We start from the raw sequence: 54876 nt of genomic DNA on the forward strand, positions 1-54876 counted from the left end.
TGCCGACGTGCTGCGCCGTGCTGAGGTGTTCGTGGAGTACGCGCCCCAGACGCGCATCGAAGGCGACATCCAGCAGCTGCCCGCCGACTTTGCGGTGACCGAGCTGTGGGAGGTGCTGACCGGCCAGCGCGCCGGCCGCAGCGGCGATGCGGCAGTCACCGTCTTCGACTCCGTGGGCTTTGCGCTGGAGGACTTTTCTGCGCTGCGCTTCCTGCGCGATGCGGCCACCGCGCTGGGCATGGGCCAGCCGATGGAGCTCATTCCCGCGCTGCCCGACCCGAAGAACCTGTTCGGGGTGCTGCGTACACGCAACCCGCTGCTGCGCGCGGCGGCCTGATCGGCCTGATCCCGGGTGGGTGGGTCAATCCCGCCACACCACGCTGGCCGCCGGGTCGGCGCGCGTGGTGCGGAAATGGTTGGCCGGGTGGTCTGGGTCCGCCATCCCAAACGAGATGCCGCAAACGATGCTGCGGTCTGCGCCAATGCCCAGCACCTCGCGCAGCACGCCGGGGTAGGACGCGAGCGCGGCCTGTGCAATGGAGCCCAGGCCCAGGCTGTGCGCGGCGAGCATGAAGTTGCCCACATAGGCGCCGCAGTCCACCGCGCCATACACGCCCAGCGCCTCGTCGCTGGTGACGATGGCCACATGGGGCGCGCCAAACATCGTGAAGTTCTGCGCCGCCTGGCGCGCCGAGGCCTCGCGGTCACCCTTGGCGATGCCCAGGGCCTCGTACAGGCCCCAGCCGCATTCGCGCCGCCGCTCCTGGTACACGCCGCGGTACTCGCGCGGCCAGGGTAGGTCGGGGGTGGTGGGGGCGGTGGGGGCTGCTGCGGCAAACGCGGCACGCAGGCGCTCCAGCGTGCCGCCGCTGGCGATGTGCACTTGCCAGGGCTGCGCGTTGCACCACGAGGCCGTGCGCTGCGCGGTGGCCAGCACCTGTTCGATGGTGGCGCGGGGCAGGGGCGTGGGCCGAAACGCGCGGCAGCTGTAGCGGGTGTGGAGCAGCGTGGAGAGGGTGTCGAAAGCCTGCGCGCTGGCAGGGGCTTCGGAGCGGGCGGCGGAGGTCATGGGGCGGCCTGAAGGGTCAGGTTTTTTTGGCCTTGGCCGCTGCTGGTTTGGCGGCCGTTTTGGCGGCAGCCTTGGCGTCCGCCGCGGGGTGCTTTTTATCGGCAGCCGTTTTCTTGCCCGCCGGGTGGGGGGCGTTGAGCAGGGCATCGAGCTGTTCGCTGATCTCGGCCTCGATGCGGTCCTTGAAGGCGCCCAGCAAAAAGCCCAGCTGGGCCTTCATCTCGAACTGGTGCGCATCCACCAGCAGCGTGCCCTTGACGCCCGTGCGGGTGAAGGTCAGCAGGTCCTCCGTCTCGCCCTCTTCGTAGACGCATTCCATGTCGAACTTTTCCTCGGCCTTCTCGGCCCAGGTGAACGCCACCTTGCGGGCTTCCTTGAAGCCCAGGTGGTGGTCGCGGTGGATGTGGATGTCAGGCATGGGGTGTCTCCTTAGGACGGTTCTTGTGGGGGCGGCGGCGGGGGCAGCCATGCGCGCAGGGCCTCATGGCGCGCGGGCAATGGCTGCTGCGTCAGTTGCCGCACGGCATCATAAAACCGGGGCCAGTCGCGGCCACTGTGCTCGAACAGCGCTTCAAACGCAGGCACCAGCTCGTCGTAGGCGGCCTGGGCTGCAAAGCTGGCGTTGTTGGCCTGGGCCACCCAGCGGTCATAGCCAGCCACCTGGGCCGTGGTGGCCCCGGGGGCTGCGCCGGCCGGGGCGTTCAGCCACCGCGCGCGCAGGGTGGCATAGCCCGCGCGAAAAGCCTGCATTGCTTCCAATTTCATAGCTGATAGCGCTTGCTCATCCAGCCCTGCAGCCTCTTTTTGTTCATAGATTTCTGCCAGCCTGGCACGCGTGGCGCGCGTCAGCGCACGGAAGGCACTGCGCCGCGCCTCGCTGGTCGCAAAGGCGTCGCGCGCCTGGGGAGTGGATTGCTGGGCCAGCCACAGCGCGCTGCCGATGCGCTCCACGGCCGTGGCAAACGATTCGTTGAACAGCGTATCGCCCTGCGCATACACCACCTGGTGCGCCAGCTCATGGAACAGCAGGCGCACAAACTCGCCCTCGGGCCAGCCGATGAAGGTGGAGAGCAGCGGGTCTCCCCCCGCCCAGTTCATGTAGCCCAGCGTGGAGTAGGCGGGCACGCCATAGACCTCCACCTCCAGCCCCTGGGCCGCCAGCTGGTCGGCCTCGGCCTGCGCGTCGGCCTGCGTGAAATAGCCCCGGTAGCCGATGCAGCCCGTCACCGGTAAGCACCAGGTGTGCAGCGTGAGCGCATAGGGCGGCGCTGCCACCACGTTCCACACCGCGGCCGGTCGCTTCAGGTCGGCATAGCGTTTGTAGCTGGCGTTGTCGGGCAGGCCCAGCTCCGCCACAGCAAAGGCGCGCGCCTTTTGCGCCAGTTGCAGGCGCTCGCGCAGCGCGGGAGGGATGTCGAGGCGCGCGATCCAGCGGTCGATGGGTTCGGCCGCCTGCATGAGCTGCATGTGGCCGCGCACCGATTGCCAGTAATAGCCCAGTGCGCTGCCGGGGCCGGTGGTGCTGGCGCAGCCCGCCAGGGCCAGGCTGAACATCAATGGAGACAGGGCCCGCAGGCCGGGGAGAAGCTGGCGCATGCCGGCAGTTTATGGGCAGACCGTGCAAGGCGTGCGGAGGGTTGTCAGCTGGCTGGCTGCCGTGGTTTCTAGAATGCAGCGCATGACCGCTGAAACTCCCCCCGAGCTGCCTGGCCTGCCTGCAGGCCTGTTTGCCGACGAGGCCGGCTGCCCGCGCTGCACTTGGTGCCAGGCCACGCCGCTGTACCGCCACTACCACGACCACGAATGGGGCTTTCCCGTGGCGGATGACCGGCGCTTGTTTGAGAAGCTGTGCCTGGAGGGTTTCCAGTCGGGCCTGAGCTGGCTCACCATCCTGAACAAGCGCGAGGGATTTCGCGCGGCGTTCGACCACTTCGACGCCGAGAAGGTCGCGGCCTATGGCGAGGCCGACATCGAGCGCCTGGTGCAGGATGCGGCCATCGTGCGCCACCGGGGCAAGATCGTTTCCACCATCAACAACGCGCGCCGCGTGCTGGAGCTGCGCCGCGAGTTCGGCTCGCTGGCGCACTACGTGTGGCGTTACGAGCCCGCAGCCGCCGACCGGCCCGAGCGCCTCACCCGCGAGGTGGCGCGCACGCTGTCCACCTCGCCCGCGTCCACCGCCATGTCCAAGGACCTGAAAAAGCGCGGCTGGAGCTTTGTCGGGCCCACGACGGTCTATGCCTTCATGCAGGCCATGGGGCTGGTGAATGACCACCTCGAAGGCTGCCATGCGCGCGCGCAGGCCTTGCAGGCGCGGGCCGCGTTCACGCCGCCGCTGGCCTAAAGAATTTCCAGCACCCGCTCCATCGGCCGGCACACGCGCACGCCGCGCGGGGTGATGACGATGGGGCGTTGCAGCAGCTGCGGATGCGCTGCCACGGCGTCCAGTCGCTGCGCATCGGTCACGCCGGGGGCCTCCAGGCCGAGTTCAGCGCACAGCGTGTCCTTGCTGCGAAGGAAGTCGGTGGCGGGCTGACCGCTGTCGGCCACCAGGCGCGCTAGCGTGGCGCGGTCGGGCGGCGTTACCAGGTATTCGATGACCTCGGGTTCCAGGCCGCGCTCACGGAGCAAAGCGAGCGTGTTGCGCGAGGTGCTGCATTTCGGGTTGTGATAGATCGTGGCGATGGATTTCATGGCAGGGGCGGGTGGAATGTGTGCGGGCGCAGGGCCGCCAGTGTGCCACTGGCACCGGGCCAGCCGGGCAGTTGCGACAGGGCCTGCAGCAGCGCGTGGCCTGCGTTGTCCAGCGTGCCATCGTTGTGCACCTCGATGCTGGCCGTGCCCGGTGGCGCCTGGAACCGCAGCGCGCGCTGCACGCGCTGCACCACCTGCTCGGCGCTTTCCCGGCCGCGTGACAGCAGGCGCTGGCGCAGCACCTCGGGGCTGGCCGTGATGTGCACGGCCACCAGGGCCGGGTAGCGCGCGAGCGCCTCGGGCAGGTAGGCGCGGGAGCCGTTGACCAGCAGCCAGCGGCCCTGGGCCAGCGGCGCCAGCTCGCCATGGCGCACGCCATAGGCCAGGCCGTTGGCCTCCCAGTGCAGCGCAAAGGCATCGGCGGCGCGCAGCGCGGCGTGGGCGTCAGGTGTGGTGCTTTCATGCGCCTCGCCGCCGGGCACAGCCGGGCGGCTGATGGTGCGGCGCGCCCACTGCACGGGCAACCCGGCGGGCAGGTGCTGGCGCAGCCAGTCGAGCAGACTGTCCTTGCCAGCGCCCGAGGGGCCCATGAAGTACAGCAACTTCGCGGTGCTGCTCATGCGCCCAGCTCCAGGTGGTCGAGCAGCACGAAGTCGGCGCCCGGCGTGGGTTCGGCGAACAGGGCCAGACTGTTGAAGCGCAGCGGTGGCAGGTCGGCAAAGAACTGTTCGGCCGCATCGAGCACCAGCGCCACGGTGTCCGCATCGGCACCCGCGAGCGGGCCGGTCAGCGACAGGTGAAAGCGGAACTCCTCCTGCACGAACGGATAGCCCCACTGCTGCAGCAGCTCGTCCTGCCGGGGCGTGAGCCCGGCGGCGCGCCGGCGGGCCAGTGCCTGTGCGGACAAGGGCGCGGCCAGGGGCTGCAGCTGGGTGGCGCAGGCAGCGGCCACGGCCTGGAGGTCGCTGTTCGCCGCGTGCCCGGCCATGGGCACCAGCGCGAGGAAGTCGTCGATGCGCTCGACCTGCATCGGCGGCATGTCGAAGGGGTGCAGGCTGCCGGCCAGCGTCTGCACCGCATGCTGCAGCGTGAGCCAGTCCACGCCCGGGGCCAGCGCGAACGGGGCCTTGAGCGTGGCGTGCCAGCCATAGCGGCGCGGGGCCGCGGTCAGGCGTTCGAGGTCTTCCCGGGCCACGCCGTGGATGTCCAGCTGCTGCAGGGGCTGCAGCAGCGCGGCGCAGCGGCCCAGCCAGTGGCTGCCGGCCAGCCAGGCCAGGGTGCCGGGATGGGGCGCGAAATACACCGCGTAGCGGTGGGCCGCGGTGGGGGAGGGGGTGTCATTCGTCATGGCTGATGGTGAGTTTGACGCGGTCGCCCGCGAACCAGGCGCGCGCCCATTCGATGGGCGTGCCGGCCAGGTCGACATTCAGGCTTTCCACCAGCAGCACGGGGCGCGTGGCGGGCTGGCGCAGCTCGGCGGCCACGGCGGTATCGGGCAGCTCGGCGGTGATGCGGCTCTCGCGCCGGGTGTAGTCGGCCACGCCGCGCGAGCTGAAGCCCGCCGTGATGGAGCCGGTTTCGCGGACCACGGCGGCCAGGCCTTCGAAGCGGGGCAGGGGAAAGTAGCGCTCGCTCACGTGCAGCGGCTGGCCCTCGGCCTGGCCGATCACGCGCAATTGCAGCAGCGGGCTGCGGGCCGGCACCTGCAGTGCCTTGGCCAGGGCGGCCGTGGCGCGCACCGTCTGCGCCTGCAGCACCACCAGGCTGCCGCGCAGGCCGGCCTGGGCCAGGCCCTGCTGGTGGCGCACGCGCTTGCCCAGGGCCAGGTCCACCGCGAAGTCCTCCACGTAGGTGCCGCTGCCCTGGGTGATGCGCACCAGCCCCTGGCTGCACAGGCTGGCCAGCGAGCGGCGGATGGTGTGGCGGTTCACCCCGAACTGCTCGGCCAAGGCATGTTCCGAGGGCAGGCGCTGGCCCGGGGGGTAGATGCCGCTGCCGATGGCCTCGGCCAGTTCGGCGGCAATGCGGGTCCAGAAGCTGTCGCGTGCCGGGCGTGCGGCAGGAGCGGGGTGGGCAAGAACTTGGGTGCTGGTGGTGGCTGTCATGAAACCTACATGCGCGCTGTCTAAGCTGGCGCCAGTTGTTTAATTTGTCTATACAACTTCAAGAGTACCACCTCCATGTTTCAAGCCTTTGACAACCCCGGCCCGGGCCGCCCGCAGGCGCGGGCGCACTGGATGGCGCTGCTGGCCCGCGCGCCCATCGACATCCTGGAGCCTGCGCTGCACGGCCATGCCGCGCTGCCCGCCCGCTGGCTGCGTGCCCCCGAAACCGGGCTGATGATGGTGCAGGGCCGCGCCGGCGGCACCGGCGAGCGTTTCAACCTGGGCGAGGTCACGGTCACCCGCTGCGCACTGCGCGTGGATGCGGATGCCGCCGAGGGTGGTGAACCCACCGTGGGCGTGGCCTACGTGCTCGGCCGCTCGCACCGCCAGGTGCAGCTGGCGGCCCTGGCCGATGCGCTGCTGCAGGACCCTGCGCACCAGGCCGCGCTCGACGCCAGCCTGCTCGACCCCATCCGCCGCCACCTGGCCCAGGCGCAGTCCGAGCGCCAGGCCCGGGCGGCCAGCACGCGGGTGGACTTCTTCACGGTGGCCCGCGAGAGCGGCAGCATCAACGACGACGGCGGCGAGGAGGAGCAGGAATGAGCACCACCCCGACGACCTCCCTGTCCGCACTGGGTGCGGGCTTTTCCAACGAGGCCCTGGGCAGCCAGGCTGTGTTCCGCGCGGTGCTCAAGGCGCTGTCCCAGCCTGGCGACCCGGTGGCGCTGGAGCACGATGCCGAGGTGCCTGCCACCGGGCACGCCGCATCGGCCGCCGTGCTGCTGGCCCTGCTCGACAGCGAATGCACGCTGTGGCTCTCGCCCACGCTCGCTGCCAGCCAGGCTGGCACCTGGCTGCGCTTTCACACCGGCTGCGTGCTGGTGGACGCCCCCGGGCAGGCCCGTTTTGCCTGGGTGGCTGCGGGCGATGCGATGCCCCCGCTGGCCAGCCTGCAGCGCGGCAGCGACGAGTACCCCGACCAGTCCGCCACCTGCGTGGTCGATGTGGCCGTGATGGCACCGGCTGCCGATGGCGCAGATGCCTGGCGCCTCACCGGCCCCGGCATTCGCACTGCGCAGCACCTGCACGTGGTGGGTCTGCCGGGCGACTTCGCCGCGCAGTGGGCCGACAACCACGGCGCGTTCCCGCGTGGGGTGGACGTGGTGCTGGCCACGGCCACGCACATCGCCGGCCTGCCGCGCACCACCCGCATCGAATCACCATCCACTGTGGAGGCCTGAGCCGCATGTACGTTGCCGTCAAGGGCGGGGAAACCGCCATCCTCAACAGCTACCGCCTGCTGGCCGAGCAGCGCCGGGGCGACACGGCGCAGGCCGAGCTGTCCGTGGCCCAGATCCGCGCGCAGCTCAAGCTGGCCGTGGACCGCGTGATGACCGAAGGCTCGGTCTACGACCCCGAGCTCGCGGCCCTGGCCATCAAGCAGGCGGCGGGCGACCTGGTCGAAGCCATCTTCCTGCTGCGCGCCTACCGCGCCACCTTGCCGCGCCTGGGCACCACCTTGCCGCTGGACACCGCGCGCATGGCGCTCACCCGGCGCATCTCGGCCACCTTCAAGGACCTGCCCGGCGGCCAGGTGCTCGGCCCCACCTACGACTACACCCAGCGCCTGCTCGACTTCACGCTGCTGGCCCAGGGCGATGCACCGGCTGCAGCGGCCGTTGCCGCGCCGCTGGCCGATGCACCGGCGACCACGCCGCGCGTGGTCGACCTGCTCAACCAGGAGGGGCTGATCGAGACCCGCCCCGTGCCCCCGGGCGACCCGGCCCCGGCCGACCTCACGCGCGAGCCGCTGCGCTTTCCGGCCCACCGGGCCACGCGCCTGCAGAACCTGGCACGCGGCGACGAGGGCTTTCTGCTGGCCATGGCGTATTCCACGCAGCGCGGCTATGCGCACTCGCACCCCTTCGTGGGCGAGCTGCGCCTGGGCACGGTGGCGGTGGAGGTCGTGCCCGAGGAACTGGGTTTTGCCATCTCCATCGGCGACATGGAAATCACCGAGTGCGAGATGGTCAACCAGTTCGCGGGCAGCAAGCTCCAGCCGCCGCAGTTCACGCGCGGCTACGGCCTGGCCTTCGGCCACAGCGAGCGCAAGGCCATGGCCATGAGCCTGGTGGACCGCGCCCTGCGCGCCGACGAGCTGGGTGAGCCGGTGGAGTCGCCCGCGCAGATGCAGGAGTTCGTGCTCTCGCACAGTGACAGCCTGGAAGCCTCGGGCTTCGTGCAGCACCTGAAGCTGCCGCACTACGTGGACTTCCAGTCCGAGCTGGAGCTGGTGCGCCGCATGCGCGCCACTGCGGCGGCCAACCCCTCCGAAGAAACCACCCTGGGAGACGACGCATGAACGCGCCCCACGAGCCCGCGCTGATGGGCCTGCCCGCCGATGCCGCCCCCATCGACGGCCATTTCAACTTCGCCTACCTGGACGAGCGCACCAAGCGCATGATCCGCCGGGCCCTCCTCAAGGCCGTGGCCATCCCGGGCTACCAGGTGCCCTTCGGTTCGCGCGAGATGCCGCTGCCCTATGGCTGGGGCACGGGCGGCATCCAGGTCACGGCGGCCATCATCGGGCCGGACGACTGCCTCAAGGTCATCGACCAGGGCTCGGACGACACGGTCAACGCGGTCAACATCCGCCGCTTCTTCGAGCGCACCACGGGCGTGGCCACCACCACGCGCACCACCGAGGCCACGCTGATCCAGACGCGCCACCGCATCCCCGAGACCCCGCTGGCCGAGGGCCAGGTCCTCGTCTACCAGGTGCCGGTGCCCGAGCCCATGCAGCGCCTGGAGCCGCGCGAGACCGAGACACGCACCCTGCACGGCCTGGCCGAGTACGGGCTCATGCATGTCAAGCTCTACGAAGACATCGCGCGCTACGGCCACATCGCCACCACCTACGACTACCCGGTGCTGGTCAACGGCCGCTACGTGATGGCGCCGTCGCCCATCCCCAAGTTCGACAACCCCAAGATGCACATGAACCCCGCGCTGCAGCTCTTCGGCGCGGGCCGCGAAAAACGCATCTACGCCGTGCCGCCCTACACGCCGGTGGAAAGCCTGGGCTTCGAGGACCACCCCTTCGAGGTGCAGCGCTGGGACTGCGCCTGCGCGCTGTGCGGCGCCACGGACAGTTTCCTCGACGAGGTCATCACCGACGACCAGGGCACGCGCATGCACGTGTGCTCCGACTCCGACTACTGCCAGGAGCGCCAGGCTTCGGCGCAGGCCCCGGTGGCTGGGGAGGGCGCATGAGCACGGTGGTTCTGCGCGAGGCCACCGAGGCCGATCTCGAGGAGGTGCTGGCCCTGTACCAGGGCATCGAGGACAGCCCCGAGCACGTGCTCACGCTGGACGAGGCGCGCGCCGTGCTGGCGCAGTTCCGCGCCTACCCGAGCTACCGGCTGTGGGTGGCCTGCGAGAGCACCGGGTCTGGTGCCGAGGTGGTCGGCACCTACACCCTGCTGGTCATGCACAACCTGGCCCACCGGGGGGCGCCTTCGGCCATCGTCGAAGACGTGGTAGTGGCCGCCGACCGCAAGGGCCAGGGCATTGGCCGCCAGATGATGGCCCACGCCGCGCAGCAGGCGCGCGAGGCGGGTTGCTACAAGCTGGCGCTCTCGTCCCACCGCAAGCGCACCGATGCGCATGCCTTCTACGAATCCCTGGGCTTAGCGCAGCACGGCCTGAGCTTTTCCATCGAACCTTGATCGCCATGGACGCCACCCTTTCTTCCCCTACCCCCCTGCTCAGCGTGCGCGGCATCGGCAAGCGCTATGGCCAGCGCGTCGCGCTGCAGGATGCCTCGTTCGACCTGTGGCCCGGCGAGGTGCTGGCCGTGGTCGGCGAGTCCGGCTCGGGCAAGTCCACCCTGCTCAACGCCGTGGCCGCGCGCAGCCGGCCCGACGCGGGCAGCGTGCACTTCCAGGGCCGCGATGGCAGCCTGCAGGACGTGCTGGCCATGAGCGAGGCGCAGCAGCGCCTGCTGGCGCGCACCGACTGGGGCTTCGTGCACCAGAACGCGGCCGACGGCCTGCGCATGGACGTGTCGGCCGGCGCCAATGTGGGCGAGCGCCTCATGGGCCTGGGCGAGCGCCACTACGGCCGCCTGCGCGCCACCGCCACTGAATGGCTGCAGCGCGTGGAGATCGATGCCGGCCGCATCGACGACGCGCCGCGCGCCTTCTCCGGCGGCATGCGCCAGCGCCTGCAGATCGCGCGCAACCTGGTCACCCAGCCGCGCCTGGTGTTCATGGACGAGCCCACCTCGGGCCTCGACGTGTCGGTGCAGGCGCGCCTGTTGGACCTGCTGCGCCAGCTCACGCGGCAGATGCAGCTGGCCGCCATCGTCGTCACGCACGACCTGGCCGTGGCCCGCCTGCTGGCCCACCGCATGGTGGTGATGCAGCGCGGCCGCGTGGTCGAGTCGGGCCTCACCGACCAGGTGCTCGACGACCCGCAGCACCCCTACACCCAGCTCCTCGTTTCCTCGGTACTGCAACCATGATGAACACGCACGCACCTATCCTCGAACTCCAGGGCGTGGCCAAGCGCTTCACCCTGCACCACCAGAACGGCATCGAGCTGCCCGTGCTCGGCAATGTGGACCTTTCCGTCGGCCCCGGCGAATGTGTGGTGCTTGACGGCCCCTCGGGCATGGGCAAGAGCACGCTGCTCAAGCTGATCTACGCCAACTACCGCGCCAACGCGGGCCGCATCACGGTGCAGCCGGCCGGCGGCCCCGCCGTGGACGTGACCCGGGCCACCCCGCGCGAGCTGGTGCAGCTGCGCCGCGACACCGTGGGCTACGTGAGCCAGTTCCTGCGCGTGATCCCCCGCGTGGGCGCGCTCGACGTGGTGGCCGAACCCCTGGCCGAAGACGCGGGCGACGACGCCCATGCACTGGAAGCCGCACGCGAAACCGCCCGCCAGTGGCTCACCCGCCTGCGCATTCCCGAACGCCTGTGGCACCTGCCGCCCGCCACCTTCTCGGGCGGGGAGCAGCAGCGCATCAACATCGCCCGCAACATGATCAAGCCCAAGCCCCTCTTGCTGCTCGACGAGCCCACCGCATCGCTCGACGCCGCCAACACCGGCACGGTGATCGCCATGGTCCGCGAGGCCGTGGCGCGTGGCGCCGCGCTGGTCGGCATCTTCCACGACGCGCACGTGGGCGCTGCCGTGGCCACGCGCCGCGTGAACGTGGCGGACTTCCGCAGGGTGGCCGCATGAGCGCGGCGGCGGTGTTTCACAACGCCCGCATGGTGCTGCCCGGCGAGGTGGTGCAGGGCTCGCTGTCGGTGCGGGACGGGCGCATCGACTCCTTGGCCTCGGGCGGCACGGCCGCGCTGCAGGGCATCGACCTGGGCGGCGACTACCTGCTGCCCGGCCTGGTGGAGGTGCACACCGACAACTTCGAGCGCCACCTGATGCCGCGCCCCAAGGTGCAATGGGCCGAGATGCCTGCGCTGCTGGCGCACGACGCCGAGATCGCCGCCGCCGGCATCACCACCGTGCTGGACGCGCTGGGCGTGGGCGAGGCCGATGTGGACAGCCTGCGCGGCAGCGCCTGGAACCGCGTGCTCGACACCATCGACACCTGCACCGAGCGCAACCTGCTGCGCGCCGACCATCACCTGCATGTGCGCTGCGAGCTGCCCGCGCCCAACACCATCGACCTGTTCGAGCCGTTCCACGGCCACCCGCGCCTGTCGCTGATCTCGCTGATGGACCACACCCCCGGCCAGCGCCAGTGGGAGGACATCGGGCAGGCGCGCACCTACTACACCGGCAAGAAGGGCTGGAGCGCCGAGAAGTTCGAGCGCCAGGTGGCGCACGCCGCCACCCTGCAGGCGCAGTACGCCGAGCCGCACCGCGCCTACTTCGTGGACTACTGCCGCACGCACGGCATCGCGCTGGCCAGCCACGACGACACCACGGTGGCGCACGTGGCGCAGGCCCATGCCGAGGGCGCGGGCATGTCGGAGTTTCCGACCACGCTGGCGGCGGCCCAGGCCGCGCACGCGCGCGGCCTGCTCACGGTGATGGGCGGGCCCAACGTGGTGCGCGGGGGCTCGCACTCGGGCAACGTGGCGGCGTCCGATCTGGCGCGCCAGGGTCTTCTGGACATCCTTTCGTCCGACTACGTGCCCGGCAGCCTGCTGAGCGCCGTGATGCGCCTGGTGCACGACGGCATCCTCACGCTGCCCGAGGCCGTGGCCACCGTCACGCGCAACCCGGCACGCGCCTCAGGCATGGCCGACCGCGGCGAGCTGGCCCCGGGCCTGCGCGCCGACCTGGTCCAGGTGCACATGGTCGATCTGCCCGGCGGCGCGCAGCAGGCCGTGGTGCGCGGTGTCTGGCGTGAAGGGCAGCGCGTGCTGTAGCTGCGCGCCCGCTTTCCGACGCTGACACCCAAACTTCTCTCAACTGTCAAAGCCCTGTCACGTGGGACAACCACACTCCGGTTGTCTAGACGACTTAACCCCAGGAGGCCGCCATGACCGCCGCACTGCACATCCACCAACTGAACAAGCATTTCGCCAACGGCAAGCAGGCCCTGCGCGACATCAACCTCACCGTGCAGCGCGGCGAGATGGTGGCGCTGATCGGCGCCTCGGGCTCGGGCAAGTCCACCCTGCTGCGCCATGTGGCGGGCCTGGTGGTGGCCGATGCGGCGAGCGATTCGCGCATCGAGGTGGACGGCTGCTGCGTGCAGCAGGGCGGCCGCATCCACCGCGATATTCGCAAGGTGCGTTCGCAGGTGGGTTTTGTGTTCCAGCAGTTCAACCTGGTGGACCGCCTGCCCGTGCTGATGAACGTGCTGGTGGGCCTGCTGCACCGCACGCCCTGGTGGCGCGGCTGGCTGCGCATGTTCAAGCCGCAGGAGCGTGCGCTGGCGCTCGAAGCGCTCAGCCGCGTGGGCATTGCCGAATGCCATGCGCAGCGTGCGTCCACGCTGTCGGGCGGGCAGCAGCAGCGCGCGGCCATTGCGCGCACGCTGGTGCAGGGCGCCAAGGTGGTGCTGGCCGACGAGCCCATTGCCTCGCTCGATCCCGAATCCTCGCGCAAGGTCATGGACATCCTGGCGCGCATCAATCGCGAGGACCGCTGCACCGTCATTGTGTCGTTGCACCAGGTGGATGTGGCCATCAAGTACTGCCCGCGCGTGGTGGCCCTGCACCACGGGCAGGTGGTGTACGACGGCCCTTCGGCGGCCCTCACGCCCGCCCTGCTGCGGGGGCTGTATGGCGTGCAGGCTGACGAGATCCTGGCAGAGGCGCCGCCCCTTCACCCCGTGGCGGCGCCCGCTGCCGCGCCCGTGCCCCAGTGGGCGCCTGCGCTGGCCCAGGCCGCGTGACGCGCCCCCCAGTTTTTTCCTTCACCCTTTCTGGAGTTCTTTCCATGTTCAAGAAACTGTGCACCACCCTGGCCCTTGGCCTGGGCCTCGCCACGGGCGCGTTGGCCCAGGACATTAACTTCGGCATGATTTCGACCGAAGCCTCGCAGAACCTCAAGGCAGACTGGCAGCCCCTGCTGGACGACATGGCCAAGCAGACGGGCCTGAAGATCAACGCCTTCTTCGCCTCCGACTACGCCGGTCTCATCGAGGCCATGCGCTTCAACAAGATGCAGGTCGCCTGGCTGGGCAACAAGTCGGCCATGGAGGCGGTGGACCGTGCCAATGGCGAAGTGTTTGCGCAGATGGTCAACGCCGACGGCACGCAGGGCTACTACTCGCACCTGATCGTGCACAAGGACAGCCCGCTGGCCACCTTGGACGATGTGCTCAAGAACGGCAAGTCGCTGAGCTTCGGCAACGGTGATCCCAACTCCACCTCGGGCTTCCTGGTGCCGGCCTACTACGCCTTTGCCCAGAACAAGATCGACGCCAAGACGCATTTCAAGATTGCGCGCAGCGCCAACCACGAGACCAATGCCCTGGCCGTGGCCAACAAGCAGGTCGATGTGGCCACCAACAACAGCGAAAACCTCGACAAGATCAAGGAACGCCAGCCCGAGAAGTTCAAGGACATCAAGATCGTCTGGACCTCGCCGCTGATCGCGCTCGACCCGCTGGTGATGCGCAAGGACCTGCCCGAGCCGCTGAAGGCCAAGATCAAGGACTTCTTTTACAACTACGCCAAGACCGATGCGCGCGAGAAGGAGATCGTGATGAAGATCTCCAAGCTCTCGGGCTTCAAGCCCTCGACCAACGCGCAGCTCACACCCATCCGTCAGCTCGACCTGTTCGGCAAGCGCAACAAGATCGAAGGCGACACCACGCTGGCCGACGCCGACAAGAAGACCCGCCTGGCCGAGATCGACCAGCAGCTGGCGTCGCTGAAGTAAGCAACGCAGCCGGCCAGTACCCACCATGTCTTCCGCATTGACTCCTTCGCTCGCGACCCTGGCGGGCACCACAGCGCCCAAGCGCAGCCTCGCCTGGTATCTCTCCTGGGGCATCCTGCTGGTGGTGCTGGCCGCATCCTGGAAGGGCGCCGACATGCGCCCCCTCGACCTCGTCCGCGATTCGGGCAACATGGCTCAGTACGCGGCCGAGTTCTTCCCGCCCAACTTTGCGCAGTGGCGCATCTATGTGCAGGAGATGCTGGTCACGCTGCAGATCGCCTTGTGGGGCACGGCGCTGGCGGTGGTCACGGCCATTCCGCTGGCGCTGCTGGCCTCGTCCAACATCGCGCCCTGGTGGGTCAACCAGCCGGTGCGCCGCGTGCTCGACGCCTGCCGCGCCATCAACGAGATGGTGTTCGCCATGCTCTTTGTGGTGGCCGTGGGCCTGGGGCCTTTTGCCGGCGTGCTGGCGCTGTGGATCCACACCACGGGCACGCTGGCCAAGCTGTTCTCCGAGGCGGTCGAGGCCATCGACCCGCAGCCCGTAGAAGGCATCCGCTCCACCGGCGCGAGTGCGCTGCACGAAATCATCTACGGCGTGATCCCGCAGGTGATGCCGCTGTGGATCTCGTACACGCTGTACCGCTTCGAGGCCAATGTGCGCTCGGCCTCGGTGGTGGGCATGGTGGGCGCGGGCGGCATCGGCGTGGTGCTGTGGGAGATCATCCGGGGCTTCCAGTACGCCGAAACCTGTGCGGTGATGCTGATCATCGTGGTCACGGTGAGCGCCATCGACCTGGTGTCGGCGCGCATCCGCAAGGCCCTGGTCTGACAAGGGGCGCACCGTGGCACTGAACCTTGAAGACATCGGCCACCTGTTGACCGCCCGAGGTGTCCACCAGTATGGGCGCGAGGCGGTCAGTCAGCTGGAACATGCGCTGCAATGCGCCCGGTGGGCCGAGAAATCCGGCGAAACGGCGGCCACGGTGGTGGCGGCCCTGCTGCATGACCTGGGGCATTTGCTGGCCCCGGGCGGCGACGCCACCGAGCGGGACGACCTGCACCAGTACCTGGCCATTCCGTTCCTGCGCGGCCTGCTGCCCGATGCGGTGCTAGAACCCATCCGCCTGCATGTGGATGCCAAGCGCTACCTGTGCACCATGGAGCCGGGGTACTGGGAGACGCTCTCGCCCGCATCGCAGCACAGCCTGGCCTTGCAGGGCGGGCCCTTCACGCCCAAAGAGGCCATGCAGTTTGCCGCCCAGCCGTTTGCACAGGAGGCCATCCGCTTGCGCCGCTATGACGACCATGCCAAGGTGCCAGGCCTGGCGACGCCGCCGCTCGCCCATTACATGGCCCTGGTCGTGGATCTGGCGCGGGAGCGGGAGGGCCTGCTGGCGGCGCACTGACGGCTGTGCGGCGTTGGGGTGCCTGGTTCAGGCCCCCAGCGCTTCGCCTGCGCGGCACTGCCCGGGGGCCATGCCCAGGTGCTGCCGCAGGGCGCGCGCCATGGCATCCATCGAACCGAAGCCGCTGCGCGCCGCCACCTTGTCCTGGGGCCAGTCGGTCTGGCGCAGGAGGGCCGCCGCGTGTTGTGCCCGCGCCTGGGCGACGAAGCGTGCCGGGGTGCAGCGGGCCTGTGCGGCGAACGCGCGGGCGAAATTGCGCGGACGCATGTGGACCCTCTGCGCCAGGGTGTCCACCGACAGGTCGTGCGTGAGATGCCCCTGTATCCAGGCCATCAGCTCGCGCAGGCGGACCGAGGCATCGGCCTGGGCCTGCAGCGCGGGGCTCAGTTGCGGGGAGATGCCGGTGCGGACGGTGAAGACGGCCAGGTTGCGCGCAATCTGCATGGCCAGGCCCCGGCCCAGGTCTTCTTCGATGAGGGCCAGGGCCATGTCCAGTCCGGTGGTCACTCCGGCGGAGGTCCACAGCGCCCCGTCGCGCACAAAGATGCGGTCGTGCTGCACCTGCGCTCTCGGGCAGAGCTGGGCCAGCAGCTCGCAGGCATTGGCATGGGTGGTGACCTGGCGCCCCTGCAGCAGGCCTGCCGCAGCCAGCGCAAACGCGCCCGTGCACACGCTGGCCACGCGCCGTGCGCGCTGCGCGGCCTGGGCCAGCCAGGCCCCCACGCCGTCCTCGTAGATGGCGTGGCGCACGGCGGCCTCTTCACCGCCCGCCACGATCAGTGTGTCGATGGGGCCTTTCAGGGCGTGCATGGGCACCGTGTCGGCAAGGGCAAAGCCCGCACTGGTGGCGACGGTGCCGCCGCGCGGCGAGGCCAGGTGCAGGCGGTAGGCACCCGCACCCAGGAGCGATGCCTGGCTGAACGCGCTGGCAGGCGCTGCAATGTCGATGGCTTCCACCCCCTCAAAGGCCAGCAGGACCACATCACGGGACGGGCCGGGGCCGGAGGGGTTGGCAGGATCTGCGGCGGATTTGGCATGGCGTGGCATCTGGGCGGTCCCTAAGCTGGGGTCTTTGCCGGTGGCAACGGTTTTGGGAGGTGGAGCGTGGCGGTATTGTGGCGTTGGATGGTGGCCCTGGCTGTGGGCGGGATGGCGGTGGCGGTGCTGGCGGTGCAGCCTGCCGAGACAGGGCAGGACCGGCCCGAGGACGCGCCGCTGGCGCTGGCCCTGCGGCCCGCGCTGGCGGCGGGGGCGGTGCCTGTGATCGCCGTCCTTGCGTTGAACGAAGGCACCGAAACCACCGACTTCCTGGTGCCCCATGCCGTGCTGCGGCAGGCCGGGGTGGGCCGGGTGGAGGCGGTGGCTCCGCGCGCCGGGCCGGTCGTGCTGATGCCCGCGCTGCAGGTCGAGGTGGCGCGCAGCTTTGCGGCCTTTGACGCAGCCTACCCCGAGGGGGCTGACATTGTGGTGGTGCCCGCCCTGCACACCGACGACGACCCGCTGGTGCTGGCATGGCTGCGGGCCCAGGCGACCAAGGGCGCCGTGGTGGTCGGCATCTGTGCGGGGGCGCGTGTGCTGGGCCAGGCAGGGCTGCTCGACGGGCGCAGGTTCACTGGCCACTGGTATGACCGCAGTACCTTGCTGCGGCGCCATGCCGGCGCGGTCCATGTGCCCGGTCGGCGCTATGTGGCCGACGGGCCCATCGTGACCACCACGGGGGGGTCTGCGTCCCTGCCGGTCTCGCTGGCCATCGTGGAGGCGTTGGCGGGGGCTGGCCGGGCGCGTGTGGTGGCTGCCGAACTGGGGTTGCCCTCCTGGGGAGACGCCCACCGCAGTGGCTTGTTCGGCCTGGGGGCTGCGCACCTGTGGACGCTGTCGGTCAACACGGTCCTTTTTTGGCGGCATGAGCGCGTGGACATCCCCGTGGCCGAGCTGGGCGACGATGTGGCGCTGGCATGGGCGGCGGATGCGTGGTCGCGCACCTACCGCTCCCGTGCTCAGGCGGTGCATGCCGGCGCCTCCAGCGTGCAGCTGCGCAGCGGCCTGGTGTTGCGGACCGTGCCGCCCGATGCTGCAGCGGTCCCGGTCTTGCTGGACGCCGCGGTGCGCCCGGCCTGTGTGCTGGACCACAGCCTGCGGGCGATTGGCCAGCGCTACGGCGCCGCCACGCGCCGGTGGGTCGCTACGCAACTGGAGTATGACGACGAAGGCCCTGCGGGGGCTTGCCCGGATGCGCAAGGGGGGCTGCTGTGACGCGCGCCAGCCCAGGCGCTGGTGTGGTCAGTCGCCCTTGTCGCTGTTCAACCACCCCAGGTCCAGCGGCCGGTCTTCAAACTCCGTGTTGAGCACCACCGTGCTGGTGGTGCGGGCCACGCCCGCGATGGCCTTGATTTCGTAGATCACGTCTTCCAGCGCACGCGCATGCGTGGTGCGGACCTTGGCCAGAAAGTCGTATTCGCCCGCCACGCTGTGCAGCTCCTCCACCTGGGGCATGGCGCGCAGGCGCGGCGCCACGTCGCGGCAGTGGATGCCGCCATCGTTGCGGATGGCCACGAAGGCGGTGAAGTTGAGCCCTACGCGCTCGGGGTCCACGCTGATCGAGAAGCGGCGGATCACGCCCTTGTCCAGCAGCTTCTTCACCCGCTCGTGCACGGCGGCGGTAGACAGGCCCACCTCAGCCCCCACGTCGGCGTACGAACGCCGGCCGTCCGTACCCAATGCCGAAATAATTCTGGCATCCATGTCGTCTGTCTGAATATTTGCTTGCATAGCCGCTTGATTTTGGTAAAAATTCCGAAAACCTTGCGGTTTCCATAAATTATTCGGTCAGGTGAAGAATATGCCGGCAATTTTCAACGCGCAAGCCCATTCCACGCGGAGTTGGGCCGTTGCCATGGCCCTGCTGCTGGTCTATGTGGTCTGGGGCACCACCTACTTTGCCATTGGCATCGTGCTCACGAGCATGCCGCCGCTGCTGATGAACGCCATCCGGTTCCTGTGCGCCGGGGGCGTGATGCTGCTGATGGCGTTGTGGCAGGGCCACGCGCTGCCCACGGTGCAGCAGTGGCGCAACTCAGCGGTGGTGGGTGGTTGCATGGTGTTCCTGGCCATGAACCTGATGGGCTTTGCGCAAAAGCTGGGCATTGGCTCCGGCCTCATGGCCACGGTGGTCACCACCATGCCCATGTGGCTGGCGCTGTGGTCGCGCTGGGGCGGCGAGCGGGTGCCGTTTACCAGCTGGATTGGCCTGGCGCTGGGCGTGGTGGGCGCGCTGCTGCTGGCGCTGGAGGGCGACTTCTCGGCCACCTGGCTGGGGGCCGTGCTGGCCTTTGGCGCGCCGCTGTGCTGGAGCATTGGCTCGTATGCCTCGCGCAAGCTCTCCTTGCCTGCACCCGCCATGGCCTCGGCGGCGCAGTGGCTGGCGGGCGGGGCCATGGGCCTGGTGGTGGCGCTGTGGTTCGAGCCGCTGTCGGCCCTGGGCCAGGTGAGCGCCAAGTCCTGGGCGGCCTGGGTCTATCTGCTGGTGTTTGGCACGCTGGTGGCGCTCAACGCCTACCTGTGGTTGCTGCAAAACACATCCGCCGCGCTGGCGGGCAGCTACTCGTTCGTGAACCCCGCCGTGGCCTTGCTGGTGGGCGTGGCGCTGGGCGGCGAGCTGCTCACGGGCTGGGTGTTTGCCGCGCTGCCGTTGATTGGGGCGGCGCTGGCGTTCATCCTGTACGGGCAAGCGCTGCAGCGGTGGCTCGCAAAGTTCAGTCCGGGATTACGGCGGTTGCTTCAATCTCGATCTTCGCGCGCTCTTCCATGAGCCCCGCCACCTGCACGCACGCCATGGCCGGAAAGTTCTTGCCCAGCACCTCGCGGTAGACAGCGCCCAGCTCCTTCAGGCGGCTGTTGTACTCATTGCGGTCGGTCACGTACCAGGTCAGCCGCACCAGGTGCTCGGGGCCCGCACCGCCGGCTTCGAGCACCGCGCGCACGTTCAGCAGCGTCTGCCGGGTCTGGGCGATGAAGTCGTCGCTTTCGAACTGCTGCTGCGCATTCCAGCCGATCTGGCCGCCGGTGAAGACCATGGTGCCGCGTGCGGCCATGCCGTTGGCGTAGCCCTTGGGGGTGACCCAGCCTTCGGGTTGCAAAAGGGTGTTTTTCATCGTCATGTTGTTTTTGTAGAGGAAGGGGCCGCAGCGCCCTGGCGCAGCTTGAAGCGCTGGAGCTTGCCGGTTTCGGTGCGGGGCAGAGCGAGGGCGAACTCCACCACGCGCGGGTATTTGAACGGGGCGATGGTCGCTTTCACATGGTCCTGCAGCGTCTTGACCATGGCGGCATCGCCCGTGTGGCCGGGCTTCAAGACGCAGATGGCCTTGACCACCATGCCACGCTCCTCGTCGGGCACGCCGATCACGCCGCACTCGGCCACGGCGGGGTGGCGCAGCAGGGCGTCTTCCACCTCGGGGCCGCCCACGTTGTAGCCGGCGGTGATGATCATGTCGTCATCGCGCGCCTGGTAGAAGAAATAACCGTCGGCGTCCTGCGTGAAGGCGTCGCCCGGGTAGTTCCAGCCGTCCTTCACGTACTTGGCCTGGCGCGGGTCATCCAGGTATTTGCAGCCCGTGGGGCCGATCACCGCGAGCTTGCCCACGGTGCCGCGCGGCACTTCATGGCCCTCGTCGTCCACCACCTTGGCGGTGTAGCCGGGCACCACCTTGCCCACAGCGCCAGCGCGGCATTCTCCGCCCGCCGACGAGATGAAGATGTGGAACATCTCCGTGGCACCGATGCCGTCCGTCATGTCGAGGCCGGTCGCGTCCCGCCAGAGCTGGCGCGTGGCGTCCGGCAGGCCCTCGCCCGCGCTCACGCTGGTGCGCAGCTGCGGCAGGCCGATCTGCTTGGCAAACGGCGCCATCTGCCGGTAGAACGTGGGCGCGGTGTAGCAGAGGGTGACGCCCGCATCGCGCATCAGGCGCACCATGGTCTCGGGCGTGTAGGGCTGGTCGGGGAAGTACACGCTGGCCCCGGCCCACATCGGGAACACGAGCAGCCCACCCAGCCCGAAGGTGAACGCCAGCGGCGGCGAGCCGGCCACGATGTCGTCGGGCGTGGCGCGCAGCACATGGCGCGGCCAGGCCTCGCAGCCTGCCAGCACGTCGCGGTGCGTGTGCACGGCGGCCTTGGGCGCGCCGGTGGTGCCCGAGGTGAAGGCCATCAACGCGATGTCGTCGGCCGATGTGGGGCAGGGCGGCGTGGTGCCGGGTTTGCCTTGCGCGCGCTGGATCAGGTCGGCCGCATCGGGTGCGGTGTGGAAGGGCACGATGGTGGCGAGCACGGGGTGCTGCGCCTGTGCGGCCTGCAGCTCCGCCAGCAGGCGGCCATCGCACAGCGCCAGCGTGGGCTGGGCGCGCTCGATGATGCTGGCCAGCTCGCCGGCGCGCAGCAGGGGCATGGTGGCCACCGCAATCAGGCCCGCATACACCGTGCCCAGCCAGGCCAGCGCCATCTCCACCGTGTTGCCGCCGCGCAGCAGCACGCGGTTGCCGGGCACGAGGCCGTGGTCCTGCGTCAGCACCTCGGCAATGCGCGCGGCCTCGGTGCGGGCGTCGCGGTAGGTATACGTGCGGTGCGGGCCGCGCAGCAAGGGGCGGTCGCTGTGGCCTGCGCGGTCGGCCTGGTCGAACAGGGACTGCACCAGGTTGGCCTGGTTGGCGATCTGCAGCTCGGGCCGGTCGTAGCGCAGCGTGGGCCAGGCCGCAGGCGCTGGCAGCCGGTCGTGCACGAAGTGGTCGGGCTGGGCGGAGGGCACCGTCATGGTCGTTACTCCTGCAAGAGGCTTTTGCCGATGATGAGTTGCTGCACTTCGGTGGCACCTTCGTAGATGCGCAGCGAGCGGATGTCGCGGTACAGCGATTCGACCTTGCTGCCCACTTCCACACCGCGCCCGCCGTGCAGTTGCAGCGCCATGTCGATCACGCGCTGGGCGTTTTCGGTGGCGGTCATCTTGGCCATGGCCGCTTCAGCCGTGACGCGGGTGCCGCCCCGCTTCTCGCCTTCATCACGCAGCCAGGCCGCACGGTAGGTGAGCAGCGCAGCGCTGTCCACCAGCGCGGCCATCTCGCCGATCTTGGCCTGCGTGAGCTGGAAGTCCGCCAGCGTCTGGCCGAACATGCGGCGCTGGCGCGCGTGGTGCACGGCCTCGGCCAGCGCGCGGCGCGCCATGCCCAGGGCCGCGGCGGCCACCGAGGCGCGGAAGATGTCGAGCGTGCGCATGGCCAGCTTGAAGCCGCCATTCTTTTCGCCCAGCAGCGCGTCGCTAGGCACTTTGCAATCCGTGAATTGCAGTGTGGCCAGCGGGTGCGGCGCCATCACATGGATGTGGCGCGACGCGTCGAGGCCGGGCGTGTCGGCATCCACGATGAAGGCGCTGATGCCGCGCGTGCCGCCTGCCGGGTCGGTTTTGGCGAACACGCAGTAGAAGTCGGCGATGCCGCCGTTGCTGATCCAGGTCTTGGTGCCGGTGAGGGCATAAGAGCCTTTTGGGCCGCTGCCGCCCGATGGGTAAGCGCTGCTAGCTATTGTTTGCATAGCGCCTACATCGGAGCCCGCCTCGGGCTCGCTGAGTGCAAACGCCGCAATCAGTTCGCCGCGCGCCACGCCTTGCAGGTAGTGCGCCTGCTGCGCCGGGCTGCCCGCCAGCGTGATCGCACCGCTGCCCAGCCCCTGCATCGCAAACGCAAAGTCCGCCAGCGGCGAGTGGTAGGCCAGCGTTTCGCGCAGCAGCACCAGCGCGCGCGAGTCGAGCGCGGGCAGGGCGCCGCCGTGTGCGGCGGGCACGCAGTAGTGCAGCCAGCCGCCCGCACCCAGGCGCCGCACCCAGTCGCGGCAGGCGGCGCGGTCGTCGGTTTCATCAACCTCTTGCGCGGCGGCCCAGGGCACCAGGCCCTCGGCCAGCGCGCGGTGGGCGTCGTCAAAAAAAGGCAGCGCCAGGTGCGCTGTGGAGGGCGGGCAGGGCGCGGGGGGCGTGGCGATGTGCATGCGCTCAATCTCCCTGGAAGACTGGTTTCTGCTTGGCCGCAAACGCTTCATACGCGCGCCGGAAATCTTCGGTCTGCATGCAGATCGCCTGCGCCTGCGCCTCGGCCTCGATGGCCTGCTCGATGGTCATGCTCCACTCCTGGCTGAGCATGGTCTTGGTCATGCCGTGGGCAAAGGTGGGGCCGCTGGCCAGTGCGCGCGCCGTGGCCTGCACATTGGCCAGCAGGTCGGTGCTTTCGTACAGGTCGTTGAAGAAGCCCCAGGCCAGACCCTCGTGCGCGGTCATCGCGCGGCCGGTGAACAGCAGCTCGCTGGCGCGGCCCTGGCCGATCATGCGGGGCAGCAGGGCGCAGGCGCCCATGTCGGCACCGGCCAGGCCCACGCGGGTGAACAGGAAGGCGGTTTTGGTGGCCTCGGTGCCGTAGCGCATGTCGCAGGCCAGCGCCATCATCGCGCCCGCACCGGCGCAGATGCCGTCGATGGCGCCCAGCACGGGCTGCGGGCAGGCGCGCATGGCTTTCACCAGGTCGCCTGTCATGCGTGTGAACTCCAGCAACTCGGGCATGGTCATGGTGGTCAACGGGCCGATGATCTCGTGCACGTCGCCGCCCGAGCAGAAGTTGCCGCCCGCACCCGTGACCACGATGGCTTTCACATCGGTGGCGAAGCGCAGCGCGTAGAAGAAGTCGCGCAGCTCGGCATAGCTCTGAAAGGTGAGCGGGTTCTTGCGGTCGGGCCGGTTGAGCGTGACGGTGCCAACGCCCGCATCAAAGCTCCAGGCGAAGTGTTCGGCCACGTAGCTGGCCTGTGGGTTGAACTGCTCGCGCATGGGGTTGTTTGCCCCGATGTAGTGTTTCATTCGGCGGTCTCCTGTGTGTGTTCCTTCACCTTGCCCAGCAGGCGGTACAAGGTGCTGATGTCGCGCTCGCCGAGCGAGGCGAAGGCTTCGACGATCCATTGCTCGTGCTGGCGCGCCATGGTGTTGAACTGCTCGCGGCCCTGCGGCGTGAGGCGCACCAGGTAGGCGCGGCGATCGCCCTCCACGTCCATGCGCTCCACCAGCCCTTCGGCCACGAGCTGGTCGGTGATGCCGGTGATGTTGCCGCTGGTCACCATCATGCGGCGCGAGAGCTCCTTCATCTTCATGCCGTCCGGTGCGCGCTCCAGCTGCGCCATCAGGTCAAAGCGCGGCAGCGTGGTGTCGAACTGGGCGCGCAGGTGGCTGCGCACCTGCTTTTCGATGAGCTGGGTGCAGGTGAGCAGGCGCAGCCACAGGCGCAGGGCCTCGGGGTGCTCGCTGGGGGCGGCGCCGTGCAGGCGGGCTTCGAGGTCCATGGCTAGCCTTCTTCCTCGGATGCTCTGTTTTTAGTAGCTGCTTGCGCTTGATGGGCCTGCGCTGCAATCTGTTTTTGCTTCGAAATTTCGCGCAGCATCTGGTCGCGGCCGCTGGCGTACTGCACGGGCCAGTCGGTGTGCGCGGCCGCCACGGGGCTCAGCTGCGCGGCGGCGTGCAGCGTCCAGGCCGGGTCGGCCAGGTGGGGGCGGGCGATGGCGCACAGGTCGGCGCGGCCGGCGGCGATGATGCTGTTGGCATGGTCGGCCTCGGTGATCGCGCCCACGGCCATGGTGGCAATGCCCACTTCGTTGCGGATGCGGTCGGCAAACGGCGTCTGGTACATGCGGCCGTAGACAGGGCGCGAGTCGCGCGTGGTCTGGCCGGAGGACACGTCGATCAGGTCTGCGCCTGCCGCCTGGAACCGCTGCGCGATGGCGATGGCGTCATCGGGCGTGTTGCCCCCGTCCAGCCAGTCATGGGCCGAGATGCGCACGGAGAGCGGTTTGCCCTGGGGCCACACGGCGCGCACGGCAGTGAACACTTCCAGCGGGTAGCGGCAGCGGTTGTCGATGCTGCCGCCGTATTCGTCGGTGCGTTGGTTGGTGATGGGGCTGATGAAGCTGGCCAGCAGGTAGCCGTGCGCGCAGTGTAGCTCCAGCCAGTCGAAGCCGCAGGCCAGCGCGCGCCGGGCGCTGGCAACGAACGCGGCGGTCATCCGGTCCATGTCGGCGCGGGTCATCGCCGCGGGTGTCTGGTTCTGTTCGCCATAGGCCAGCGCGCTCGCCGCGAGCAGCGGCCAGTTGCCCTGGGGCAGTGGCTCGTCCGTGCCTTCCCAGCCCACGCGGGTCGATCCCTTGGGGCCGCTGTGGCCCAGTTGCAGGCCGATTTTGGCGGTGCTGCTGCCGTGCACGAAATTCACGATGCGGGCAAAGGCGGCTTGCTGCGCGTCGTTCCACAGCCCTGTGCAGGCAGGGGTGATGCGGCCCTCGGGCGTGGGGCTGGTCATCTCCACCATCACCAGCGCCGCGCCGCCGAGGGCCCGCGCGCCCAGGTGCACCAGGTGGAAGTCCTGCGGCACGCCATCGACCGCGCTGTAGGTGGCCATGGGGGAGACGACGATACGGTTCTTGAGCGTGAGGTCCTTCAACGCAAACGGCGTGAGCATGGGCGGCACGGCCGCCTTGCCGCCTGCCAGCCAGGCCTCGTAGCCTTCGAGCCATGCCGCATCGCGCAGCCGCAGGTTCTCGTGGCTGATGCGCTGGCTGCGGGTGAGCAGCGAATACGCGAATTGCTCGATGGGCATGCCGGTGTAGCGGCCCACGTTCTCGAACCACTCGGTGGAGTTGCGCGCGGCGTTCTGGATCTTGAGCACCTCCACGCTGCGGCGCGCCTCGTAGTGCTGCAGCACGTCGTCGATGGGCAGGCCCGTGGCGAACTCGTTGGCCAGGTCGATCGCATCTTCGAGCGCGAGCTTGGTGCCGCTGCCGATGGAAAAATGCGCCGTGTGCGCCGCATCGCCCATCAGCACGATGGGCACGCGCTTGCCTTTGACGGTCTCGCGGTGCACCCAGGTGTTGCAGATCACGCGCGGAAAACGGATCCAGTTGGCCGAGCCGCGCAGGTGCGTGGCGTTGCTGATGAGGGCGTTGCCGTCGAGGTATTTGGCGAACAGCTTCTCGCAGAACGCGATCGCCTCGGGCTGCTCCATCTGGTCGAGGCCGTGGGCCTTCCAGACCGCCTCGGGCGTCTCGATGATGAAGGTGGAGGTGTCGGCGTCGAACTGGTAGGCGTGGGCCTGGAACCAGCCGTGCTCGGTCTGCTCGAAAGCGAACGTAAAAGCGTCCAGTTTCTTGTGCGTGCCCAGCCACACGAAGCGGCATTCGCGCAGGTCGATGTCGGGTTGATAAACGTCGGCGTAGCGGGTGCGGATGCGGCTGTTGAGGCCGTCGCTGGCGATCACCAGGTCGGCGCCGTATTGCGCGGCCAGCGCCTGGTCGTCGGCCACATCGGTCTCGAACACCAGCTCCACGCCCACCGCCAGGCACCGGTCCTGCAGGATGTTGAGCAGCCGCTTGCGCCCGATGCCGCAAAAGCCGTGGCCGGTGGACCGCACGCTGCGGCCCTTGAAGAACACCTCGATGTCGTCCCAGTGGTTGAACGCATCACCGATGAGCGCGGCCGTGGGCGCATCGGCCGCCTGCAGGTTGGCCAGCGTCTGGTCCGACAGCACCACGCCCCAGCCGAAGGTATCGAACGGCCGGTTGCGTTCGACCACGGTGACGCGGTGCGCCGGGTTCTGCTGCTTCATCAGCAGGGCGAAATAGAGACCGGCGGGCCCGCCGCCAATGCAGAGGATGTTCATGTCAAAATAGTTTAGACCTAAACAAATTACTGTCAATGGGGGGTTCCCGTGCAGGCTTTCGGCGCGGCACGGGCCCGGCGCACAATCACGCCCATGGGGCTGCTGCCCCGCACGCCCTTGCTTTGACCTGACCTGAGAAGGCTTTCACTCCATGCTCTACAAATTCAAGTCCCGCGCCGCTGCCGATCTGATCATGCTGGAGCCGCAAGGCCGGCAGATCGTGGCCCTCATGGGCAAGACCCCGGGGGGCAGCGGCATCGTGACGGCGGCGCAGATCCCGGGCGCCATTGCGGCGCTGGAGGCCGCTGTGGCCGCCGAAGAGGCCCTGCCCCCCGTCAACGAGGCGGGCGAGGAGGCGACGGAGCAGGAGCGCGCCGACGCGGTGCGCCTGCGCCAGCGCGTGGCGCCCTTCATCGAGATGCTGCGCCGCAGTGCCGCCGAGCAGGTGGACGTGGTCTGGGGCGTGTAGCCCCGCCTGCGCGGCGCCAGATCGTCGTTGTCGGGGGCTTCTCCAGCCGGGCTTTCGGCGCCACAATCTGCAGATTCACCCCCCTTCGGGAGTTGCTCCATGCCCGCAAGCCAACGCACCGTGCAGATCTGCTTGTTCCTCGTGGCGGCCATTGCGCTGTTTGGTGGTTCCTTGCAGCTGCTGATGGGCCAGCCCGAAACGACTCCCCGGCTGGACAATGTCCACCGCTTCATGGGCGGCATCTATTTTTCCATGGGCGTGATCTGTGCCTGGGCTGCCCTCACCATCCGGCAACAAGGGACGCTGGTCTACCTGATTGCCTTTGGGGTGCTCGTGGCCGCCGTCGGGCGGCTGCTGTCGATCAGCAAGGTGGGCATGCCCGAGCCCGCCGCCCTGTGGCTGGGCTACCTCATCCCCGAACTGGTGCTCCCTGTCGTCCTGTGCGTGGCACATTGGCGGAGCCAGCGCCGCCGCTGAGGCTTTCGCGCGGGGGCCTCTCAGTCCACCTTCGCGCCCGAGGCCTTCACCACCTGTGCCCACTTCCGGTGTTCGTTGTCGATGTGCCGGGCAAAGTCGGCAGGCGTGTTGCCGCCGGGAATCGCGCCCTGCGCCAGCAGCCGCTCCTTCATGGCCGGTGTGGCCAGCGACTTGGCGACCTCCTGCTGGATGCGGTTCACGATGTCGGGCGGGGTGCCTGCCGGGGCCAGCAGGCCAAACCAGGAGCTGGCCTCGTAGCCCTTGAGCGTGGGGCCGCCGGCCTGCTCCACCGTGGGCACGTCGGGCAAGGCGCTGGAGCGTTCCGCGCTGGTCACGGCCAGCGCGACGAGCTTGCCGGCCTTGATCTGGGCCATGGACGAGGGCAGGTTGTCGAACATCACATCGGCGTTGCCGCCCACCAGGTCCATCAGCGCCGGGCCCGAACCCCGGTAGGGCAGGTGCAGCATGAAGGTGCCGGTCATGCTTTTGAACAGTTCGCCCGCCAGATGGATGGAGGTGCCGTTGCCGCTCGATGCCATGTTCATCTTGCCGGGGCTGGCCTTGGCCACGCGGATGAAATCCTGCACGTTGTGCACGCCCATGGCCTTGGCCCGGTCGGTGTTCATCACCATCACATTGGGCACGGCGGCCACCAGGGTGATGGGCACGAAGTCCTTGATGGGGTCGTAGGGCAGCTTGGTGTACAGCGCGCGGTTGATGCCGTGCGTGCCCACCGTGCCCATGAGCAGGGTGTAGCCGTCGCCGGGCGACTTGGCCACGACCTCGGCGCCCACATTGCCGCCGGCGCCTGCGCGGTTGTCCACGATGAATGGCTGGCCGAACGCGCGGCTCAGCTCGGGCGCCATGGCGCGGGCCAGGATGTCGGTGGTGCCCCCGGGGGCAAATGGCACCACGATGCGCACCGGCTTGGCGGGCCAGCCCCCGCCCGCAGGGGCTGCCTGTGCGTGGGCCGTGCCCGGCGCCAGCAGCGCGCCGGCGGCTGCGAGCGCCAGGGCGCCCAAGGCGCTCAGGGTGAACGCCAGGGCCATGGCCTTGCGGCGGCTGCGTGCCTGGCTGCGGGCCTGGATCTGCGCGCTGGAGCGCGCGGGGGTGCGGAAGTCATGTTGCTGCGCCATGGAAGCCATTCCTCGTTGAAGTCCTTGGAGCCCGGAGGGCTCGCATGCCCTCTGTTCTACGCGGGTGTGCACGGCAGGGGCAGGTGGGATTACCCGAGGGGCGTCGGCACCGTTGGCGCGGGCGGGCCTGCCGAGATGGCGCCACGGGGCACCAAAGAGAAAGCCACCGGGCCGGGTGGCGCGGTGGCTGGGGGTGTGCGGGCGATGCGCTGCCGGATCGCCCGGGGTTCCTTCAAGCCGGCTTAGTCGGCGTAGGTGCCGGCAGCCTTGATCACGGCGCCCCATTTGTCGATTTCGGCGGCCACGAACTTCTTGTGCTCGGCGCCGTCCACGCGCTTGTCGGTGACGACCACGGCACCCAGGGCTTCCTGCTTCTTGATGAACTCGGGGTCCTTCAGTGCGGTCTTGAGGGCTTCGTTGATCTTCTTCTGCACATCGGCTGGCGTGCCTTTGGGGGCGTACAGGCCGTGCCAGATGCTCACGTTGAAGTCCTTCAGGCCCGATTCGGCCAGCGTGGGCAGGTCCTTCAGGGCGGGCGTGGTCAGGCGCTTGGCGGTGGTCACGGCGTAGGCCTTGACCTTCTTGCCTTCGATCTGCGAGGTGGTGTTGGTGGTCTGGTCGCACAGCAGGTCGATCTGGCCGCCGATCAGGTCGGTGATGGCGGGGGCGGTGCCCTTGTAGGGCACGGCGGTCATGTCCACCTGCATGGCGCTCTGGAACATCAGGCCGCACAGGTGCGACGCCGCGCCCAGGCCTGCGTTGCCCAGGTTGATCTTGCCCTTGTTCTGCTGGATCCAGGCCGTCAGCTCCTTGAAGTTGTTGGCGGGCATCGTGGGGCGCGCGATCAGCGTCATGGGCACTTCGTTGACCATGCCCAGGTACTCGAAATCGTTGGGCACGCTGAACGAGAGCTTGCGGTACAGCGCGGGCATGGTGGACATGCCGATGTGGTTGAGCAGCAGCGTGTAGCCATCGGGCGCGGCGCGGGCCACGCGGGCGGCGCCAATGGAGCTGCCGGCACCAGCGGTGTTGTCCACCACCACGGTGGCGCCCAGGGGCTTGCGCAGGGCTTCGGCCAGGTCACGCGCCACGCGGTCGGTGGGGCCGCCAGCGGCAAAGGGCACCACGATCGTGACCGTCTTGTCCTTGGCGGGGAAGTCCTGGGCATGGGCGCCCAGGGCGGCTGCGGCGGCAGCGGCGATCAGTGCGACTTTCAGCATTGTTTTCATGGGTGCTCCTGTAAATGACGGGCCATGATAGCGAGGGGGGTTTTGGGCAGCATTGCGGATAGTACGTAGCACACGCGCCGCATGGTCTTTAAGAAGAATGCGCCTGTAAGGCCCATCAATAAAGCGCTATGCGCTATTAATTGAGGAGCTTGGTTAGGGTAACTACTGCGATTTCCCCAAGGGCTAAATGGGATTGCTTTGCGCTGCCGCAAACCCGCCGCCGAAGGGGGCGGCAGCCGCCATGCGATGTGCCCGCCCGGCCTTGCGTGCGCCCGGTGCTGGTGCGGCGCCGCCAGGGGTCGGGCAAGGCGCAGCCCCCGAAGGCGGCACGGGGGATTACTTGTAGCTGCGCGCGTCTTCAATCACCTTGCCATCGTTGGGCAAGGTGCCGGGGGGCAGCATCTGCACGTCGCCCCGCAGCTTGGTCACTTCGCGGATGGCATCGCCCAGCTGGTGGGCCAGGCCCTCGGCGGTCTCGGTGGTCTCGACCTGCAGCACCATCTGGTCGTTGGCCATCTCGCCGCTGACCACCAGACGTGCGCGCAGCACCTGCGGAAAACGCCGTGCAATCGTGGCCACCTGGCCGGGGTGCACGAACATGCCGCGCACCTTGGTGGTCTGGTCGGCCCGGCCCATCCAGCCCTTGATGCGGGTGTTGGTGCGGCCCGTGGGGCAGGGGCCGGGCAGCACGGCCGAGAGGTCGCCGGTGCCAAAGCGGATCAGCGGGTAGTCGGGGTTGAGCGTGGTCACCACCAGCTCGCCCACCTCGCCCTCGGGCACGGGGTCGCCGGTGCCGGGGCGCACGATCTCGACGATCACGCCTTCATCGAGCACCAGGCCTTCGCGCGCCGAGGTTTCGTAGGCGATCAGCCCCAGGTCGGCCGTGGCGTAGCACTGGTAGCCCGCGATGCCACGTTCGGCAAACCAGTCGCGCAGCGAGGGCGGAAAGGCCTCGCCCGAGACCAGGGCCTTGGTCACGGTGGGCAGGGGCACGCCCAGTTCGGCGGCCTTTTCGACAATGATCTTGAGGAAGCTCGGCGTGCCGATGTAGCCGGCCGGGCGCAGCTCGGCCATGGCCTGCACCTGCTGCTCGGTTTGGCCCGTGCCCCCGGGGAACACGGTGCACCCCAGCGCATGGGCGCCGGTTTCCATCATCGAGCCCGCAGGCACGAAGTGGTAGCTGAAGCTGTTGTGGATCAGCTCGCCGCAGCGAAAGCCCGCCGCATGGATGGCGCGCGCCATGCGCCAATAGTCGCGCCGCGTGCCTTCGGGCTCGTAGATGGTGCCGGGGCTGGCGAACACGCGCGTCATGCCGGGGCCAAAATCCAGTGCACTGAAGCCGCCAAACACATTGGCGGCGCGGCCGGCCTGCTGGCGTTCCAGCAACTCGTATTTGCGCGTGACGGGCAGCTGCGCCAGCGCTGCGCGGCTGGTGACCGCCGATGCGTCCACCCCGGCCAGGATGCCGGCAAAGGCCGGCGAGGCCTTCTGGGCGTGGGCGATCTGCTGCGGCAGTGCCGCCATCAAGGCCGCTTCGCGCTCGGCGGGGCTGCGCGTCTCCAGGGCGTCATAGAACGTGCTCATGCCTGGGTTTCCTTGTGAGGTTGTTTGATTGAAATATGCCTCTAGCGCTTTTCGATCAAGCGTAAGCAGCTATGAAATTGAGAGTGATTCCGTTGGAGGTCTGAAAAGGAACACGGCCCTGGTCGCCCGCGCTGCCGGAGGCCAGCGCCACCGCGCAAGGGCCGCCCCGCCGCGCTGGTGGCGTCCCCCTGAGGGGGATGGCGCGTTAGCGCCTCAGGGGGCACCCTAAGCAAGCCAGCGCTTGCGCCGCTTGTAGCTTTTGACATCCTTGAAGCTCTTGCGCTCGCCGCCGCCCACGCCCAGGTAGAACTCCTTCACGTCCTCGTTGTTGGCCAGGTCGCTGGCAGCGCCGTCCATCACCACGCGGCCGCTTTCCATGATGTAGCCGTAGTCGGAATATTTGAGCGCCATGTTGGTGTTCTGCTCGGCGAGCAGGAAGGTCACCTTCTCCTTCTTGTTCAGGTCCTGGACGATGTTGAACACCTCCTCCACGATCTGCGGTGCCAGGCCCATGGAGGGCTCGTCCAGCAGCACCATGCGGGGGTTGGCCATGAGCGCGCGGCCGATGGCGCACATCTGCTGCTCGCCGCCCGAGGTGTAGGCCGCCTGCGAGGTGCGGCGCGTCTTCAGGCGCGGAAAGTAGTTGTAGACCTTCTCCAGGTTGGCCGCGATCTCGGCCTTGCTGGTGCGGGTGTAGCTGCCCGTCATCAGGTTCTCTTCAATCGTCAGGTGGGCAAAGCAATGCCGCCCCTCCATCACCTGCACCACGCCGCGCTGCACCAGGTCGGCGGGCGAGAGGTTTTCGATGCGCTCGCCGCGCAGCTCAATGGAGCCCTTGGTGACCTCGCCCCGCTCACCCTTGAGCAGGTTGGAGATCGCGCGCAGCGTGGTCGTCTTGCCCGCGCCGTTGCCCCCCAGAATGGCCACGATGCTGCCCTCGCGCACCTGCAGCGAGACGCCCTTGAGCACCAGGATCACGTGGTTGTAGATGACTTCGATGCCGTTGACGTTGAGAACAATGTTGCTGTTGGAGTCCATGGTCTTCCTTCGCTTTGCCAATCCAAAGAGCTGCTGCACAACCCTTTGGATTGGCGGCTGCCAAAAAAGCAACCGCTGCTCACTGGCCGTAAAAACTGTCGCTGCCCAAGGCCAGGGCCACCGTGCAAGGGCCGCCCCGCCGCACCGGTGGCGTCCCCCTTCCCGAATCGCGCAGCGATTCGAGAGAAGGGGGAAGGCGCGTCAGCGCCTCAGGGGGATGTACCGAATCAAGACTGGCAGTCCGCCGCATCCCGGCGCGTCATCTTCTTGTCCGCCAGGTACTTGTCGGCGCCCGCCTTGATCATGGGCTTGAGGATCTGCTCATCGGCCTGGTACCAGTCCGACGAGAAGTTCCACTTGCCGCCGTCCCAGGTGTGCACGCGTGCCCAGGTGGAACCCATGTGGTCGGCGCAGCTGGTGGACAGGGGGCGCATCACGCCGCCAAAGCCCAGTGCGTCGAGCTTCTTCTGGTCGAGGGCCAGGTTCTCCATGCCCCAGCGCACTTGTTCGCCGGTCATGACCTTGCCCTTGCCGAAGCGCTCCTGCGCGCGGCGCACCGACTCGACGGCCAGCATCTGGATGATCACGCCGCGGGTGTACAGCACCGAGCCCACTTCATCCTTGGGGCCCGTGCCCTGGCCCTTGTCGTGCACGTTCTTGAGGATGTCCTGGATCACCTTGGGCTGCTGGCCCGAGGTGTTCAGGGCCAGCGCGTTGTAGCCCTTGGCGCCTTCACCCACGTCGCGCACGTCCGGTTCGGCACCGGCCCACCACACGCCATACATCTTGTCGCGGGGGTAGCCGGTGGCCTGGGCTTCCTTCAGGGCGGTGGAGTTCATCACACCCCAGCCCCACAGCAGCACGTAGTCGGGGCGGCTCTGGCGCACCTGCAGCCAGGTGGCCTTCTGCTCCACGCCAGGTGCGGTCACGGGCAGCATCTGCAGCTCGAAGCCGTGCATCTTCGAGCGTTCCTGCAGCAGCGGGATGGGTTCCTTGCCGAAGGGGCTGTCGTGGTACACGAGGGCGATCTTCTTGCCCTTGAGCTTGTCCATGCCGCCTGCGGCCTTGCCGATGTGCTGGATCAGGATGTCGGCGCCGGTCCAGTAGCTGCCCATGAAGGGGAAGTTCCACTTGAACGCCTGGCCGTCCTGTGCCACCGACAGGCCATAGCCCAGCGTCATCAGCGGGATCTTGTCCACGGGGGCTTTCTCGGTCAGTGCGAAGGTGATGCCGGTGGCCTGCGGGTCGAACAGGGTCACGCCGGGCTTGCCCTTGAGGCGTTCGTAGCATTCCACGCCGCGGTCGGTGGCGTAGCCGGTTTCGCACTCTTCAAAGGTGAGCTTCACGCCGTTGATGCCGCCATCGCGCGCGTTGATCATCTTGATGTAGTCCTGCTTGCCGTTGGCCCATGGCACGCCGTTGGGGGCGTAGGGGCCGGTGCGGTAGGACAGCAGCGGGAAGAACTGTTCCTTGGCTTGAGCGAACGCGCTGGTGGTCACCGCCGAGGCGCCTGCGGCAACCACCGCAGCGGCGATCACGATCTTCGAAAGCTTCATGGATGTCTCCTTTGAATGAATGTGTTGAAGCACGGGAAAAAACCGGAGGAACAGACAGTGAACGCGGCAATGCGGGGTGTCCGTATCGGGAAATGCGCGTAAGGGGTTTCCGCAGGGGCTTTGCGCTCAGTGGGGGAAGGGCCACAACCGCAGCTTCTGCTTGGCCGTAGACCACAGCTTGGCCAGGCCGTGGGGCTCCACGATCAGGAACCACACGATCAGCGCGCCGAAGATCATCAGCTCGGCGTGCGAGACACCGGCCGTGGACACCTCGATACCGAAGAGGCCCATGAAGGCAGGCAGGAACTGGTTGAGCACGATGGGCAGCACCACGATGAAGGCCGCACCAAAGAAGCCCCCCGAAATGGAGCCCAGCCCGCCGATGATGACCATGAACAGGAGGCGGAACGAAATTTCCACCGAGAACGCAGCGGGCTCCCAGGCCCCCAGGTGCACAAAGGCCCACAGTGCGCCGGCCATGCCCACGATGAAGGAGCTGACGGCAAACGCGCTGAGCTTGGCATACATGGGGCGGATGCCGATCACGGCGGCGGCCACGTCCATGTCGCGGATGGCCATCCATTCACGGCCGATGGCGCCGCGCACCAGGTTCTTGGCCAGCAGCGCCACCACGACCAGCAGCGCCAGGCAGAAGATGTATTTGCTGGTGGCGCTTTCGATGGGCATGCCGAAGACCTGCAGGTTGCTCACCGATACCGAGCCCGAGTCGGAGTTGTTGGTGAACCACTTGATGCGCAGGAACATCCAGTCGCTGAAGAACTGCGCCGCCAGCGTGGCCACCGCCAGGTACAGGCCCTTCACGCGCAGGCTGGGCAGCCCGAACAGGATGCCGAAGAAGGTGGCGCACAGCCCGCCCAGGATGAGTGCCGGGATCAGCGGCAAGCCCGGAAAACGCACGAAGAAGTTGTAGGCCCCGTAGGCACCCACGGCCATGAAGGCACCCGAGCCCAGCGAGATCTGGCCGCAGTAGCCCACCAGGATGTTCACCCCCAGGGCGGCCAGCGCCATGATGACAAACGGAATCAGGATGGCGCGGAAGATGTAGTCGCTGGCCAGCATGGGCACGACGAGGAAGGCGACGGCCAGCAGCAGCGCAATGGCGATGCGGTCCTGTGCGATGGGAAAAATCTGCTGGTCGGCGCGGTAGCTGGTCTTGAACTGACCATTTTCACGGTAGAGCATGGAGGTCTCCGGTTCTCGTTGTTATGGGTTACACGCGGTCAATGATCTTGTGCACGGGGGCGCACCTGCGGTGCCCTGTGTGAACTTCGTTCCCACAGTCAACGTGCTGCGCACGTTGTGCCTCCTTCGAAAAATCATGGCTCTCGTATTTCATACGCGATCAATGATTTTTTCGCCGAACAAGCCTTGGGGCCTGAAGAGAAGGAACACCAGCGCCAGCACATACGCAAACCAGATCTCGATGCCCCCGCCCACGAACGGGCCCAGGTACACCTCGGAGAGCTTCTCGCCCACGCCGATGATGAGCCCGCCGATGATGGCGCCGGGCACGGAGGTGAGGCCGCCCAGGATCACCACCGGCAGCGCGCGCAGCGCCACCGTGGTCAGCGAGAACTGCACGCCAAGCTTGCTGCCCCAGATCATCCCGGCCACCAGCGCCACCACACCGGCCACACACCACACGATCACCCAGATGCGGTTGAGTGGGATGCCGATGGACTGGGCCGCCTGGTGGTCGTCGGCCACGGCGCGCAGGGCGCGGCCGGTGGAGGTCTTCTGGAAGAACACCGACAGCAGGGCCACCAGCGCGGCGGCGATGGCCGCAGCGATCACGTCTTCCTTGTTCACCAGGATGCCGCCCTGGAACAGGCTCTCCAGCATGAAGATCGGGTCCTTGGGCATGCCCACGTCGATCTTGTAGATGTCGCTGCCGAACAGCGTCTGGCCCAGGCCTTCCATGAAGTAGGTGATGCCCAGCGTGGCCATGAGCAGCGTGGCGCCCTCCTGGTTCACGAGGTGGCGCAGCACCAGCTTTTCAATCACCCAGGCCACCACGAACATGATGGCGCCCGCAATGATGAAGGCCGCGAGGTTGGCCACGATGGGGCTGCTGATGCCCGTCCACTTGGGGATCCATTCGGCAAAACGCGCCATGGCCAGGGCGGCGAACAGCACCATCGCACCCTGCGCGAAGTTGAAGACGCCCGATGCCTTGTAGATCAGCACGAAGCCGAGCGCCACCAGTGAATACAGCATGCCGGCCATGAGGCCGCCGATGAGGGTTTCCAGAAAGAATGCCATTTGTCGTTTCTCCCGCCCTTAGTGGCTCGTGCCCAGGTAGGCACTGATCACGTCTTCGTTGCTGCGCACTTCGTCGGGGCTGCCGTCGCCGATCTTCTTGCCGTAGTCCAGCACCACCACCCGGTCGCTGATGTCCATCACCACGCCCATGTCGTGCTCGATGAGCACGATGGTGGTGCCGAACTCGTCGTTCACGTCGAGGATGAAGCGGCACATGTCCTGCTTTTCTTCCACGTTCATGCCGGCCATGGGCTCGTCGAGCAGCAGCACCTGCGGCTCCATGGCCAGGGCACGGCCCAGGTCCACGCGCTTTTGCAGGCCGTAGGGCAGCTGGCCCACGGGGGTCTTGCGGAACGCCTGGATTTCGAGGAAGTCGATGATGTGTTCGACATATTCGCGGTGGCGGATTTCCTCGCGCTCGGCCGGGCCCCAGCGCAGCGCCTGCAGCAGCAGGTTGCTTTTGATCTTGAGGTTGCGGCCGGTCATGATGTTGTCGATCACGCTCATGCCCTTGAACAGCGCCAGGTTCTGGAACGTGCGCGCCACGCCCATCTCGGCCACCTGGCGCGAGTTCATGTGGTCAAACGTCTTGCCCCGGAAGGTGATGGAGCCTTCGGACGGCGTGTACACGCCGTTGATGCAGTTGAGCATGGAGCTCTTGCCCGCGCCGTTGGGTCCGATGATGGCGCGGATCTCGTGCTCCTTGACGTTGAACGAGATGTCGGTCAGCGCCTTCACCCCGCCAAACCGCAGGCTGATGTTCTTGACGTCGAGGATGACGTCGCCGATCTTCTTGGTGGTCATGGGCAGGGGCTTCTCAAGCGGGTAGAGAGCGGGTTTCATGCGGCGGCCTTCACCGGGGTGAAGGTCTTGGTGTCGGACAGCTTCAGGGTAGCGCTCACGCTGCCCGTGCGGCCGTCCTCGAACTTGACCTGGGTTTCGATGTATTGCTCGGTGCGGCCCGCATAGAGCGCATCGACCAGCACCGCGTATTTCTCGGCAATGAAGCCCCGGCGGACCTTGTTGGTGCGCGTGAGTTCGCCGTCGTCGGCGTCCAGCTCCTTGTGCAGCACCAGAAAGCGGCTCACCTGGCTGCCCGCCAGCAGCGTGTCGCTGGCCAGGTCGGCGTTGACCTTCTCAATGCACTCACGGATCAGCTCGTACACATCAGGCTTTTGCGCCAGGTCGGTGTAGCCCGCGTAGGGCAGGTTGCGGCGCTCGGCCCAGTTGCCCACGGCGTCGAAGTCGATGTTGACCATCACGCAAACCTTCTCACGGCCGTCGCCCAGCGCGACCACTTCCTTGATGTGCGGGAAGAACTTGAGCTTGTTCTCCACGTACTTGGGCGCGAACATGGCCCCATCGTTGGCGCCGCCCTTGATGCGGCCCACGTCCTTCACACGGTCGATGATCTTGAGGTGGCCGTGTGCGTCGAGGAAGCCCGCGTCGCTGGTGTGGTACCAGCCGTCGGCGGTCAGCACCTCTTCGGTGGCCTTGGGGTTCTTGTAGTACTCCTTGAGCAGGCCGGCCGACTTGACCAGGATCTCGCCGTTGTCGGCCACCTTGATCTGCACGCCCCGGATGGGCACGCCCACCGTGTCGGCGCGGGCCTGGTTGTCGGGCTGCAGGCAGACGAACACGGCGGTCTCGGTGGAGCCGTAAAGCTGCTTCAAGTTGATGCCGATGGAGCGGTAGAAGGTGAAGAGGTCGGGGCCAATCGCCTCGCCCGCCGTGTAGGCCACGCGCACGCGGCTGAAGCCCAGGTTGTTGCGCAGCGGGCCGTAGACCAGCAGGTTGCCCAGCGCGTACTTGATGCGGTCGAGCAGGCCCACGGGCTGGCCGTCCATGAGCGCCGGGCCCACGCGCTGGGCCACGGCCATGCAGGCGTGGAACATCTTGCGCTTGAGGGCGCCCGCATCCTCCATGCGGATCATCACGCTGGTGAGCAGGCCTTCAAAAATGCGCGGCGGCGCAAAGTAATAGGTGGGCCCCACTTCCTTCAGGTCGATGGTCACGGTGCTGGCCGACTCGGGGCAGTTGACCACGTAGCCGCAGGCCAGCCACTGGGCGTAGCTGAAGATGTTCTGGCCGATCCAGGCCGGGGGCAGGTAGGCCAGCACTTCCTCGCTGCTGGTGAGCTTGTCGAACTCGGCGCCGGCCGACGCGCGGTCCAGCAGGGTGCTGTGGGTGTGCACCACGCCCTTGGGGTTGCCCGTGGTGCCCGAGGTGAAGAACATCGCCGCCACGTCGTCGGGCTGGGCCTTGGCCACCTCGGCGCGGAACCACTGGGGGTGCTTGGCGACATGGGCGGCGCCCGCCTCGATCAGCGCATCCAGCGACGCCAGGCCAGGTTCTGCGTAATTGCGCAGGCCGCGCGGGTCGTCAAAGAAGATGTTGGAAATCTGCGGGCATTGCTCGCGGATCTCGAGCAGCTTGTCCACCTGCTCCTGGTCTTCCACCATGCAAAAGCGCACCTCGGCGTTGTTGAGCGGGAAGATGCACTCGGCGGCCACCGCGTCCTGGTACAGCGGCACGGGGATTGCGCCCAGCGACTGCGCGGCCAGCATGGTGGCGTACAGGCGGGGGCGGTTGGCGCCAATCACCACCATGTGCTCGTTGCGCTGCAGGCCCGCCAGGTGCAGGCCGGCGGCCACCTGTTCCACCAGGCGCACCAGGTCGGCCCAGCTGTGGGTTTGCCAGATGCCATATTCTTTTTCGCGCAGGGCCGGGGCCGTGGGGCGCTCGGCGGCATGCTGGAGCAGCAGTTGCGGGAACGTGGTCTTCATTCCGGTTCCTAAAAGTGAGTGGGTGTCCGCCCGGTGACAGCCGGGGGCGCAAGCTTGTGATTGCGCGATGGGGGAATGCTAGGACCCACTTTGACGCCATCTTGTCTTGCCGACGACAATTTACGGGAAACTCCTCATTGGGTAAAACCCTGCCTCGGTGCGCCGAGCCTCCGTCCTGGGGTACCGGGGGCCTGGGGGACGAGGCTTCACAGGGGGGCGGTATCCTCGGTGCATGTACGCCCCGTTTTTCGGTCTCCAGCATCCCCCGTTTTCCATCGCTCCAGACCCGCGCTATTTGTTCATGAGCGAACGCCACCGCGAGGCGCTGGCGCACCTGCTGTACGGGCTGGATGCCGGTGGCGGCTTTGTGCTGCTGACCGGCGAGGTGGGCGCGGGCAAGACCACGGTGTGCCGCTGCTTTCTGGAGCAGATTCCGGCGCACTGCAACGTGGCCTACATCTTCAACCCCAAGCTCACGGTGCGCGAGCTGCTGCGCTCCATCTGCGACGAGTTCGGCGTGCCGCACAAGCCCACCGTGCCGGGCGGGGTGGAGACGGTCAAGGACTACATCGACCCGCTCAATGCCTCGCTGCTGGCCGCGCACGGGGCCGGGCGCAACACCGTGCTCATCATCGACGAGGCGCAGAACCTCTCGGCCGACGTGCTGGAGCAGCTGCGCCTGCTCACCAACCTGGAGACCAGCGAGCGCAAACTGCTGCAGATCATCCTGATCGGCCAGCCGGAGCTGCGCGCCATGGTGGCCAGCCCCTCGCTGGAGCAGCTGGCGCAGCGCGTGATTGCGCGCTTCCACCTCGATGCACTGAGCCCGCGCGAGACCCAGCAGTACATCGTCCACCGCCTGGCCGTGGCCGGCCTGCAGGGCCCCGTGCCCTTCAGCCAGCGCGCCATGGCGCGCGTGCATGCGCTGTCGCGCGGCGTGCCCCGGCGCATCAACCTGCTGTGCGACCGGGCCCTGCTGGGCGCCTATGCCGCCGGGGTGCGCGAGGTGAGCGCCACCATCGTCCAGCGGGCTGCGCGCGAGGTGTTCGATGCGTCTGCACCGGCCGCCGCGCGCCTGGCCTTGCCGCGCTGGGCGGTGGCGGGCCTGGGCGTGGTGGCCGGGGCCGCCCTGGTGGCGGCAGGAGGCTGGGCCCTGGGCGGCTGGCCCTTGGCGCCACGCTCGGCTGGCACACCGGCGGGCGGGCCAGCCGTTGCCGCCAGCGCTGCTGTCGCCGCCGCATCAGCGCCCCTGGCGGCCGGGGGGCTGCAACCGCCGGCCAGTGCTGCAGTGGCGATTGCGTCCCCGTCGGCGCCGGCCAGTGCGGCATCGGTGCCGGGCGCCGAGGGGGGCGCAGCGGAGCCGCTGTCGGCGCTGCAGCAGTGGCTGGCGGCACAGCCGGCCAGCGATGCCCCGGCCTGGCAGGCGCTGGCCACGCGCTGGGGCGCCCGCCTGCCCGAGGGCGCGGACGCCTGCGCCACGCTGCCGCGCGAGGGGCTGCGCTGCTACCGCAACCGCCGCGCGGGCCTGAACCTGGTGCGCCAGATCGACCGGCCGGTGCTGCTGGCGCTGTACCCCTCGGAAGACTCCGATGCACCGGTCTCGGTGGTGCTGCGGGGCCTGGACAAGGACCTGGCCACGCTCGAAGGCGCGGGCCGCACGCTGCAGGTGCCCGTGGCCGAGCTGGCACAGGTCTGGCGCGGCGACATCGCCACCTTGTGGCGCACCCCGCCCGGCATGCCGGACAAGGGCGACATTGCCGACACCAGTGCCGGTGCCGCCTGGCTCGACAAGCAACTGGCCACGGCCGCGGCCGGCGGTGCGGGGGCGAACGGGCGGGCGGCCACGCCGGCGGTGCGCCAGTCCCGCATCCAGCGTTTCCAGCTCGCCCAGGGCGTCACGCCCGACGGCCGCGCCGGCCCCCTGACCCTCATGCTGCTCAACCGCGTCAATGGCGTGAGCGAACCCCGTCTGCGCACAGGAGCCTGATCCCCATGTCCTACATCCTTGATGCGCTGCGGCGCGCGGAAGCCGAGCGGGGGCGGGGTGCCGTGCCGGGGCTGCACACACAGGCCGTCCCGGTGCCCGGCGCGGCCGCCGTGGCCGAACGGCCGGCCGCCCCTGCGTGGCGCCTGGCCACCGCCGGTGTGGCCGTGGCGGCCGTGGCCGTGGCAGGCACCTGGTGGGTGATGCAGCCGCAGCGCCCGGCCCCGGTGGTGGTGGCTGCGGCCCCCGCACCGGGCCCCGTTGCACCCACGGCCCCCATCGCCCCCGCTGCGCCTGCGGTGGCGCTACCGGCTGCGCAGGCCATCCCCGCACCGGCCCTGGCGCCCACGCCTGCGCCAACACCTGTGCCCGCGGTGCTTGCGCCGCCGCCCGAACCCCGCTCAGTTGAGAAGCGCAGCGCGGCCCCGCCGCGTGAGAAGCCCGCGCCGCAGGTCCATGCCCCCCGGGGAACAGGCGCAGAGCCTCCTCCTCCCCGCCCCCGTGCCGATCCCGCCCGGGACCCAGCCCCGGCGCGCGCGCCCGAACCTGCCGCCGTGGCCGCCGCGCCTGCGCCGACCACGGCCACCGGCACGGTGTTTGCGCAGGCCGACCTGCCCGAGGCCGTGCGCGCGCAGCTGCCTTCGCTCAAGATCTCGGGCGTCACTTACTCCGGCAACCCGGCGTACCGCATGGCCATCGTCAACGGGCAGGTGCTGCACGAGGGCGACCCGGCGGGGCCGGGCCTGCTGCTGGAGCGGATCGAGCCCGGACGCACCATCTGGTCGTTCAAGGGCTACCGCTACGGGCTGGCCTCGCAGTAGCGCAGGCCGGCGCGGGGTTTGAATTCAATGCGGCGCTAGCGCTTTTTGGGTAAGCGGTGTGTGCTATTAAATAAATAGCATGCGTGGCCGACCCAGCGCCCCGCAGGCGGTTCAGCGGATGAAGCGCCCGTCGCGCCCCACCAGCGTCAGCTCCACAAAGCGCGATGCGTTGCGCTCCGGGCTGCTGGCGCTGATCTCGAAGCCGCCCAGGTCCCATTTCCTGAGGTTCCAGGTGGCGTCGATGAAGGCCGCGCGTGTGGGGTTGCGGCCCGCGCGCTGCAGGGCCTCGGCAAACACGCGGGCGTTGATGTAGCCCTCCAGCGCCAGGTGCGAGGGCTCGGCCGTGGCACCCGAGGCCTTCCAGGCCGCCTGGAACTCGCGCACCACGGGCATCACCACGTTGGAGGGCAGGGGCACCACCTGCGAAATCGCCATGCCCGTGGCGTCCGCGCCCAGGGCCTTGACGGTGGCGGGCGTGCCCATCACCGACAGCGCGTACAGCGTCACGCCGCGCTGGAGCGCCCGGAAGGCCTTGACGAACTCCAGCGTGGGCTTGCCGGCCAGGCCGATCACGACGGCCTCCAGGTGGCCGCCCGCCAGTTTGGCGGCGGCGCTGCCGGCGTCCGAGGCGTTGTTTTCCACCGTCACGGCCAGCGCCTCGGGCAGCTTGAGCCGGTCCATGGACTGCTTGGCCGCGCTGAACACTTCTTTGCCGAAGGTGTTGTTCTGGTAGACGATGCCGATGCGCTGGATGCCGATGGTGGACAGGTGCTGCACCAGCTTTTCGGCCTCGTCGGCATAGCTGGCGCGGATGTTGAACACATTGCGCGCCTTGGTGCGGCTGAGCTGTGCGCCGGTGAAGGGCGCAAAGAACGGGATGCCGCTCTCGATCACCTTGGGCAGCATGGCGTCGATCATGGGCGTGCCCATGCAGTTGAACAGCGCAAAGGTGGCCGGGTCGGCCAGCAACTGCTCCACGTTGGCCAGCGCCTTGGGCACGTCGTAGCTGTCGTCCAGCGTGGTCAGTTCGATGGCACGGCCGTGGATGCCACCGCGCGCATTGAGGGCCGCGAACGCCGCCTTGGCCCCCTGGTGCATGGCCGAGCCCAGGTCGCCCAGCGGGCCGGTGAGCGCGGTGGACTGCGCGATCCGGATGGCGCCGTCCTGCGCGTGCGCACGGCTTGTGGCTGCCAAGCCGCCCAGCCCCACCCAGGGCAGGGCGGCGACGGCGGCCAGCGCCTGGCGCCGCCCCAGGCCGCTGCGGGGGGCGGGGTGGGCGGGTGCGGCGGTGCCGGGCCCGGTGAATGGGTGTTTGTTCATGGCTTTGTCTCCTCGGTAGCCCCGACCTGAGGTGCGGGGAGGCGCCATCATCCGGTGGAGATTGGCATTTTTTTGTCTTTCTGACGACAATTCGAATCAGGATTTCCCGTACCTCCGACCCCACCGAACGGATCGCATCCATGGACTCCCGAATGAACCAGGACCTGTCGCTGCACCAGCGGCGCAGGCCCCCCACCGCTGAAGAACTGGGCGGCATCCCGTGGCTGGACCAGCTGCAGCCCGCCGAGCGCGAGCGCGCCGTGGCCTCGCTGCTGGTGGGCGATGCCAATGCGGGCGACTACGTGTGCCGCATCGGCCGGCCGGTGACCTACTGGTTTGGCGTGGTGGAGGGGCTGCTCAAGATGAGCAGCGACAACGCCCAGGGCCAGACCATGACCTTCACCGGTGTGCCGCCCGGGGGCTGGTTTGGCGAGGGCACGGCGCTCAAGCGCGAGCCCTACCGCTACAACATCCAGGCGCTGCGCAAGAGCGTGGTGGCGGGCCTGCCCATCGACACCTTCCACTGGCTGCTGGACCACTCCATCGGCTTCAACCGCTTTGTGATGAACCAGCTCAACGAGCGCCTGGGCCAGTTCATCGCGGCGCGCGAGATCGACCGCCTGAACAACCCCGACGTGCGCGTGGCGCGCAGCCTGGCGTCGCTGTTCAATCCGGTGCTGTACCCGGGCGTGGGCGAGGTGCTGCGCATCACGCAGCAGGAGCTGGCCTATCTGGTGGGGCTGTCGCGCCAGCGCGTGAACGAGGCGCTGGCGGCGCTGGAGGGGCAGGGTGCGATCCGCATCGAATATGGCGGCCTGCGGGTGCTGGACCTGGGGGCGCTGCGGTCGAGCATCTTCCAGCTCAAGGGGGGCTGAGCCGCCCCCCCCAATATTCAGCGCGGCAGCGACGGCAGCGTGCTGCGGGCCTGCAGGGCCGGTGCGTGCGGTCTGGCGCTGCGCCGTGCGGGCACGGGGGATGCCGCCGGGGGCGATGCGCCCCAGCTGTCCTCGCCGCCGCCATCGTTGCGCGAGAGGCGGAAGGTGCCCACCATCTGCGTGAGGCGCCCGGCCTGGTCCTTGAGGCTGTCGGCCGCGGCCGCGCCTTCTTCCACCAGCGCGGCGTTCTGCTGGGTCATCTCTTCCAGTGCGCCCACCGACTGGCTCACATGGCCGATGCGCTGGCTTTGCTCCTGCGTGGCGGCGGTGATCTCGCCCATGATGTCGGACACGCGGCGCACGGAGAGCACCAGCTCTTCGATGGTCTTGCCCGCGTGGTTCACCAGGGTGCTGCCTTCCTGCACCTGATCGACGCTGGCGCCGATCAGGGCCTTGATTTCGCGCGCGGCGTTGGCCGAGCGGCCGGCCAGGTTGCGCACCTCGCCCGCCACCACTGCAAAGCCCCGGCCCTGTTCGCCCGCCCGCGCGGCCTCCACGGCGGCATTGAGCGCGAGGATGTTGGTCTGGAACGCAATGCCGTCGATCACGCTGATGATGTCGGCGATCTTGCGCGAGCTGGCGCTGATGGTGTCCATGGTGCGCACCACCTGCGACACCACCTCGCCGCCGCGCGTGGCCGCGTCCGACGCGGTGGACGCCAGCTGGTTGGCCTGGCAGGCAGAGTCGGCGCTTTGCGACACGGTGCCGGTCAGGTCCACCAGCGAGGTGGCGGCGCTTTGCAGGTTGTGCGAGGTCTGCTCGGTGCGCTGGCTCAGGTCCAGGTTGCCCGAGGCCACCTCGGAGCTGGCCACGAGGATGGAGTCGGCCGTCTGGCCGATCTCGCCCACCAGCGTGCGCAGGCGCTCCTGCATGGCGGCGATGGCCTCCAGGAGGCGGCCGGTTTCATCGTGGATGCGCACCTCGACCTGCGAGGTGAGGTCGCCGCGCGCAATGCGCTCGGCCACCACCACCGCGCGGCCGATGGGCGCGGTGATGCTGGTGGTGATGCGCCAGGCAATCAGGGCGCCCAGGCCGATGGCCAGCAGCACCAGCAGGCCGCCCACCAGGCGGGCGTTGCCCTGGGTCTGCTCGGTGGAGGCCGTGGCTTCGGCGTTCAGGGTGTTCTGCAACTCGATCAGCTCGCGCAGCTTGGCGCGCCAGGCGGTCTCGCCCGGGGCCACGCGCGTCATCAGGGCCAGCGTGGCGCTCACGGTGTCGCCATCGTCGGCGGCCTTGGTGGCATTGGCGAGTTCGGGGCGCGCCTTGCGGCCCAGTTCCTGCACCTCGGCCAGCAGCTGGATCTCGGCCGGGGTGGCATTGCCCGGCGTCAGCAGCGCGGCCAGCGCGGCTTCCTGGGTGGCGTAGTCCTTCAGCGTCTTGCCGACGGCGTCGATCTGCTCACGCGCCTGCTTGGGGTCGATGTCGTTGAGCATGGCCGCCGAGCGGCTCTGGATGCCGATGGCACTCACGTTTTCCAGCATGCCGTTGACCAGCTTGGCCTTGTTCGCGCCGATACCGGTGATCTGGCGCATCTGCTCGTGCACCTGGCTCACCGACAGCTGGCCCAGGGCCGCCACGGCAATGACGAGCACGAGCATGCAGCCAAAGCCCAGGCTGAGCCGGCTGGAGATCGACAAGGATTGGAGGGGGGTGGCGGCAGGCATGGAGGTCCTTGTGTCTCGGTGGGCGCAGGGGGGAATCATCAAAACGGGCACGGGAAACCGGTGCGAACGGACCGAAGCAATATCGGTGCCCACGGGGCGGCGGGCGGGGCGGGGCGCACGCTCGACGCAGTGTAGGCAGAAACTCCGCCCTGCGTCATGAGCGTTGCGGATGCCGCCATGCCCGAAATGCATGGCCGGCCCGGTTACAAATCGGCCGGCTTGCTTTTGTGGTGCGGCTGCGCGAAAGTGCAACAGGGCGTGGTGAGCGATGGACGAAAAAATCGCTGCAAGCGCTTGGCAAGGAAAGAAAGTTTGCTCTCTTTTTTGATGTTCATGCCCGGCCGAGGGTTTGCCCTGCGGACCGGCGCGCTGGGGGGCGATCAGGTATAAACCTGTAACAGTTGCGAGGTCTCTGATGCATTCCATTTTTTGCTTCTCGAAGCTCCGTGCTGCCTGGGCCGCATTGGCATGGGCCGTGCTGGCCGGTTGCGCCGCACCGGTGCCCGATAGCGGCCTGCGCGAGACGGTGGTCGCCGTGACGGCGTCGCACGAACTCATCACCTTCCACGCCGGGCAGCCCGGCCGCATCCTGGAGCGGCGCCCGGTGACGGGCCTGCCCGCCGGCGAGCGGCTGGTGGGCATCGACTTCCGTGTGGCCAAGGGCGTGCTCTATGCGCTGTCGCAGGCCGGGCGCCTGTACACGCTTGACATCCCCACGGGCGCGTTGCGCCCCGTCGGTGCCGCGCCCGCGGTGCTGCCGCTCAACGGCAGCGTGTTCGGCTTCGATTTCAACCCGGCGGCCGACCGCATCCGCGTGGTGTCCAGCACCGGCCAGAACCTGCGCCTGCACCCCGACACCGGGGCGGTGGTGGATGGTGACCCCGCAGTCGAGGGCGTGCAGCCCGACCCCGCCCTGCGCTATGCCTGGGGTGACGTGAACGCCCGCCGCCGGCCCGACATCGCCGGGGCGGCCTACACCTACAACCCGAACGACAGCAAGATCACCACCAACTACGCCATCGACCGCGCGCTGGGCGTGCTGGTGATGCAGGGCTCGCGCGAAGGCACAGTGCCGGTGGTTTCGCCCAACTCGGGGCAGTTGCGCACCGTGGGTTCGCTGGGCCTGGGGCCCCTCGCGGATGTGGCTTTCGACATTGCAGATGTGGGCAACACGGCGCTGATCGCGGTGCGCACGGCAGCCGACAACCAGACCCGCCTGCACCAGGTGGACCTGGCCACCGGCGCCACGCGGCCGCTGGGCACGGTGGGCGAGGGCACGCCGTTGCTGGGCATGGCGATCGAACCATGAGGCCTGGCGGAGCGCTCCTGCTGCGCAGCTGCCTGGCCGGCTGGCGCCCGGCCGGTATGGCTGTGTGCGCGGCGGGCCTGGTGGGCTGCGCGGCCGTTCAGGCAGGCACGGTGCAGGTGGAGGTGGCAGACGCTTCGGGCAAGCCGCTGGCCGATGCGGTGGTGTTTCTGGACTCGGCCGATGCGCGCAAGCAGGCCCGCCCGCTGGCCGGCGTGGAGATGGCGCAGGAGAAGCGCCAGTTCGTGCCCGGCGTGCTGGTGGTGACGGCCGGGACGGAAGTGCTCTTTCCCAACCGCGACACGGTGCGGCACCATGTGTATTCGTTCTCGCCTGCCAAGAAGTTCGAGCTCAAGCTCTACACCGGCACGCCTTCCAACCCCGTGCTGTTCGACCGGCCCGGCGTGGTCACGCTGGGCTGCAACATCCATGACCAGATGGTGGGCTGGATTCTGGTGGTGGACACCCCCTACTTCGCGCGCTCGGCAGCGGCCACCGGCAAAGTGCAGATCGACAACGTACCGCCGGGCACCTACACGCTGCGCACCTGGCACACACGCCTGCCCGTGGGGGCTCCGGCGATGGAGCAGGCGCTGACGGTGCCCGCCACCGGCGCTGCCACGGCCTCGGTGCGCTTGACGGGGTTGCAGCCTTGACGCGGCTGCGCCTGGCCCGGCGCAGCCTGATCCTGCGGCTGGTGGGGTTGTCGCTGCTGTTGCTGCTCATCGTGCAGGCGGCCGGTTTTGCCGTGGTGCGCGAATCCATCGACCGCAATGCGCGCGCCCAGATCGCGCAGGCGCTGGACCTGGACGAGAACATCTGGCGCCGCCTGCTGGAGCAGAACGCCGAGCGTTTGCGCCAGGGTTCGGCCCTGCTGGCGGCCGACTACGGCTTTCGCTCGGCGGTGAACTCGGGGGACGAGGACACCATCCAGTCGGTGCTGGAGAACCACGGCAGCCGCATCGGGGCGGCCGTGACGGCCCTGCTGGGCACCGACCTCACGCTGCGCGCGGTCAGCCTGTCGGGCGGCATGGAGCAGTTTCCGGCCACGCTGCGGCAGGTGGTGCCGCGCCTGGCCAGCCAGCCCCAGGGCAGCCAGACCGTGGTGATGGACGGCGTGCCCTACCAGTTCGTGATGGTGCCCATGCGCGCGCCGGTGGTGATTGGCTGGGTGCTGATGGGCTTTCCGATCGACCAGTCGCGTGCCGACGAGGTGCGGCAGCTGCTGGCGGTGCATGTGGCGCTGGTGGTGAAGGGCGCGGACGGCGTGGTGAAAGTGCCCGTGACCACGCTGCCCCCCGAGGCCCTGGCGCTGCTGCGGCGCGAAGGCGGTGCGGTGGGGGAGCTGCAGACGGCCGAGGGCACGCTGCTGGTGCGTTCCCGGGCGCTCGACAGCGTGGGCGGCGAAGTGCATGCACTGCTGCTGCGCTCGGTGGACGAGGTGGTCGCCCCCTACCGCCAGCTGCAGGTGCTGCTGGCCATCATCACCGTGGCCGGCGTGCTGCTGTTTGCCGTGGGCACCGGGCTGGTAGCGCAGCGGCTCACCACGCCCCTGCGCTCGCTGCTGGCCGCCACGCAGCGGCTGTCGCGCGGCGAGTACGACACGCCGCTGGAACACACCGGCCGCATGGACGAAATCGGCAACCTCGCGCGCTCGTTCGACCACATGCGGGTGGACATCGCGGCGCAGCAGACCGAGATCCGCCGCCTGGCCTACTGGGACCGCCTCACCGGCCTGCCCAACCGGGAGCGTTTTCGCGAGGCCGTGGTGCGCGCCCTGGCCGGCCATCCCGAACACCCGGGCCGAACGACCCCCGCCGCTGTGCCCCAGCCGGTGGCGGTGCTCACCCTGGACCTGGACCGCTTCAAGCATGTGAACGACGTGCTGGGCTATGCCTTTGGCGACCGCCTGCTGCAGGCCGTGGCCGGGCGCCTGAGCCTGCAGGTGCGCTCGCCCGAAGACATGGTGGCGCGCCTGGGCGGCAACGAGTTCGCCATCCTGCTGCTGAACGCAGACGCCGCCGCTGCGCACGACATCGCCCAGCGCATCAACCACTCGTTCGAGGAGCCACTGGCGTTCGAGGACCAGACCGTGGACCTGAGCGCCGGCATCGGTTTTGCCTGCTGGCCGGGCGATGCGGACGATGCCGACACCCTGCTCAGCCGCTCGGAGATCGCGATGTATGCGGCCAAGCGCAAGCTCAGCGGGGCGCTGGAGTACGACGCCGCCTTCGACTCGGCCAGCACGCAGACGCTGTCGCTGCTGACCGAGCTGCGCCAGGCGGTGGAGCACGGCGAGCTGCGCCTGTACCTGCAACCCAAGGTGCCGCTGCATGGCCAGGCGGGCCTGGCGGCCGAGGCGCTGGTGCGCTGGCAGCACCCGCAGCGGGGGCTGGTGCCGCCCATGCAGTTCATCCCGTTTGCCGAGCAGACGGGTTTTGTGCGCCAGCTCACGCTGTGGATGTTCGAAGAGGTGGCCCGGCTGCTGGCCGACCCGCGCACGCGCGGCCTGCCGCTCCGGGTGTCGGTCAACCTCTCGACACGCGACCTGCTGGACCCGGAGCTGAGCAACCGGCTGGCCGACATCCTCGCGCGCCACGGCGTGGCCGCCAGTGCCTTCTGCCTGGAGATCACCGAAAGCGCGATCATGGACGATCCCCAGCGCGCCGAGGCCATGCTCAACCGGCTCTCCGAGCAGGGCTTCAAGCTGTCCATCGACGACTTCGGCACGGGGTACTCGTCGCTGGCCTACCTCAAGCGCCTGCCAGTGGATGAACTCAAGATCGACAAGTCTTTCGTGATGGGCATGGAGACGGGCGAAGACGACGCGATGATCGTGCGCTCGACCATCGACCTGGCGCACAACCTGGGGCTCACGGTGGTGGCCGAGGGCGTGGAAACCGCCGCCATCCTGGAGCAGCTGCGCGCCCTGGCCTGCGACGAGGCGCAGGGCTACCACATCACGCGGCCCTTGCCGGTCGAGGATTTCCTGGCCTGGCAGGCGCGCCAGGGGTAGAAATCTGCATTTTTTCCGGCCGCAACGGCGCTCCGGGCGCGGTCGGCCGCATGGAATGTGGACCCCGGTCGGCCCGCAGGCGAAAATACGCGCAATGTCTTCTTCCTCTTCTCGCCCGCCAGCCGGTCCTGCTGCCGCCCCGGCCACCGATGCCGGCGGCCCCCCTTCTTCGGCGCCTGCGGCGCCACGCCCCGTGCTGCGCCGCCCCACCCTGGCGGCCAAGCCCGCGCCCGTGCGGCCTGCGCCGCCGCCCCGAGCCCCCCGGCCCGCCCGTTCACCCGCTCCGCCCAGCTACCGCACTGCGTCTGGTACCTTTGTGGCGCCGGTGCGCCAGGTGCCTGCGCCAGCGACGGGGATGGTGGGAGGCTTGCTCACCTCGCGCCTGAACAAGCGCATGGCCGAGCTGGGCCTGTGCTCGCGGCGTGAGGCTGACGACTGGGTGGAGCAGGGCTGGGTCAAGGTCAACGGTGTGGTGGCGACCATGGGCCAGCAGGTCACGGCCGCCGACCGCATCGAGGTGGACAAGATCGCCCAGGGGTTCCAGGAGCAGCGCGTCACCATCCTGCTGAACAAGCCCATCGGCTATGTGAGCGGCCAGGCCGAGGATGGCCACACACCCGCCGTGGCACTGATCAACCCCCGCACCCACTGGCGCGATGACCCCAGCCGCAACCGCTTCTCCCCGCCGCAGCTGCGGGGCCTGGCACCTTGCGGGCGGCTCGATATCGACTCGGTGGGCCTCTTGGTGCTGACCCAGGACGGCCGCGTGGCCCGGCAGATCATTGGCGAGGACTCCGAGATGGAAAAGGAGTACCTGGTGCGCGTGGTCTACCAGGCCCCGGGCCAGGCGGTGCCACGCCACCCCGGCGAGCGCTCCGCGCCGCTGCAGGAAATCAACGAGCGTGACCCGGTCAGCACCAATGTGCAGGCGGTGTTTCCCAAGGAGTTGCTGGAACGCCTGCGCCATGGCCTGAGCCTGGACGGCGAGCCACTCAAGCCCGCCAAGGTCGATTGGCAAAACCCCGAGCAACTGCGTTTTGTGCTCACCGAGGGCAAAAAGCGCCAGATTCGCCGCATGTGCGAGCTGGTGGGGCTCAAGGTGGTGGGGCTCAAGCGCATCCGCATCGGCCGTGTGACCCTGGGCAACCTGCCCGTGGGGCAGTGGCGCTACCTGTCGCCCAACGAGCGCTTCTGAGAGCTGCCGGGCTCCGCACAACCCCCCGCCTTTTTTTCTGGATCGGAGCCTTTCTCATGCCCTCTTCGCGCCCACCGCGCATGCGCAACAGCGCCCCGGCTTCTGGAACCAACCCGCTGCGGCAGTTGCGTGCCTCCGACCTGCGGGGCGTGGCCCGCCTGGCCACGCAGGCCACGGCCGGCATCAGCCGTGTGGCCGAGGGCGTGCACCAGTCGGTGCGCGGCACCCTGGGGTTGCCCGGTGGGGCCCAGCCGGGCCGTACCGGAGGGCTGACCGGCATGGTGTACCAGAGCATCCGGGGGGTGACGCAGCTCGTGGATGCGGGCCTGCAGGCGGGGCTTGCGCGGTTGGAGCCCTTTTTCTCTGCCGGCGCGCCTGGCACCGAGGTGCTGTGGGAGCGCGAGGCGGTCATCGCGGCCCTCAACGGCGTGATGGGCGACCGGCTGCAGCAGGACAACAACCCGCTGTGCACCCGCATGGGCTGGTACCAGCAGGGCCTGCCGCTCGATGTGCGCGCCCTGGGCGCTGCGGGCGCGGCCAGCGGCAAATTGCTGGTGCTGGTGCATGGGCTGTGCATGAACGACCTGCAGTGGCAGCACGGCGGCCATGACCATGGCGCCCACCTCGCCCAGGCGCTGGGCTACACGCCGGTGTATCTGCGCTACAACACCGGCCAGCACACCTCGACCAACGGCGCTGAGCTGTCGGCCCTGCTCGAATCCCTGGTGGCCTCCTGGCCCGTGCCCGTGACGGAGCTGGCCGTGCTGGCCCACAGCATGGGCGGGTTGGTGGTGCGCAGCGCCTGCCACCACGCGGCCACCCAGACTGCGGGCGCCAGCGGCTGGCTGCCCCGGTTGCGCCAGGTGGTCTTTTTGGGCACGCCGCACCATGGCGCGCCGCTGGAGCGGGCGGGGAGCTGGGTGGATGTGCTGCTGGGCAGCACCCCCTATTCGCGGCCGTTTGCGCGCTTGGCACAGTTGCGCAGCGCGGGCATCACCGATCTGCGTTATGGCCATGTGCTCGATGCCGACTGGCAGGGCCGCGACCGCTTCCGCAGCCGCCCCGACCAGCGCACCCCCGTGCCCTTGCCCGCCGGGGTGGCCTGCCATGCGGTGGCGGCCACGCTGGCCGCCCGGCGCAGCCCCGTGGCCGAGCGGCTGGTGGGGGATGGGTTGGTGCCCTTGCACAGCGCCCTGGGCATCCACGATGATGCAAAGCGGGGGCTCGGGTTCGCCAAGGACCGGCAGGCCGTCTTCTACCGCATGGGCCACCTGGCGCTGCTGGGCGACGCTGCCGTGGCGCAGCAGCTGGTGCAGTGGATGGCGCCGGCATGACGCCCACCCCGTGCCTCCTCGCCTGCGCGGCCGTCTTTTTTTCTCGGGGGGCGGGGTGTGCCAGGCACCGGGGTGCGGCTACGATGTGGTCATGGAGCAATAGGTAACAAGGAGAAACTTGTGAGTGATGTGAAATACCGCCTGGTGACCCGCAGCGACTTCGACGGCCTGGTCTGTGCCGTGCTGCTCAACGAACTCAACCTTATTGACGAGATCACCTTCGTCCATCCCAAAGACATGCAGGATGGCAAGGTCGCCATCACCAGCCGCGACATCACCACCAACCTGCCCTATGTGCCCGGCGCGCACCTGGTGTTCGACCACCACGAGTCCGAGACCATCCGCAACTCGGGCCGGCGCGATGAAAACCACATCATCGAGGCGCATGCCCCCTCGGCCGCACGGGTGGTCTACAACCACTACGGCGGCAAGGCGGCCTTTCCACGCATCACCGACGACATGATGGCCGCCGTGGACCAGGCCGATTCGGCCCAGTATTCGCGCGAGGACATCCTCGACCCCCAGGGCTGGGTGCTGCTGAACTACATGATGGATTCACGCACCGGGCTGGGCCGCTTCCGGGAGTTCCGCATCAGCAACTACGCGCTGATGATGGACCTCATCCAGTATTGCCGCGACCACTCCATCGACGACATTCTGGCCCTGCCCGATGTGCAGGAGCGGGTGCAGCTGTACCGCGAGCACGCGGCCAAGGCCAAGGAGCAGCTGCAGCGCTGTGCCATCTGCATCGGCAAGCTGCTGGTGCTGGACCTGCGCGAAGAAGAGACCATCTGGGCCACCAACCGCTTCATGATCTATGCGCTGTTCCCGCAGTGCAGCATTTCCATCCACGTGATGTGGGGGCTGCAGAAGCAGAACACGGTGTTCGCCACGGGCAAGTCCATCCTGGACCGCAGCAGCCACGTGCACATCGGCAACCTCATGCTGGAGTTCGGCGGTGGCGGCCATGCCGCTGCAGGCACCTGCCAGGTGGCCAACGACAAGGCCGACACCATCCTGCAGACGCTGGTGCAGCGCATCACGCTCGAAAACTGAGCCAGCCTGCTGCGGGCGCAGGCCGGGCGGGCCCAGGGCCGCTCAGTCTTCGCCGAACAGCCCCCGGTAAATGGCGGCGCCAAGCAGCGCACCCGCAATGGGCGCGGCCCAGAAGACCCACAACTCCGACAGCGCATAGCTCGGGCCAAACAGTGCGGGGCCGGTGCTGCGTGCCGGGTTGACCGAGGTGTTGGTCACCGGGATCGAGATCAGGTGGATCAGCGTGAGGCACAGGCCGATGGCCATGCCACCCACACCTTCGGCGGCGCGCCGCGAGGTCACGCCCAGGATCACGATCAGGAACACCGCTGTGAGCACGACCTCGGCCACCACGGCCGCCAGCAGCCCATAGCCGCCCGGCGAATGCTCGCCATAGCCGTTGGTGGCAAAGCCGCCGATGTCCGCACCGGGCTTGCCCGTGGCGATGAGGTAGAGCACCCCGGCTGCGGCAATGGCGCCCAGCACCTGGGCCACCACGTAGCCGGGCAGTTCGGACACCTTGAACCGCCCGCCCAGTGCAAGCCCCACGGACACTGCTGGGTTGAAATGCCCGCCCGAGATGGGCCCCAATGCGTAGGCCCCCGTCAGCACCGTCAGGCCAAAAGCCAGCGCCACGCCCAGAAACCCGATGCCCAGCTGCGGAAACGCGGCCGCCAGCACGGCGCTGCCGCAGCCGCCAAAGGTGAGCCAGAACGTGCCGAGGAATTCGGCAGACCATTTTTGCAAAGAGGTGGGCATGGGACTTGTCCAAAAAACAGGTGGGCCGGCTGCCGGCGCGGGCCCGCAGCAGATGCGGCATCTTAGGAGCGCAAATTGCGCTGAACAAGCGTTAATTGCGCGCAAATTGTCAACAATGCTTCCCTGGGGTATGGGCCGGGCACCAGCGCCGCCGGGCCAGATGGTATGCCGCCAGCCCCTTTCGCGGCCGCTGGAGTGCTGTTGGCCTTGAAATTGGCCCATCCGCCCCGAGGTGAGCACGCGCGAATGTCTTTTGCACTGCAGGGTGCCCAAGGACATTTCTCCAGACCGTATGAAGTAGCCCATTTCAAGACACCATGAGCACCAAACAAACCCTGTCTTTCCAGGCCGAAGTAGCGCAGTTGCTGCACCTGGTTACCCACTCGCTGTACTCCAACCAGGAAATCTTCCTGCGCGAGCTGATCTCTAACGCGTCGGACGCCTGCGACAAGCTGCGTTTTGAAGGCCTGAACAACTCCGCGCTGTTTGAAGACGCCCCCAACCTCGAAGTGCGCGTGCGCTTCGACCAGGCCGCCAAGACGCTGACCATCACCGACAACGGCATCGGCATGAGCCAG

The 54876-nt window shown here is 68.5% G+C and carries 55 protein-coding genes and 1 pseudogene (1 of these 56 cut by a window edge); 29 read left to right on the plus strand and 27 right to left on the minus strand.

Going from position 1 to position 54876, the window contains the following annotated elements:
* Positions 1-337: pseudogene (locus DBV10_RS23105) on the plus strand (ornithine cyclodeaminase); the annotation flags it as partial.
* A 24-nt stretch (positions 338-361) separates the two neighbouring features.
* Here DBV10_RS23105 and DBV10_RS11655 read toward each other — a convergent pair.
* The 3 genes from DBV10_RS11655 to DBV10_RS11665 are packed head-to-tail and all read right to left on the minus strand — an operon-like array spanning position 362 to position 2665.
* Positions 362-1069, minus strand: coding sequence for a nitroreductase (locus tag DBV10_RS11655; RefSeq protein ID WP_124513767.1), 708 nt, complete (start codon positions 1067-1069; stop codon positions 362-364).
* 16 nt (positions 1070-1085) lie between these two features.
* A complete protein-coding gene (locus tag DBV10_RS11660) occupies positions 1086-1487 on the minus strand; it encodes a polyhydroxyalkanoic acid system family protein (protein WP_124513769.1) in 402 nt (133 codons plus the stop codon).
* 11 nt (positions 1488-1498) lie between these two features.
* A complete protein-coding gene (locus DBV10_RS11665; protein WP_124513771.1) occupies positions 1499-2665 on the minus strand; it encodes an aminopeptidase in 1167 nt (388 codons plus the stop codon).
* Between the two features lie 73 nt (positions 2666-2738).
* Between DBV10_RS11665 and DBV10_RS11670 the strand changes: the two genes are divergently transcribed.
* On the plus strand, positions 2739-3413 hold the full coding sequence (locus DBV10_RS11670) for a DNA-3-methyladenine glycosylase I (RefSeq protein ID WP_124513773.1): 675 nt from the start codon (positions 2739-2741) through the stop codon (positions 3411-3413).
* Here the strand turns inward: DBV10_RS11670 and arsC are convergent.
* From arsC to phnF, 4 genes are read right to left on the minus strand one after another with little or no spacing between them, the layout of a single operon-like run.
* Positions 3410-3763, minus strand: a complete 354-nt coding sequence (arsC, locus tag DBV10_RS11675; RefSeq protein ID WP_124513775.1) for an arsenate reductase (glutaredoxin) — start codon at positions 3761-3763, stop codon at positions 3410-3412. The two genes, DBV10_RS11670 and arsC, sit on opposite strands and share 4 nt — an antisense overlap.
* Positions 3760-4383 (minus strand): phosphonate metabolism protein/1,5-bisphosphokinase (PRPP-forming) PhnN, encoded by a 624-nt coding sequence (gene phnN, locus DBV10_RS11680; RefSeq protein WP_124513777.1) that lies wholly within the window; start codon positions 4381-4383, stop codon positions 3760-3762. The genes arsC and phnN overlap by 4 nt, the downstream gene beginning before the upstream one ends.
* Positions 4380-5111 (minus strand): DUF1045 domain-containing protein, encoded by a 732-nt coding sequence (locus tag DBV10_RS11685; RefSeq protein ID WP_124513779.1) that lies wholly within the window; start codon positions 5109-5111, stop codon positions 4380-4382. Before DBV10_RS11685 ends, phnN begins: the two co-directional genes overlap by 4 nt.
* Positions 5101-5868: a phosphonate metabolism transcriptional regulator PhnF gene (gene phnF, locus DBV10_RS11690; RefSeq protein ID WP_124513781.1), complete on the minus strand. Its 768-nt coding sequence runs from the start codon at positions 5866-5868 to the stop codon at positions 5101-5103. Before phnF ends, DBV10_RS11685 begins: the two co-directional genes overlap by 11 nt.
* Positions 5869-5943: 75 nt before the next feature.
* Between phnF and phnG the strand changes: the two genes are divergently transcribed.
* The 12 genes from phnG to DBV10_RS11750 all read left to right on the plus strand — a co-directional run bounded on the left by phnG (position 5944) and on the right by DBV10_RS11750 (position 15647).
* Positions 5944-6471: a phosphonate C-P lyase system protein PhnG gene (gene phnG / locus DBV10_RS11695; RefSeq protein ID WP_124513783.1), complete on the plus strand. Its 528-nt coding sequence runs from the start codon at positions 5944-5946 to the stop codon at positions 6469-6471.
* Positions 6468-7109, plus strand: a complete 642-nt coding sequence (gene phnH / locus DBV10_RS11700) for a phosphonate C-P lyase system protein PhnH (RefSeq protein WP_124513785.1) — start codon at positions 6468-6470, stop codon at positions 7107-7109. The genes phnG and phnH overlap by 4 nt, the downstream gene beginning before the upstream one ends.
* A gap of 5 nt (positions 7110-7114) precedes the next feature.
* Complete coding sequence (locus DBV10_RS11705; RefSeq protein WP_124513787.1) at positions 7115-8230, plus strand: carbon-phosphorus lyase complex subunit PhnI; 1116 nt, start codon at positions 7115-7117, stop codon at positions 8228-8230.
* Positions 8227-9141 carry an alpha-D-ribose 1-methylphosphonate 5-phosphate C-P-lyase PhnJ gene (locus tag DBV10_RS11710; protein ID WP_124513789.1) on the plus strand — a complete coding sequence of 305 codons (915 nt, stop codon included), beginning with the start codon at positions 8227-8229 and terminating at the stop codon, positions 9139-9141. Before DBV10_RS11705 ends, DBV10_RS11710 begins: the two co-directional genes overlap by 4 nt.
* Positions 9138-9596 (plus strand): GNAT family N-acetyltransferase, encoded by a 459-nt coding sequence (locus tag DBV10_RS11715; protein ID WP_124513791.1) that lies wholly within the window; start codon positions 9138-9140, stop codon positions 9594-9596. The genes DBV10_RS11710 and DBV10_RS11715 overlap by 4 nt, the downstream gene beginning before the upstream one ends.
* Positions 9597-9601: 5 nt before the next feature.
* Positions 9602-10393: a phosphonate C-P lyase system protein PhnK gene (gene phnK / locus DBV10_RS11720; RefSeq protein WP_124513793.1), complete on the plus strand. Its 792-nt coding sequence runs from the start codon at positions 9602-9604 to the stop codon at positions 10391-10393.
* Complete coding sequence (phnL, locus tag DBV10_RS11725; RefSeq protein WP_370451156.1) at positions 10390-11118, plus strand: phosphonate C-P lyase system protein PhnL; 729 nt, start codon at positions 10390-10392, stop codon at positions 11116-11118. Before phnK ends, phnL begins: the two co-directional genes overlap by 4 nt.
* On the plus strand, positions 11115-12272 hold the full coding sequence (locus DBV10_RS11730; protein ID WP_124513795.1) for an alpha-D-ribose 1-methylphosphonate 5-triphosphate diphosphatase: 1158 nt from the start codon (positions 11115-11117) through the stop codon (positions 12270-12272). The genes phnL and DBV10_RS11730 overlap by 4 nt, the downstream gene beginning before the upstream one ends.
* A 113-nt stretch (positions 12273-12385) precedes the next feature.
* Positions 12386-13246, plus strand: coding sequence for a phosphonate ABC transporter ATP-binding protein (gene phnC, locus DBV10_RS11735; RefSeq protein ID WP_124513797.1), 861 nt, complete (start codon positions 12386-12388; stop codon positions 13244-13246).
* Between the two features lie 44 nt (positions 13247-13290).
* Complete coding sequence (gene phnD / locus DBV10_RS11740; protein WP_124513800.1) at positions 13291-14238, plus strand: phosphonate ABC transporter substrate-binding protein; 948 nt, start codon at positions 13291-13293, stop codon at positions 14236-14238.
* Between the two features lie 25 nt (positions 14239-14263).
* On the plus strand, positions 14264-15070 hold the full coding sequence (gene phnE / locus DBV10_RS11745) for a phosphonate ABC transporter, permease protein PhnE (RefSeq protein WP_124513802.1): 807 nt from the start codon (positions 14264-14266) through the stop codon (positions 15068-15070).
* A 13-nt stretch (positions 15071-15083) separates the two neighbouring features.
* Positions 15084-15647 (plus strand): phosphonate degradation HD-domain oxygenase, encoded by a 564-nt coding sequence (locus tag DBV10_RS11750; RefSeq protein ID WP_124513804.1) that lies wholly within the window; start codon positions 15084-15086, stop codon positions 15645-15647.
* A gap of 27 nt (positions 15648-15674) precedes the next feature.
* On the opposite strand, the gene DBV10_RS11755 is transcribed toward DBV10_RS11750, so the two are convergent.
* A complete protein-coding gene (locus DBV10_RS11755; protein WP_124513806.1) occupies positions 15675-16694 on the minus strand; it encodes a GlxA family transcriptional regulator in 1020 nt (339 codons plus the stop codon).
* 57 nt (positions 16695-16751) lie between these two features.
* Here DBV10_RS11755 and DBV10_RS11760 point away from each other — a divergent pair, with 57 nt between their 5' ends.
* Entirely contained in the window at positions 16752-17900 is a 1149-nt protein-coding gene (locus DBV10_RS11760) for a DJ-1/PfpI family protein (protein ID WP_124513808.1), read from the plus strand.
* A 27-nt stretch (positions 17901-17927) separates the two neighbouring features.
* On the opposite strand, the gene DBV10_RS11765 is transcribed toward DBV10_RS11760, so the two are convergent.
* On the minus strand, positions 17928-18389 hold the full coding sequence (locus tag DBV10_RS11765; protein WP_124513810.1) for an Lrp/AsnC family transcriptional regulator: 462 nt from the start codon (positions 18387-18389) through the stop codon (positions 17928-17930).
* A gap of 97 nt (positions 18390-18486) precedes the next feature.
* On the opposite strand from DBV10_RS11765, the gene DBV10_RS11770 reads away from it, so the two are divergent.
* Positions 18487-19455, plus strand: a complete 969-nt coding sequence (locus DBV10_RS11770; protein ID WP_124513812.1) for an EamA family transporter — start codon at positions 18487-18489, stop codon at positions 19453-19455.
* On the opposite strand, the gene DBV10_RS11775 is transcribed toward DBV10_RS11770, so the two are convergent.
* The 6 genes from DBV10_RS11775 to DBV10_RS11800 are packed head-to-tail and all read right to left on the minus strand — an operon-like array spanning position 19400 to position 26371.
* Complete coding sequence (locus DBV10_RS11775) at positions 19400-19798, minus strand: RidA family protein (RefSeq protein ID WP_124513814.1); 399 nt, start codon at positions 19796-19798, stop codon at positions 19400-19402. The genes DBV10_RS11770 and DBV10_RS11775 overlap by 56 nt on opposite strands.
* 2 nt (positions 19799-19800) lie before the next feature.
* On the minus strand, positions 19801-21450 hold the full coding sequence (locus DBV10_RS11780; protein ID WP_124513816.1) for an AMP-binding protein: 1650 nt from the start codon (positions 21448-21450) through the stop codon (positions 19801-19803).
* 5 nt (positions 21451-21455) lie between these two features.
* Complete coding sequence (locus DBV10_RS11785; RefSeq protein WP_124513819.1) at positions 21456-22673, minus strand: acyl-CoA dehydrogenase family protein; 1218 nt, start codon at positions 22671-22673, stop codon at positions 21456-21458.
* A gap of 4 nt (positions 22674-22677) precedes the next feature.
* Positions 22678-23532 carry an enoyl-CoA hydratase family protein gene (locus DBV10_RS11790; RefSeq protein WP_124513821.1) on the minus strand — a complete coding sequence of 285 codons (855 nt, stop codon included), beginning with the start codon at positions 23530-23532 and terminating at the stop codon, positions 22678-22680.
* Positions 23529-24008, minus strand: coding sequence for a MarR family winged helix-turn-helix transcriptional regulator (locus tag DBV10_RS11795; protein ID WP_124513823.1), 480 nt, complete (start codon positions 24006-24008; stop codon positions 23529-23531). Before DBV10_RS11795 ends, DBV10_RS11790 begins: the two co-directional genes overlap by 4 nt.
* A 2-nt stretch (positions 24009-24010) precedes the next feature.
* Entirely contained in the window at positions 24011-26371 is a 2361-nt protein-coding gene (locus DBV10_RS11800) for a bifunctional salicylyl-CoA 5-hydroxylase/oxidoreductase (RefSeq protein ID WP_124513825.1), read from the minus strand.
* A gap of 151 nt (positions 26372-26522) precedes the next feature.
* Between DBV10_RS11800 and DBV10_RS11805 the strand changes: the two genes are divergently transcribed.
* Positions 26523-26840: a DUF1840 domain-containing protein gene (locus tag DBV10_RS11805; RefSeq protein ID WP_124513827.1), complete on the plus strand. Its 318-nt coding sequence runs from the start codon at positions 26523-26525 to the stop codon at positions 26838-26840.
* Positions 26841-26939: 99 nt separating this feature from the next.
* The gene (locus DBV10_RS11810; RefSeq protein ID WP_124513829.1) at positions 26940-27317 is read left to right on the plus strand and encodes a DUF4345 domain-containing protein; all 378 of its coding nucleotides are present in this window, start codon (positions 26940-26942) and stop codon (positions 27315-27317) included.
* A 20-nt stretch (positions 27318-27337) separates the two neighbouring features.
* Here DBV10_RS11810 and DBV10_RS11815 read toward each other — a convergent pair whose 3' ends face one another.
* The 9 genes from DBV10_RS11815 to DBV10_RS11855 form a co-directional block, all read right to left on the minus strand.
* Positions 27338-28366 carry a tripartite tricarboxylate transporter substrate binding protein gene (locus tag DBV10_RS11815; RefSeq protein WP_124513886.1) on the minus strand — a complete coding sequence of 343 codons (1029 nt, stop codon included), beginning with the start codon at positions 28364-28366 and terminating at the stop codon, positions 27338-27340.
* Positions 28367-28695: 329 nt separating this feature from the next.
* Complete coding sequence (locus DBV10_RS11820) at positions 28696-29682, minus strand: tripartite tricarboxylate transporter substrate-binding protein (RefSeq protein ID WP_124513831.1); 987 nt, start codon at positions 29680-29682, stop codon at positions 28696-28698.
* A 336-nt stretch (positions 29683-30018) separates the two neighbouring features.
* A complete protein-coding gene (locus tag DBV10_RS11825; protein WP_124513833.1) occupies positions 30019-31266 on the minus strand; it encodes a phenylacetate--CoA ligase family protein in 1248 nt (415 codons plus the stop codon).
* Positions 31267-31491: 225 nt separating this feature from the next.
* Positions 31492-32304 carry an ABC transporter ATP-binding protein gene (locus DBV10_RS11830; RefSeq protein ID WP_124513835.1) on the minus strand — a complete coding sequence of 271 codons (813 nt, stop codon included), beginning with the start codon at positions 32302-32304 and terminating at the stop codon, positions 31492-31494.
* 227 nt (positions 32305-32531) lie between these two features.
* A complete protein-coding gene (locus DBV10_RS11835; RefSeq protein WP_124513837.1) occupies positions 32532-33860 on the minus strand; it encodes an ABC transporter substrate-binding protein in 1329 nt (442 codons plus the stop codon).
* A gap of 126 nt (positions 33861-33986) precedes the next feature.
* Positions 33987-35063 carry a branched-chain amino acid ABC transporter permease gene (locus DBV10_RS11840; protein WP_124513839.1) on the minus strand — a complete coding sequence of 359 codons (1077 nt, stop codon included), beginning with the start codon at positions 35061-35063 and terminating at the stop codon, positions 33987-33989.
* Positions 35064-35213: 150 nt separating this feature from the next.
* Complete coding sequence (locus DBV10_RS11845; protein ID WP_124513840.1) at positions 35214-36143, minus strand: branched-chain amino acid ABC transporter permease; 930 nt, start codon at positions 36141-36143, stop codon at positions 35214-35216.
* A gap of 18 nt (positions 36144-36161) precedes the next feature.
* On the minus strand, positions 36162-36947 hold the full coding sequence (locus tag DBV10_RS11850) for an ABC transporter ATP-binding protein (RefSeq protein WP_100411939.1): 786 nt from the start codon (positions 36945-36947) through the stop codon (positions 36162-36164).
* Between the two features lie 35 nt (positions 36948-36982).
* A complete protein-coding gene (locus DBV10_RS11855) occupies positions 36983-38929 on the minus strand; it encodes a long-chain fatty acid--CoA ligase (RefSeq protein WP_124513841.1) in 1947 nt (648 codons plus the stop codon).
* Between the two features lie 232 nt (positions 38930-39161).
* On the opposite strand from DBV10_RS11855, the gene DBV10_RS11860 reads away from it, so the two are divergent.
* On the plus strand, positions 39162-40916 hold the full coding sequence (locus DBV10_RS11860; protein WP_124513842.1) for an ExeA family protein: 1755 nt from the start codon (positions 39162-39164) through the stop codon (positions 40914-40916).
* A 5-nt stretch (positions 40917-40921) separates the two neighbouring features.
* Positions 40922-41734: a general secretion pathway protein GspB gene (locus tag DBV10_RS11865; RefSeq protein ID WP_124513843.1), complete on the plus strand. Its 813-nt coding sequence runs from the start codon at positions 40922-40924 to the stop codon at positions 41732-41734.
* A 111-nt stretch (positions 41735-41845) separates the two neighbouring features.
* Here DBV10_RS11865 and DBV10_RS11870 read toward each other — a convergent pair whose 3' ends face one another.
* Complete coding sequence (locus DBV10_RS11870; RefSeq protein WP_124513844.1) at positions 41846-43054, minus strand: ABC transporter substrate-binding protein; 1209 nt, start codon at positions 43052-43054, stop codon at positions 41846-41848.
* A 140-nt stretch (positions 43055-43194) separates the two neighbouring features.
* Here DBV10_RS11870 and DBV10_RS11875 point away from each other — a divergent pair, with 140 nt between their 5' ends.
* Entirely contained in the window at positions 43195-43929 is a 735-nt protein-coding gene (locus tag DBV10_RS11875; protein WP_124513845.1) for a Crp/Fnr family transcriptional regulator, read from the plus strand.
* Positions 43930-43946: 17 nt separating this feature from the next.
* Here DBV10_RS11875 and DBV10_RS11880 read toward each other — a convergent pair whose 3' ends face one another.
* A complete protein-coding gene (locus DBV10_RS11880; RefSeq protein WP_124513846.1) occupies positions 43947-45653 on the minus strand; it encodes a methyl-accepting chemotaxis protein in 1707 nt (568 codons plus the stop codon).
* Positions 45654-45809: 156 nt separating this feature from the next.
* Between DBV10_RS11880 and DBV10_RS11885 the strand changes: the two genes are divergently transcribed.
* From DBV10_RS11885 to DBV10_RS11915, 7 genes are all read left to right on the plus strand, one after another.
* Positions 45810-46043 (plus strand): hypothetical protein, encoded by a 234-nt coding sequence (locus tag DBV10_RS11885; RefSeq protein ID WP_124513847.1) that lies wholly within the window; start codon positions 45810-45812, stop codon positions 46041-46043.
* Between the two features lie 25 nt (positions 46044-46068).
* The gene (locus tag DBV10_RS11890) at positions 46069-46962 is read left to right on the plus strand and encodes a DUF4394 domain-containing protein (protein ID WP_124513848.1); all 894 of its coding nucleotides are present in this window, start codon (positions 46069-46071) and stop codon (positions 46960-46962) included.
* 56 nt (positions 46963-47018) lie between these two features.
* On the plus strand, positions 47019-47615 hold the full coding sequence (locus DBV10_RS11895) for a methylamine utilization protein (RefSeq protein WP_124513887.1): 597 nt from the start codon (positions 47019-47021) through the stop codon (positions 47613-47615).
* Positions 47612-49975, plus strand: coding sequence for an EAL domain-containing protein (locus DBV10_RS11900; RefSeq protein ID WP_124513849.1), 2364 nt, complete (start codon positions 47612-47614; stop codon positions 49973-49975). The genes DBV10_RS11895 and DBV10_RS11900 overlap by 4 nt, the downstream gene beginning before the upstream one ends.
* A gap of 355 nt (positions 49976-50330) precedes the next feature.
* Positions 50331-51170: a pseudouridine synthase gene (locus DBV10_RS11905; RefSeq protein ID WP_124513888.1), complete on the plus strand. Its 840-nt coding sequence runs from the start codon at positions 50331-50333 to the stop codon at positions 51168-51170.
* Positions 51171-51226: 56 nt separating this feature from the next.
* A complete protein-coding gene (locus DBV10_RS11910) occupies positions 51227-52504 on the plus strand; it encodes a triacylglycerol lipase (RefSeq protein WP_124513850.1) in 1278 nt (425 codons plus the stop codon).
* Positions 52505-52624: 120 nt separating this feature from the next.
* Complete coding sequence (locus tag DBV10_RS11915) at positions 52625-53560, plus strand: exopolyphosphatase (RefSeq protein WP_124513851.1); 936 nt, start codon at positions 52625-52627, stop codon at positions 53558-53560.
* A 42-nt stretch (positions 53561-53602) separates the two neighbouring features.
* Here DBV10_RS11915 and aqpZ read toward each other — a convergent pair whose 3' ends face one another.
* Complete coding sequence (gene aqpZ / locus DBV10_RS11920; RefSeq protein WP_124513852.1) at positions 53603-54298, minus strand: aquaporin Z; 696 nt, start codon at positions 54296-54298, stop codon at positions 53603-53605.
* Between the two features lie 317 nt (positions 54299-54615).
* Between aqpZ and htpG the strand changes: the two genes are divergently transcribed.
* A protein-coding gene (gene htpG / locus DBV10_RS11925; protein WP_124513853.1) for a molecular chaperone HtpG crosses the window boundary here: on the plus strand, positions 54616-54876 show its 5' portion. 1716 nt of this gene lie beyond the right edge of the window; the window shows 261 of its 1977 coding nt (coding positions 1-261); the start codon lies at positions 54616-54618; its stop codon lies beyond the right edge, outside the window.

It is taken from the genome of Acidovorax sp. FJL06 (assembly GCF_003852545.1).
Classification (GTDB): Bacteria; Pseudomonadota; Gammaproteobacteria; order Burkholderiales; family Burkholderiaceae_C; genus Acidovorax.

Excerpts from the sequence above, each read along its gene's own strand:
- DBV10_RS11655 (WP_124513767.1), bottom strand. The coding sequence starts at position 1,069 with ATGACCTCCGCCGCCCGCTCCGAAGCCCCTGCCAGCGCGCAGGCTTTC.
- DBV10_RS11660 (WP_124513769.1), bottom strand. The coding sequence starts at position 1,487 with ATGCCTGACATCCACATCCACCGCGACCACCACCTGGGCTTCAAGGAA.
- DBV10_RS11665 (WP_124513771.1), bottom strand. The coding sequence starts at position 2,665 with ATGCGCCAGCTTCTCCCCGGCCTGCGGGCCCTGTCTCCATTGATGTTC.
- DBV10_RS11670 (WP_124513773.1), top strand. The coding sequence starts at position 2,739 with ATGCAGCGCATGACCGCTGAAACTCCCCCCGAGCTGCCTGGCCTGCCT.
- arsC (WP_124513775.1), bottom strand. The coding sequence starts at position 3,763 with ATGAAATCCATCGCCACGATCTATCACAACCCGAAATGCAGCACCTCG.
- phnN (WP_124513777.1), bottom strand. The coding sequence starts at position 4,383 with ATGAGCAGCACCGCGAAGTTGCTGTACTTCATGGGCCCCTCGGGCGCT.
- DBV10_RS11685 (WP_124513779.1), bottom strand. The coding sequence starts at position 5,111 with ATGACGAATGACACCCCCTCCCCCACCGCGGCCCACCGCTACGCGGTG.
- phnF (WP_124513781.1), bottom strand. The coding sequence starts at position 5,868 with ATGACAGCCACCACCAGCACCCAAGTTCTTGCCCACCCCGCTCCTGCC.
- phnG (WP_124513783.1), top strand. The coding sequence starts at position 5,944 with ATGTTTCAAGCCTTTGACAACCCCGGCCCGGGCCGCCCGCAGGCGCGG.
- phnH (WP_124513785.1), top strand. The coding sequence starts at position 6,468 with ATGAGCACCACCCCGACGACCTCCCTGTCCGCACTGGGTGCGGGCTTT.
- DBV10_RS11705 (WP_124513787.1), top strand. The coding sequence starts at position 7,115 with ATGTACGTTGCCGTCAAGGGCGGGGAAACCGCCATCCTCAACAGCTAC.
- DBV10_RS11710 (WP_124513789.1), top strand. The coding sequence starts at position 8,227 with ATGAACGCGCCCCACGAGCCCGCGCTGATGGGCCTGCCCGCCGATGCC.
- DBV10_RS11715 (WP_124513791.1), top strand. The coding sequence starts at position 9,138 with ATGAGCACGGTGGTTCTGCGCGAGGCCACCGAGGCCGATCTCGAGGAG.
- phnK (WP_124513793.1), top strand. The coding sequence starts at position 9,602 with ATGGACGCCACCCTTTCTTCCCCTACCCCCCTGCTCAGCGTGCGCGGC.
- phnL (WP_370451156.1), top strand. The coding sequence starts at position 10,390 with ATGATGAACACGCACGCACCTATCCTCGAACTCCAGGGCGTGGCCAAG.
- DBV10_RS11730 (WP_124513795.1), top strand. The coding sequence starts at position 11,115 with ATGAGCGCGGCGGCGGTGTTTCACAACGCCCGCATGGTGCTGCCCGGC.
- phnC (WP_124513797.1), top strand. The coding sequence starts at position 12,386 with ATGACCGCCGCACTGCACATCCACCAACTGAACAAGCATTTCGCCAAC.
- phnD (WP_124513800.1), top strand. The coding sequence starts at position 13,291 with ATGTTCAAGAAACTGTGCACCACCCTGGCCCTTGGCCTGGGCCTCGCC.
- phnE (WP_124513802.1), top strand. The coding sequence starts at position 14,264 with ATGTCTTCCGCATTGACTCCTTCGCTCGCGACCCTGGCGGGCACCACA.
- DBV10_RS11755 (WP_124513806.1), bottom strand. The coding sequence starts at position 16,694 with ATGCCACGCCATGCCAAATCCGCCGCAGATCCTGCCAACCCCTCCGGC.
- DBV10_RS11765 (WP_124513810.1), bottom strand. The coding sequence starts at position 18,389 with ATGGATGCCAGAATTATTTCGGCATTGGGTACGGACGGCCGGCGTTCG.
- DBV10_RS11770 (WP_124513812.1), top strand. The coding sequence starts at position 18,487 with ATGCCGGCAATTTTCAACGCGCAAGCCCATTCCACGCGGAGTTGGGCC.
- DBV10_RS11775 (WP_124513814.1), bottom strand. The coding sequence starts at position 19,798 with ATGAAAAACACCCTTTTGCAACCCGAAGGCTGGGTCACCCCCAAGGGC.
- DBV10_RS11780 (WP_124513816.1), bottom strand. The coding sequence starts at position 21,450 with ATGACGGTGCCCTCCGCCCAGCCCGACCACTTCGTGCACGACCGGCTG.
- DBV10_RS11785 (WP_124513819.1), bottom strand. The coding sequence starts at position 22,673 with ATGCACATCGCCACGCCCCCCGCGCCCTGCCCGCCCTCCACAGCGCAC.
- DBV10_RS11790 (WP_124513821.1), bottom strand. The coding sequence starts at position 23,532 with ATGAAACACTACATCGGGGCAAACAACCCCATGCGCGAGCAGTTCAAC.
- DBV10_RS11795 (WP_124513823.1), bottom strand. The coding sequence starts at position 24,008 with ATGGACCTCGAAGCCCGCCTGCACGGCGCCGCCCCCAGCGAGCACCCC.
- DBV10_RS11800 (WP_124513825.1), bottom strand. The coding sequence starts at position 26,371 with ATGAACATCCTCTGCATTGGCGGCGGGCCCGCCGGTCTCTATTTCGCC.
- DBV10_RS11805 (WP_124513827.1), top strand. The coding sequence starts at position 26,523 with ATGCTCTACAAATTCAAGTCCCGCGCCGCTGCCGATCTGATCATGCTG.
- DBV10_RS11810 (WP_124513829.1), top strand. The coding sequence starts at position 26,940 with ATGCCCGCAAGCCAACGCACCGTGCAGATCTGCTTGTTCCTCGTGGCG.
- DBV10_RS11815 (WP_124513886.1), bottom strand. The coding sequence starts at position 28,366 with ATGGCCCTGGCGTTCACCCTGAGCGCCTTGGGCGCCCTGGCGCTCGCA.
- DBV10_RS11820 (WP_124513831.1), bottom strand. The coding sequence starts at position 29,682 with ATGAAAACAATGCTGAAAGTCGCACTGATCGCCGCTGCCGCCGCAGCC.
- DBV10_RS11825 (WP_124513833.1), bottom strand. The coding sequence starts at position 31,266 with ATGAGCACGTTCTATGACGCCCTGGAGACGCGCAGCCCCGCCGAGCGC.
- DBV10_RS11830 (WP_124513835.1), bottom strand. The coding sequence starts at position 32,304 with ATGGACTCCAACAGCAACATTGTTCTCAACGTCAACGGCATCGAAGTC.
- DBV10_RS11835 (WP_124513837.1), bottom strand. The coding sequence starts at position 33,860 with ATGAAGCTTTCGAAGATCGTGATCGCCGCTGCGGTGGTTGCCGCAGGC.
- DBV10_RS11840 (WP_124513839.1), bottom strand. The coding sequence starts at position 35,063 with ATGCTCTACCGTGAAAATGGTCAGTTCAAGACCAGCTACCGCGCCGAC.
- DBV10_RS11845 (WP_124513840.1), bottom strand. The coding sequence starts at position 36,143 with ATGGCATTCTTTCTGGAAACCCTCATCGGCGGCCTCATGGCCGGCATG.
- DBV10_RS11850 (WP_100411939.1), bottom strand. The coding sequence starts at position 36,947 with ATGACCACCAAGAAGATCGGCGACGTCATCCTCGACGTCAAGAACATC.
- DBV10_RS11855 (WP_124513841.1), bottom strand. The coding sequence starts at position 38,929 with ATGAAGACCACGTTCCCGCAACTGCTGCTCCAGCATGCCGCCGAGCGC.
- DBV10_RS11860 (WP_124513842.1), top strand. The coding sequence starts at position 39,162 with ATGTACGCCCCGTTTTTCGGTCTCCAGCATCCCCCGTTTTCCATCGCT.
- DBV10_RS11865 (WP_124513843.1), top strand. The coding sequence starts at position 40,922 with ATGTCCTACATCCTTGATGCGCTGCGGCGCGCGGAAGCCGAGCGGGGG.
- DBV10_RS11870 (WP_124513844.1), bottom strand. The coding sequence starts at position 43,054 with ATGAACAAACACCCATTCACCGGGCCCGGCACCGCCGCACCCGCCCAC.
- DBV10_RS11875 (WP_124513845.1), top strand. The coding sequence starts at position 43,195 with ATGGACTCCCGAATGAACCAGGACCTGTCGCTGCACCAGCGGCGCAGG.
- DBV10_RS11880 (WP_124513846.1), bottom strand. The coding sequence starts at position 45,653 with ATGCCTGCCGCCACCCCCCTCCAATCCTTGTCGATCTCCAGCCGGCTC.
- DBV10_RS11885 (WP_124513847.1), top strand. The coding sequence starts at position 45,810 with ATGAGCGTTGCGGATGCCGCCATGCCCGAAATGCATGGCCGGCCCGGT.
- DBV10_RS11890 (WP_124513848.1), top strand. The coding sequence starts at position 46,069 with ATGCATTCCATTTTTTGCTTCTCGAAGCTCCGTGCTGCCTGGGCCGCA.
- DBV10_RS11895 (WP_124513887.1), top strand. The coding sequence starts at position 47,019 with ATGGCTGTGTGCGCGGCGGGCCTGGTGGGCTGCGCGGCCGTTCAGGCA.
- DBV10_RS11905 (WP_124513888.1), top strand. The coding sequence starts at position 50,331 with ATGGTGGGAGGCTTGCTCACCTCGCGCCTGAACAAGCGCATGGCCGAG.
- DBV10_RS11910 (WP_124513850.1), top strand. The coding sequence starts at position 51,227 with ATGCCCTCTTCGCGCCCACCGCGCATGCGCAACAGCGCCCCGGCTTCT.
- aqpZ (WP_124513852.1), bottom strand. The coding sequence starts at position 54,298 with ATGCCCACCTCTTTGCAAAAATGGTCTGCCGAATTCCTCGGCACGTTC.